The organism is Amycolatopsis orientalis DSM 43388, from assembly GCF_000411975.1.
GTDB classification, from domain to species: Bacteria; Actinomycetota; Actinomycetes; order Mycobacteriales; family Pseudonocardiaceae; genus Amycolatopsis; species Amycolatopsis orientalis_D.
Genome location: NZ_ASXG01000092.1, coordinates 1 through 57,035, shown reverse-complemented (window position 1 = coordinate 57,035; position 57,035 = coordinate 1). Strand labels below are relative to the sequence as shown.

49 protein-coding genes (1 of these 49 running past the window's edge) are annotated in these 57,035 nt (G+C 70.6%); 24 read left to right on the top strand and 25 right to left on the bottom strand.

The window, feature by feature from the left end:
* On the bottom strand, positions 1-1,395 hold the 5' portion of the coding sequence (locus L942_RS18030) for an APC family permease (RefSeq protein WP_081655116.1). It extends 93 nt beyond the left edge of the window; only the first 1,395 of its 1,488 coding nucleotides appear in the window; its start codon is at positions 1,393-1,395; the stop codon falls past the left edge of the window.
* A 255-nt stretch (positions 1,396-1,650) separates the two neighbouring features.
* On the opposite strand from L942_RS18030, the gene L942_RS18025 reads away from it, so the two are divergent.
* From L942_RS18025 to L942_RS18015, 3 genes are read left to right on the top strand one after another with little or no spacing between them, the layout of a single operon-like run.
* Entirely contained in the window at positions 1,651-3,084 is a 1,434-nt protein-coding gene (locus L942_RS18025; RefSeq protein WP_037361788.1) for an APC family permease, read from the top strand.
* Positions 3,085-3,104: 20 nt separating this feature from the next.
* The gene (locus L942_RS18020) at positions 3,105-5,015 is read left to right on the top strand and encodes a primary-amine oxidase (protein WP_037361787.1); all 1,911 of its coding nucleotides are present in this window, start codon (positions 3,105-3,107) and stop codon (positions 5,013-5,015) included.
* Positions 5,005-5,385 (top strand): hypothetical protein, encoded by a 381-nt coding sequence (locus tag L942_RS18015; RefSeq protein ID WP_158684487.1) that lies wholly within the window; start codon positions 5,005-5,007, stop codon positions 5,383-5,385. Before L942_RS18020 ends, L942_RS18015 begins: the two co-directional genes overlap by 11 nt.
* A gap of 78 nt (positions 5,386-5,463) precedes the next feature.
* Here the strand turns inward: L942_RS18015 and L942_RS18010 are convergent, their stop codons facing one another.
* Together L942_RS18010 and L942_RS18005 are read right to left on the bottom strand one after the other, a co-directional pair.
* Complete coding sequence (locus L942_RS18010) at positions 5,464-6,039, bottom strand: nucleotidyltransferase domain-containing protein (RefSeq protein ID WP_200862854.1); 576 nt, start codon at positions 6,037-6,039, stop codon at positions 5,464-5,466.
* Between the two features lie 421 nt (positions 6,040-6,460).
* Complete coding sequence (locus L942_RS18005; protein WP_037361782.1) at positions 6,461-7,420, bottom strand: GlxA family transcriptional regulator; 960 nt, start codon at positions 7,418-7,420, stop codon at positions 6,461-6,463.
* A gap of 10 nt (positions 7,421-7,430) precedes the next feature.
* Here L942_RS18005 and L942_RS18000 point away from each other — a divergent pair, with 10 nt between their 5' ends.
* Positions 7,431-8,783, top strand: a complete 1,353-nt coding sequence (locus L942_RS18000) for an APC family permease (RefSeq protein WP_200862853.1) — start codon at positions 7,431-7,433, stop codon at positions 8,781-8,783.
* 266 nt (positions 8,784-9,049) lie between these two features.
* On the top strand, positions 9,050-9,286 hold the full coding sequence (locus L942_RS17995) for a hypothetical protein (protein WP_037361781.1): 237 nt from the start codon (positions 9,050-9,052) through the stop codon (positions 9,284-9,286).
* Positions 9,287-9,854: 568 nt separating this feature from the next.
* Here the strand turns inward: L942_RS17995 and L942_RS17990 are convergent.
* Positions 9,855-10,220 carry a VOC family protein gene (locus L942_RS17990; protein WP_037361779.1) on the bottom strand — a complete coding sequence of 122 codons (366 nt, stop codon included), beginning with the start codon at positions 10,218-10,220 and terminating at the stop codon, positions 9,855-9,857.
* Between the two features lie 240 nt (positions 10,221-10,460).
* Here L942_RS17990 and L942_RS17985 point away from each other — a divergent pair, with 240 nt between their 5' ends.
* Entirely contained in the window at positions 10,461-10,823 is a 363-nt protein-coding gene (locus tag L942_RS17985) for a hypothetical protein (RefSeq protein ID WP_235079221.1), read from the top strand.
* 154 nt (positions 10,824-10,977) lie between these two features.
* On the opposite strand, the gene L942_RS17980 is transcribed toward L942_RS17985, so the two are convergent.
* Genes L942_RS17980 through L942_RS17970 form a run of 3 tightly spaced genes read right to left on the bottom strand, consistent with a single transcriptional unit; the run spans position 10,978 to position 13,840 of the window.
* Entirely contained in the window at positions 10,978-11,769 is a 792-nt protein-coding gene (locus L942_RS17980; protein ID WP_037361777.1) for a carbon-nitrogen hydrolase family protein, read from the bottom strand.
* On the bottom strand, positions 11,766-13,088 hold the full coding sequence (locus tag L942_RS17975; protein ID WP_051166068.1) for an MFS transporter: 1,323 nt from the start codon (positions 13,086-13,088) through the stop codon (positions 11,766-11,768). Before L942_RS17975 ends, L942_RS17980 begins: the two co-directional genes overlap by 4 nt.
* Positions 13,085-13,840 (bottom strand): HpcH/HpaI aldolase family protein, encoded by a 756-nt coding sequence (locus L942_RS17970; RefSeq protein ID WP_037361775.1) that lies wholly within the window; start codon positions 13,838-13,840, stop codon positions 13,085-13,087. Before L942_RS17970 ends, L942_RS17975 begins: the two co-directional genes overlap by 4 nt.
* 111 nt (positions 13,841-13,951) lie before the next feature.
* Here L942_RS17970 and L942_RS17965 point away from each other — a divergent pair, with 111 nt between their 5' ends.
* Positions 13,952-14,605: a GntR family transcriptional regulator gene (locus L942_RS17965; protein WP_037361773.1), complete on the top strand. Its 654-nt coding sequence runs from the start codon at positions 13,952-13,954 to the stop codon at positions 14,603-14,605.
* Between the two features lie 172 nt (positions 14,606-14,777).
* A complete protein-coding gene (locus L942_RS17960; protein WP_037361771.1) occupies positions 14,778-15,842 on the top strand; it encodes a hypothetical protein in 1,065 nt (354 codons plus the stop codon).
* A 71-nt stretch (positions 15,843-15,913) separates the two neighbouring features.
* On the opposite strand, the gene L942_RS17955 is transcribed toward L942_RS17960, so the two are convergent.
* Positions 15,914-16,771, bottom strand: coding sequence for a hypothetical protein (locus L942_RS17955; protein WP_037361769.1), 858 nt, complete (start codon positions 16,769-16,771; stop codon positions 15,914-15,916).
* A 238-nt stretch (positions 16,772-17,009) separates the two neighbouring features.
* On the opposite strand from L942_RS17955, the gene L942_RS17950 reads away from it, so the two are divergent.
* Together L942_RS17950 and L942_RS17945 are read left to right on the top strand one after the other, a co-directional pair.
* On the top strand, positions 17,010-18,308 hold the full coding sequence (locus tag L942_RS17950) for a DUF1800 domain-containing protein (RefSeq protein ID WP_037361767.1): 1,299 nt from the start codon (positions 17,010-17,012) through the stop codon (positions 18,306-18,308).
* 6 nt (positions 18,309-18,314) lie between these two features.
* The gene (locus L942_RS17945) at positions 18,315-19,544 is read left to right on the top strand and encodes a DUF1501 domain-containing protein (protein WP_037361765.1); all 1,230 of its coding nucleotides are present in this window, start codon (positions 18,315-18,317) and stop codon (positions 19,542-19,544) included.
* On the opposite strand, the gene L942_RS17940 is transcribed toward L942_RS17945, so the two are convergent.
* The 3 genes from L942_RS17940 to L942_RS17930 form a co-directional block, all read right to left on the bottom strand.
* Complete coding sequence (locus tag L942_RS17940; protein ID WP_037361840.1) at positions 19,533-20,837, bottom strand: sensor histidine kinase; 1,305 nt, start codon at positions 20,835-20,837, stop codon at positions 19,533-19,535. The two genes, L942_RS17945 and L942_RS17940, sit on opposite strands and share 12 nt — an antisense overlap.
* A gap of 5 nt (positions 20,838-20,842) precedes the next feature.
* Positions 20,843-21,523: a response regulator transcription factor gene (locus L942_RS17935; RefSeq protein ID WP_037361764.1), complete on the bottom strand. Its 681-nt coding sequence runs from the start codon at positions 21,521-21,523 to the stop codon at positions 20,843-20,845.
* Between the two features lie 144 nt (positions 21,524-21,667).
* Positions 21,668-22,249: a TetR/AcrR family transcriptional regulator gene (locus tag L942_RS17930; RefSeq protein WP_037361762.1), complete on the bottom strand. Its 582-nt coding sequence runs from the start codon at positions 22,247-22,249 to the stop codon at positions 21,668-21,670.
* 122 nt (positions 22,250-22,371) lie between these two features.
* Between L942_RS17930 and L942_RS17925 the strand changes: the two genes are divergently transcribed.
* Positions 22,372-23,535, top strand: a complete 1,164-nt coding sequence (locus L942_RS17925; RefSeq protein WP_037361760.1) for an epoxide hydrolase family protein — start codon at positions 22,372-22,374, stop codon at positions 23,533-23,535.
* A 251-nt stretch (positions 23,536-23,786) separates the two neighbouring features.
* On the opposite strand, the gene L942_RS17920 is transcribed toward L942_RS17925, so the two are convergent.
* Complete coding sequence (locus L942_RS17920) at positions 23,787-24,308, bottom strand: GNAT family N-acetyltransferase (RefSeq protein WP_037361758.1); 522 nt, start codon at positions 24,306-24,308, stop codon at positions 23,787-23,789.
* A 49-nt stretch (positions 24,309-24,357) separates the two neighbouring features.
* Here L942_RS17920 and L942_RS45455 point away from each other — a divergent pair, with 49 nt between their 5' ends.
* Positions 24,358-24,942: a CGNR zinc finger domain-containing protein gene (locus L942_RS45455; RefSeq protein ID WP_235079220.1), complete on the top strand. Its 585-nt coding sequence runs from the start codon at positions 24,358-24,360 to the stop codon at positions 24,940-24,942.
* A gap of 28 nt (positions 24,943-24,970) precedes the next feature.
* Here L942_RS45455 and L942_RS17910 read toward each other — a convergent pair whose 3' ends face one another.
* The 3 genes from L942_RS17910 to L942_RS17905 form a co-directional block, all read right to left on the bottom strand.
* Positions 24,971-25,498 (bottom strand): hypothetical protein, encoded by a 528-nt coding sequence (locus L942_RS17910; protein ID WP_037361756.1) that lies wholly within the window; start codon positions 25,496-25,498, stop codon positions 24,971-24,973.
* Positions 25,495-25,641: a hypothetical protein gene (locus tag L942_RS44325; RefSeq protein WP_158684486.1), complete on the bottom strand. Its 147-nt coding sequence runs from the start codon at positions 25,639-25,641 to the stop codon at positions 25,495-25,497. The genes L942_RS17910 and L942_RS44325 overlap by 4 nt, the downstream gene beginning before the upstream one ends.
* Before the next feature lie 113 nt (positions 25,642-25,754).
* Positions 25,755-26,780 (bottom strand): Lrp/AsnC family transcriptional regulator, encoded by a 1,026-nt coding sequence (locus L942_RS17905; protein WP_037361754.1) that lies wholly within the window; start codon positions 26,778-26,780, stop codon positions 25,755-25,757.
* Between the two features lie 131 nt (positions 26,781-26,911).
* On the opposite strand from L942_RS17905, the gene L942_RS17900 reads away from it, so the two are divergent.
* Both L942_RS17900 and L942_RS17895 read left to right on the top strand, forming a co-directional pair.
* Complete coding sequence (locus L942_RS17900; RefSeq protein WP_037361752.1) at positions 26,912-28,369, top strand: MFS transporter; 1,458 nt, start codon at positions 26,912-26,914, stop codon at positions 28,367-28,369.
* Between the two features lie 11 nt (positions 28,370-28,380).
* Positions 28,381-29,652 (top strand): metal-dependent hydrolase family protein, encoded by a 1,272-nt coding sequence (locus L942_RS17895; RefSeq protein ID WP_037361750.1) that lies wholly within the window; start codon positions 28,381-28,383, stop codon positions 29,650-29,652.
* 514 nt (positions 29,653-30,166) lie between these two features.
* Here the strand turns inward: L942_RS17895 and L942_RS17890 are convergent.
* From L942_RS17890 to L942_RS17870, 5 genes are all read right to left on the bottom strand, one after another.
* Positions 30,167-30,706, bottom strand: coding sequence for a MarR family winged helix-turn-helix transcriptional regulator (locus L942_RS17890; RefSeq protein WP_037361748.1), 540 nt, complete (start codon positions 30,704-30,706; stop codon positions 30,167-30,169).
* A 360-nt stretch (positions 30,707-31,066) separates the two neighbouring features.
* Positions 31,067-32,653 carry a sialidase family protein gene (locus L942_RS17885; RefSeq protein WP_037361747.1) on the bottom strand — a complete coding sequence of 529 codons (1,587 nt, stop codon included), beginning with the start codon at positions 32,651-32,653 and terminating at the stop codon, positions 31,067-31,069.
* 334 nt (positions 32,654-32,987) lie between these two features.
* On the bottom strand, positions 32,988-34,142 hold the full coding sequence (locus tag L942_RS17880) for an acyl-CoA dehydrogenase family protein (RefSeq protein ID WP_037361745.1): 1,155 nt from the start codon (positions 34,140-34,142) through the stop codon (positions 32,988-32,990).
* The gene (locus tag L942_RS17875; protein ID WP_051166067.1) at positions 34,126-36,207 is read right to left on the bottom strand and encodes an acetate--CoA ligase family protein; all 2,082 of its coding nucleotides are present in this window, start codon (positions 36,205-36,207) and stop codon (positions 34,126-34,128) included. The genes L942_RS17880 and L942_RS17875 overlap by 17 nt, the downstream gene beginning before the upstream one ends.
* Positions 36,200-37,570 (bottom strand): aldehyde dehydrogenase family protein, encoded by a 1,371-nt coding sequence (locus L942_RS17870; RefSeq protein ID WP_037361743.1) that lies wholly within the window; start codon positions 37,568-37,570, stop codon positions 36,200-36,202. Before L942_RS17870 ends, L942_RS17875 begins: the two co-directional genes overlap by 8 nt.
* 92 nt (positions 37,571-37,662) lie before the next feature.
* Between L942_RS17870 and L942_RS17865 the strand changes: the two genes are divergently transcribed.
* The gene (locus L942_RS17865; protein WP_200862852.1) at positions 37,663-38,355 is read left to right on the top strand and encodes a TetR/AcrR family transcriptional regulator; all 693 of its coding nucleotides are present in this window, start codon (positions 37,663-37,665) and stop codon (positions 38,353-38,355) included.
* On the opposite strand, the gene L942_RS17860 is transcribed toward L942_RS17865, so the two are convergent.
* A complete protein-coding gene (locus L942_RS17860; RefSeq protein WP_081655113.1) occupies positions 38,356-39,912 on the bottom strand; it encodes an APC family permease in 1,557 nt (518 codons plus the stop codon).
* 158 nt (positions 39,913-40,070) lie between these two features.
* On the opposite strand from L942_RS17860, the gene L942_RS17855 reads away from it, so the two are divergent.
* Together L942_RS17855 and L942_RS17850 are read left to right on the top strand one after the other, a co-directional pair.
* Positions 40,071-41,465, top strand: coding sequence for a flavin monoamine oxidase family protein (locus tag L942_RS17855; protein WP_037361833.1), 1,395 nt, complete (start codon positions 40,071-40,073; stop codon positions 41,463-41,465).
* Positions 41,466-41,495: 30 nt separating this feature from the next.
* On the top strand, positions 41,496-42,353 hold the full coding sequence (locus tag L942_RS17850) for a TetR/AcrR family transcriptional regulator (RefSeq protein WP_037361740.1): 858 nt from the start codon (positions 41,496-41,498) through the stop codon (positions 42,351-42,353).
* Between the two features lie 219 nt (positions 42,354-42,572).
* On the opposite strand, the gene L942_RS17845 is transcribed toward L942_RS17850, so the two are convergent.
* Positions 42,573-43,262 (bottom strand): TetR/AcrR family transcriptional regulator, encoded by a 690-nt coding sequence (locus L942_RS17845; RefSeq protein ID WP_037361739.1) that lies wholly within the window; start codon positions 43,260-43,262, stop codon positions 42,573-42,575.
* 131 nt (positions 43,263-43,393) lie between these two features.
* On the opposite strand from L942_RS17845, the gene L942_RS17840 reads away from it, so the two are divergent.
* The 5 genes from L942_RS17840 to L942_RS17820 are packed head-to-tail and all read left to right on the top strand — an operon-like array spanning position 43,394 to position 49,087.
* The gene (locus L942_RS17840; protein WP_235079219.1) at positions 43,394-44,605 is read left to right on the top strand and encodes a lipid-transfer protein; all 1,212 of its coding nucleotides are present in this window, start codon (positions 43,394-43,396) and stop codon (positions 44,603-44,605) included.
* 43 nt (positions 44,606-44,648) lie between these two features.
* Positions 44,649-45,083: a type II toxin-antitoxin system Rv0910 family toxin gene (locus L942_RS17835; protein WP_037361737.1), complete on the top strand. Its 435-nt coding sequence runs from the start codon at positions 44,649-44,651 to the stop codon at positions 45,081-45,083.
* 14 nt (positions 45,084-45,097) lie between these two features.
* Positions 45,098-45,958, top strand: a complete 861-nt coding sequence (locus L942_RS17830; RefSeq protein WP_037361735.1) for a MaoC/PaaZ C-terminal domain-containing protein — start codon at positions 45,098-45,100, stop codon at positions 45,956-45,958.
* 22 nt (positions 45,959-45,980) lie between these two features.
* The gene (locus L942_RS17825; protein ID WP_037361733.1) at positions 45,981-46,850 is read left to right on the top strand and encodes an SDR family oxidoreductase; all 870 of its coding nucleotides are present in this window, start codon (positions 45,981-45,983) and stop codon (positions 46,848-46,850) included.
* Between the two features lie 11 nt (positions 46,851-46,861).
* Positions 46,862-49,087, top strand: coding sequence for an acyl-CoA dehydrogenase (locus tag L942_RS17820; protein ID WP_037361732.1), 2,226 nt, complete (start codon positions 46,862-46,864; stop codon positions 49,085-49,087).
* Between the two features lie 65 nt (positions 49,088-49,152).
* Here L942_RS17820 and L942_RS17815 read toward each other — a convergent pair whose 3' ends face one another.
* Positions 49,153-50,655, bottom strand: coding sequence for a glycosyltransferase family 39 protein (locus tag L942_RS17815; RefSeq protein WP_235079218.1), 1,503 nt, complete (start codon positions 50,653-50,655; stop codon positions 49,153-49,155).
* A gap of 157 nt (positions 50,656-50,812) precedes the next feature.
* Between L942_RS17815 and L942_RS17810 the strand changes: the two genes are divergently transcribed.
* A complete protein-coding gene (locus tag L942_RS17810; protein ID WP_051166064.1) occupies positions 50,813-52,060 on the top strand; it encodes a L,D-transpeptidase in 1,248 nt (415 codons plus the stop codon).
* A 176-nt stretch (positions 52,061-52,236) separates the two neighbouring features.
* Positions 52,237-52,974: a VIT1/CCC1 transporter family protein gene (locus L942_RS17805; RefSeq protein WP_037361730.1), complete on the top strand. Its 738-nt coding sequence runs from the start codon at positions 52,237-52,239 to the stop codon at positions 52,972-52,974.
* A gap of 99 nt (positions 52,975-53,073) precedes the next feature.
* Here L942_RS17805 and L942_RS17800 read toward each other — a convergent pair whose 3' ends face one another.
* Positions 53,074-55,107 carry a phosphocholine-specific phospholipase C gene (locus L942_RS17800; RefSeq protein ID WP_037361728.1) on the bottom strand — a complete coding sequence of 678 codons (2,034 nt, stop codon included), beginning with the start codon at positions 55,105-55,107 and terminating at the stop codon, positions 53,074-53,076.
* Between the two features lie 47 nt (positions 55,108-55,154).
* Positions 55,155-56,747, bottom strand: a complete 1,593-nt coding sequence (locus tag L942_RS17795) for a phospholipase C (RefSeq protein WP_235079213.1) — start codon at positions 56,745-56,747, stop codon at positions 55,155-55,157.
* Between the last annotated feature and the right edge of the window lie 288 nt (positions 56,748-57,035).

Below are 57,035 nucleotides of genomic sequence, written 5' to 3'. Positions count from 1 at the left end.
CAGCCAGCCCGCCCACGCGGCGGCCAGCACGACCATCCCCGCCCAGGCCAGCAGCATTTCGCCGCTCACCCCGGACGTGACAAAGAAGCCGAGGACCAGCACCAGCACCAGTGCGCTGACCGCCGCCGCGACGACCGGTCCGCGCGTGAGCTCGCCGATCCGGCGCAGGAACAGCGGCGTCGCGATGCACACCAGCAGATAGGCGAGCAGGTAACCGAACACAGTGGTCGCGATCAGCACCTGGAGGATCCGCGCCGGCGATGCCCCGGTCAGCAGGAAGGCCACCGCGACGACGCCGGTCGCCGGCACCGCGAAGGCGATCGCGACCGACGGGGTCCGAAAGCGCGGGTGCGTCGTGCCGAACGCGCGGGGCAGAACGCCTTCGCGGCCCATCGAGAACAGCACGCGCACCAGCGCGTTCCCGGTCGCGAGCACGCTGGCGAAGAACGACATGGCAATGCCGATCTTCAACAACGCCGCGAGCCACGGCATCTGCGCGGCGACCGCCAAGGACGCGACCGGCTCGGTCTGGCCGGCCAGGCCGCCTGGAGTCGCGGCGTAGCCCAGTTCCTGGACATAGCACGCGAACAGGTAAAGCACACCAGAGCCGCCTGCGGTCCAGAGGATCGCTCGCGGAATCGTTTGGAACGGCCGCTTCGCTTCGACGCCGAACGCGGCGGCGGCCTCGAACCCGATGAACGCGCCGAGCGCGGGCAGCACCCCGGACGCCGCGCCGCGCAGCGAGAACGACGGCACTCCCACCCGCGCGAACTGGTCCGCCGCGCTCGCGCTGGTCAGCAACGTCGCGAAAATGACCAGCATCACCACGATCGACACGGCTTCCACCACGAACACCACTCGCGCGGACAGCCGGGCGCCGCGCCGGAGCAGGACGGTGGCCACGCCGGTCAGCACCAGCACGATCGCGACCGGCACCGGCCAGCCGGGCGGCAGCAGCGCGGAGAAATACGCGGCGGCGCCGACGTAGGAGACCGCGGTGAGCGCGCCGTATCCGAGCAGGAGCGCGGCGCCGGACGCGAGCGCGGCCAGCGGGCTGAGCCCCTTCGCGGTGATGCTGTACAGCGAGCCGGCGGCCGCCATCCGCCGGGTGAACTGGCCGATGCAGGTGCCGACGAGCAGCGCCACCACGGTCGCGACGAGGAAGGACCAGAGCGCGGCCGGACCGGCGGTCGCGGCGACGATGGCGGGGGTCGCGGCCATCGCCGCGGTGGGCGCCGTCGCGGACACCGACTGTCCCAGCACCTCGGCGAACCCCAGCTTGCGGCGGTCGAGGCCGTCGACCGGGGACCGGAGGCGGAGCCGGTGCCTCCCGGTCGTGGCCGCGGCGGCCAGCTCGGGATACGTCGTCAGGTCGGGCCGCCGGTGGTTCGCCATCGCCGGCCTCCCGGTGCTGCTGAGCGCGATGCGTGCGGACGAACGATAACCCGCGTCCGGGCCGCCGGCACAGGCTCGCGAGCTCGAATGAGAATTCCCGGCGCGGTCTTCTCGCGGCCCGGGAACGCCCGGGCGGGAGGAGCGCCGGAACGAGAACGCCGGACCCGGTTTTCCCGGCGGCCCGCGCCGGCCGTTGAACCCCGGCGGCGCAAAGGCGACCGTCGTCTCCCATCCCCACCGCCGCAGGAGGCAGAGATGGACCCCTCGCGAACCACCGCCCCCGCTCCGCCGGCCGCCGAGCCGCGAACCCTGTCCGGCAGGCTCGGCGTCGGCTCCATCGTGTTCATGGTCGTGGCCGCCGCCGCGCCGCTCACCGTCATCGCCGGCGCGGTGCCGCTCGGCATCGCACAGGGCGACGGCGCGGGTTTCCCCGCCACCTTCGTGCTGTGCTGCGCGGTTCTGCTGTTGTTCGCCGTCGGATTCTGCGCGATGACCCGGCACGTGCCGAACGCGGGGGCTTTCTACACCTACATCCACAAAGGACTCGGCCGCAGCACGGGCCTCGGCTCGGCGTTCCTGGCGCTGGTCACCTACACCGCCGTGCAACTCTCCGTCTACGGCTACCTCGGCGCGACGCTCTCCGGTCTCGTCGCGCAGTACGGCGGACCGGCGCTGCCGTGGTGGCTGTACGCGGTCGCGGCGCTCGGGCTCGTGTCCGCACTCGGGTACCGGCACATCGAACTGTCCGGGAAGGTCCTCGGCGTCCTGCTGGTCTGCGAGGTCGGCATCGTGCTGGTCTTCGACGCCGTGGTGAACGTCCGCGGCGGCGCGCACGGCCTGTCGACCGCTTTGCTGCAGCCGTCCCAGGTCGGCTCCGGCTCGCTCGGCATCGGGATCATGTTCGCCATCGCGAGTTTCCTCGGCTTCGAGGCCACCGCGGTCTACCGTTCCGAAGCGCGCCGCCCGGAGCGGACGGTGCCGCGCGCGACCTACCTCGCGCTGCTGCTGATCGGCGGTTTCTACACGCTCTCCAGCTGGTCGCTCGTCTCCGCGTGGGGCGACGCCGACGCCGTGACGCAGGCGAACCAGAACCCCGGCGGCATGCTGATCGCCTCGGTCAGCCGCTACCTCGGCGCGGCGGGCGGCGACCTCGTCCAGATCCTGTTGGTCACCAGCTTGTTCGCCGCGCTGTTGTCCTTCCACAACGTCATCGCGCGCTACACGTTCTCTCTCGGCAACGCCGGTGCGCTGCCGAGCAGGTGCGGCCGAAGCCACGCGCGGCACGGTTCCCCGCACGTCGCTTCGGTGGCGCAGTCGGCGAGTGCGCTCGTGCTGATCGCGGTGTTCGCGCTGGCGAAGATGGACCCGGTCACGCAGGTGTTCTCGTGGATGGCCGGGACCGCGACGCTGGGCGTGCTCGCGCTGATGGCGTTGACCTGCCTGGCGGTCCTGGTGTTCTTCCGCCGCACGTCGCTCGACCGCCGGCGCTGGAACACCGTCGTCGCGCCGTCGCTCGGCCTGGTCGGCTTGCTCGCCGCGCTGGCGCTGACCGTCGCGAACTTCCCGACGCTGATTGGGGGTTCCGGCGAACTGGCCGCGGGGATCGGGCTGATCCTGGTCGCCGCTTTCGCCCTCGGCACCGGTCTTTCGCTGGCCCGCCGCCACCTTCTCGTCACTCTGCCCGCCTGACCACGACAGGAGTATCCGTCATGACCGTCACCGAACCCGCCGTCGAACTCTCCGGCCACCCGCTGCACCCGGTCCGCGAAGAGGAGGTGCACGCGGTCCGGCGGATCCTCGCCGGCGCCGGGCTGCTGCCGGAGACCGTGCGCTGCTGCTTCTTCGGGCCGGAAGAACCGGAAAAGTCCGCCGTGCTCGCGGGAGACCCGGCCGACCGCCGCTTCCGGGTGCTGCTGCTCGACCTGCCGACCGGTGCGTCACGCGACGTCGTCGTTTCCGTCACGCGGTCCACTGTGGACGCAGTGGTGGAGCTGGACCAGCGCCGCGACGGCCAGCTGCCGATCATCGACACCGAATTCGAGCTGATCGAGGAAATCCTTGCCGGGCACGAGGAATGGCGCGCCGCGCTGACCGGACGCGGGCTCGATCCGGACCAGGTGCGGGTAGTCCCGCTGTCCGCCGGTGCGTATTTCCCGCGGGAGGCTGGGCGGCGCGTCGTGCGAGCGCTCGGTTTCTGGCAGGAGCACGAAAAGGACCACCCGTGGGCGCATCCGGTCGACGGTCTGGTCGCCTACGTCGACCTGACCACGCACGAGGTCATGGAGGTGCTCGACCACCGCCGTCATCCGGTGCCGCGGGAACCGGGCAACTTCGACGACCCGGCCCAGACCGGGCCGGCTCGCACCACGCTGAAGCCGATCGAGATCACCCAGCCCGACGGGGTGAGCTTCACCGTCGAGGACGGCCTGCTGCGCTGGGAGAACTTCGAGCTGCGGATCGGATTCAACGAACGGGAAGGGCTGACTCTGCACCAGATTTCGTTCGACGGCCGGCCGATCGTGTACCGCGCGTCGATCGCGGAGATGGTCGTGCCCTACGCCGATCCGTCGCCGGTCCGGTTCTGGCAGAACTACTTCGACTGCGGCGAGTACATGTTCGCCCGCTACGCCAACTCGCTCGAACTGGGCTGCGACTGTCTGGGCGAGATCAAATATCTCGACGCCGTCATCGCCGACGACCAGTTGCAGCCGCAGGTCATCCGCAACGCGATCTGCCTGCACGAGGAGGACTACGGCGTGCTGTGGAAGCACAGCGATCTCTTCGCCGGCTCGCAGGAAACCCGCCGGCAGCGGCGGATGGTGGTGTCGTTCTTCACCACGATCGGCAACTACGACTACGGCTTCTACTGGTACCTCTACCTCGACGGCACCATCGAATGCGAGGCCAAGGCGACCGGCGTCGTGTTCACCTCGGCTTACCCGGAGGACGGCCACCCATACGCCAGCGAAGTCGCGCCCGGCTTGGGCGCGCCGTACCACCAGCACCTGTTCTCCGCCCGGCTGGACATGATGGTCGACGGTCCGCGCAACGCGGTCGACGAAGTCGAAGCGGCCGCCGTCCCGGTCGGCCCGGGCAACCCGCACGGCAACGCGTTCACCGAACGCCGCACCCGGCTGCACACCGAATCGGAGGCGCGGCGAAACGCCGACCAGGGCCGGGCGCGAGTGTGGCAGATCGTGAACCCGGAACGGCAGAACCGGTTGGGCCGCAACGTCGCCTACGCCCTGTACCCGCAGGGCCAGCCGACACTGCTGGCGGACGAATCGTCGGTGGTCCACGCGCGTGCGAACTTCGCGACCCGGCACCTGTGGGTGACGCCGTACGCGGCCGCGGAGCGTTACCCCGCGGGCGATTTCGTCAACCAGCACCCCGGCGGCGGGGGACTCCCGGCGTGGACGGCGGCGGACCGTAACGTGGACGGCGAGGACATCGTGCTGTGGCACACCTTCGGGCTCACGCACTTCCCACGTCCGGAGGACTGGCCGGTGATGCCGGTGGACTACGCCGGGTTCACGTTGAAGCCGGTCGGTTTCTTCGACCGGAACCCGACGCTCGACGTCCCGCCGAGCACCTCGTCGCACTGCTGCCATGACGAGTGACTTGGCCTGGTTTCCGGGCTCGGCATGGCGACGGCACGTCCCGCACGCGGTGATGGCCGTCGCCATGCTGGCCCTGCAGCTGGCGCCGATCGCGCCGCTGTCGCCGCCGGTGTGGTTCGTGACGCTCGCCGGAGCCGCGATCTGGGTGGCCCGCACCGAGGAGACCGCAGCGCTGCGCTGGCACGGCGCGTACGACCTGGCCGGCATGGCAGTGCTGGCGCTGGCCATGCCGATGCCCGGAATGCCCGGCGGGTCGCCGCCGCTCGCCGGCTGCTGGCTGGCCGGGAAGCTGGCACTGGAAATCCGCCGCCCGCTGCGGGATCCGGGGAACCTGGCGATGGCGATGGTGATGTGCCTGATGGCCGCGTGAGCCGAGGACGTACCGTCACTACGTCCACTCGGACCGGTGCGAATTCCCGGGTGTTCCGTTGAAACCGCCGGTATCGGCTCACGGGTTCCCGAGGTGAGCTTCGAGTGCGGTGATCAGCTCAAGTTGCCGGCGCAATGCCTCTTTCGGCGCTGCGCGGAGGATGGCACGGATTGGGGAGGGGACGCCGTCGGGAACGGCGAGGTCGTCCAGATGCCGCTGCACGGTGCCCAGGTCGAGGGAGGGGTTGGGCAAGTTGTCGGCGGCCCAGGCAGTGCGGAGCAGATCGTTGGTCATCGCTGCTGCCGCCCAGCCGGTCTCGACCGGGTCGGCACGTCGGCGGGCAACGACGCTTTCCGGATCGTGGAGGACGACGCCGTCCAGAAACGCATAGCCCCAGGACTCGTCGCCGACTCGGCTGGGGGAGAAGTGCTCGCGCCAGTGGTCCGCGGTGTGCACAAGGAAGTCGACGGGCAGCGGGCGAGTGCGGGAGCGCCATGCGGAGGTGCAGTCCTCTTCGGCGGCGACCACCAGCAGGTCGAAGTCGGAGTCGGCTCGCGCGGTGCCGCGGGCCGCCGAACCGCTCAGCAGCACTCCGCGCACGCCCGGATCTGCTCTTAGCTCAGCCAGGATTTCGTCGAGGACCCTGCGATGCACGGGCGAGGGAAACTGGATGTTCGGCAGGGCCCCTCCTGGGCACCAGAAAACCGACCAGACGGGGAGCCTAGCCAACATCAAGTCGTGGAGCTGACCCGTTTTGACGGGCAGGGTCGTCGAGGCGTGGTCGGGCCATCAGCGAAGCCTGCGGGCTATTTCCCTTGCTTCTCAACGAAAAACGCACCGCCAGGTCGTCGGCGAGGGTGCCGTATTGGGCGGCGGTGTATTTGCCGCCTTGGTCGGACGCGCCCCGCGTCCGCGTGACCACCCCGCTTGCCGGACAACAGTTTCCGCCGCCACCGGCATCGGACGCGTCCGCCGAGACGCCCTGACGCCAGCCTTTGGCGCGCGGTACTCGACCGGCGCCGATCCTGGCCGCGCCGAATCGGCGTCCTGCACACCGGATGCGCTCAACGTCAGGTCAGGCCGCCCAGGCGGCGCGGTAGTCGCTGGGCGAGGTGTGGAGGTGTTTCGCGAAGGCCGCGCGGAGGCCCGCCGCGGTGCCGAATCCGCTTTCGCTCGCGACGGTGTCGATGGTGAGCTCGGTGGTTTCGAGCAGTTCCTGCGCTCGCCGGATGCGTTCGCGGGTCAGCCAATCCCCGGGCGTCCGGCCGAATGCGTCGAGGAAACGACGGGTGAGCTGCCGCTCGCTGAGGTGCGCGCGTGCCGCGAGATCGCGGAGCCGGATCGGTTCGGCGAGGTGCCGCACGGCCCACTCGGCGACGTCGCTGAGCGGCGAGCTCGTCGGGGGCTGGACCGGGGCGAGCATGTACTGGGCCTGGTCGGCGGCTCGGTGCGGCGGGGTCACCATGCGGCGGGCGAGGGCGTTCGCGATCGCGGTTCCGTGGTCCTGCCGGACGAGTTCGAGGCACAGGTCGATTCCGGCTGCCGTGCCCGCGGAGGTGTGGATGCGGTCGTCCTCGGCGTAGATCACCGTCGCGTCGAGGTCGACCTTCGGGTACCGGCGGCGGAGTTCTTCGGCGTGCATCCAGTGGGTCGTCGCGTGCCGGCCGTCGAGGAGCCCCGCTTGGGCCAGCACGAACGCGCCGGAGCAGATCGCGGCGAGCCTCGCGCCGCGGCGGCGGGCTTCGCGGACGGCCTCGACGAGGTCGCCGGGTTGCCGGGCGTGGACGTTCGCGCAGGCGGGCACGACGACGGTGTCCGCGGCGACGAGTTCGTCGAGTCCGTGGGGAGTGGTGGCGGCGAATCCGCCGGCGATCACCGCACCGGGTTCGGTGGCGCACAACCGGAACTCGTACCACGGATCGACGAGTTCGGGGCGGGGGATCCCGAACACCTCGCACGGCACCGCGAGCTCGAAGATCGGGGCACCGGGCAGCACCGCGAGAGCGACCCGATGCGCGTCTGTTTTTTTGCGCATGATGGCTATCATGACACTCGCCGGGCGCGCGCGGATCGCCTGGGATGGGGCGGTGACAACCGAGAACGAGACTGTGCCGGAGACCGGCAGGACGACGATCGGGATCGGCCAGGGGGTCGCGTTGTACGTGTGCGCGATCCTCGGCGCCGGAGTGCTGGTGCTGCCCGGGCAGGCCGCGTCGCTGGCCGGGCCCGCGTCGCTGCTTGCCTGGGGGTTCAGCGCGCTGATCGGGCTTCCGCTCGCGTTCACCTTCGCGGCGCTGGCGTCGCGTTTCCCGGACGCGGGCGGGGTCGCGACCTTCGCGTCCCGGGCGTTCGGCGTCTCGGCCGGGGGGATTGCCGGGTGGTGGTACTTCATCGCCGGTTCGGTGGGGCAGACCATCGTGCCGCTGACCGCCGGGTACTACGTCGCGGGTGCGCTCGGCCTGGACCAGCGCTGGGCGCCGCTCATCGCCGCGGGGGTGCTCGCGGTCGCGGTCGCGGCGAATCTGCTCGGCCTCAAGCTCGGCGCGAGGGTGCAGATCGGGCTCGCGGTCGGCGTCGCGCTGATCCTCGTCTCGGTGATCCTCATCGCGCTTCCGCAGATCCGGGCCGAGAACTTCGCCTCGTTCGCCCCGCACGGTGCCGCGGGCGCCGGGCAGGCCGTGGTCGTGCTCTTCTTCGCCTTCGCCGGCTGGGAGGCGATCGCGCACCTTTCGGCCGAGTTCCGCGACGTCAAGCGCACCCTGCCGGCCGCGACGCTGCTGACCATCCTGATCGTCACCGCGCTGTATCTCGGCGTCGCCTTCGCGGTCGTCGGCACCGATTCCTACGGCGACCCCGCGCTGGACCGCATTTCGCTGGGCGCGATCATCGAACGCGGGCTCGGGTTCTCCGCGATCGGCGCGGTCGCGGTGGCCGCGCTCGTCATCTGCCTCGGCACGACCAACGCCTTCGTCGCGTCGGTCTCCCGGCTCGGTTTCGCCTTGGGGCGCGACGGCTGGGCACCCCGGATCCTGACCCGCCGCAACCGCCAGGACGCCCCGGCGGCGGCGGTCCTCGCGGTCGCCGCGATCGGGGGCGGCGGGCTGGCCGGCGCCGCGGTCTTCGCCTGGGGAACCGACGACATCGTGTTCGTTCCCTCGGTCCTCGTGCTCGCGACCTACCTGCTGGGCACCGCCGCCGCGGTACGGCTGTTCACGGGAACGCGACGGGCCGTCGCACTGGTCGCGGTCGCGCTTCTCCTGGTGACCGTGCCGTTCGCCGGCTGGCACCTCCTGCTCCCGCCCGCCGTTGCCGTCACGGTCGCCCTCGTCCGCCGGTTCCGCCGAGGTCCCGGCAACCACCGTGGGGACTTGCCCGCGCATCCCGGGGACGACCGCTGACGACCGGGGGCGGAAACGGCCTGCGTCCACTGTGGATAGTGCGGCTGGCGGATTCAGCGCGGAAGGCTGTCAGCCCGTCCCCGGTACCGCACGGCAGCTGAGAACCTGCCGGAACAAGTCGCTGCTCGGTCTTGGCGGATTGTCGCGGTGTGTGCGGCGAACGGGCGATGACGTCGGTGCCTGGCACCGGTAAGGTGGACGTCGGCGGAGGGCCGTCCCGCTGGGGTGGGGGATTCTGATCCTCAGACGGTCAAGGAGCGGATGTCGTGGCTTCGCTGTCTTCGGGCTGGATCTGGTTGGCTGTCCTCATTGTCGTGGCTGTGCCGACGGTGCTCGCGCTGTCCAGTCGGGCGGCGATGGCTTTGCTGGCGAAGGTTTCGGCCTTCCCGGATCGGGAGGTTTCGATCTCGGTCCGGATTCGAGCGGTTCCGTGGCCCCGGATCGAAATCGACGTCAAGGCGGGCGCGGACTGCGCCATGGGGGTTTCTCCGCGCTCGACCTGACGAACTGGTTGCCGGCCGGACTTGGTACGCGAGAACCGGTCGCGAGGTCCGCCGGACCGGGATTGCCTCGCGTAATGCGTATCTCCCGATGGGCGGCGGATCGCTCGTCGTGTCGGCGCGAGTGGCGGGCAGAATGGCTGACGTGAGGTGGGGAAGGTATGAGGAGCTGAGGCGGCCGAGCACCTGGCGAGTCTGGTCGCTGACGCATTTCTGGCGACGGTCTTTCCCCGCAGCGACTCAGGCAGCTCCGGACCTAGACGGTGCGCGGGCTTGGCCGGTCCAAAAGGTTGGCGTGACGCGGAAAGCTGCGGCGCGACGCCACTGACGGAGGTATCGGGCTCACGTCTCCACGTCGTGCGAAGCGCGCGCCACGAAGTCGTCTACGGTCGGCCTCGTAGTTGCGTGGGCGTGCTGGCCGCGACCCCCGTCCAGGCCATGACGACTGGGCGCACGAGCCGGAATTCGGCTTCTGTGCACGGTTTTGTGCCGTGGTGCGCTGCGAGGTCCTGCTGGTCTCGCCCGCCCATTGCAAGGCTTGGTCGCCAGCGGACTCGCTCGCAACCGAGCTTCAGTGCGCGTTTTCGCTCCGCCGGGTGGCTACCTGGTAGACGTTGCCGAACGGGTCGCGGACCATCGCCCGGCGATCGCCGTACGGGGTGTCGACGGGCTCCTCGATGGTTGTTGCCCCAGCGGTCAACGCCCGTCGGTAGGTCGTATCGGCGTCGTCGACGTAGACGTAGAGGAACGCGGGGAAAGCTTCGCGCTCGCCCGCAGTCGACACCATGACGAGCGAGTCGCCGATCTGGACCTCGGCCGGACGGTCGACGTTCGTCTCGCCGGTGGCGCCGAACGTCGCGCGCAGGAATTCCACTGCTGCGGCCGTGTCGCTGACGACCATGCGCGGTGTCACCGAGTGGAACCCCGGGGGAGGCATGCGCTGAAGTGTGGCGCGCCACGTCTGCGCTGTCCAGCCGGGAGGGTCGCGCTCGGCTCGCACGGCGTCGTGACTGGAAGGTGCGGGGCGGAGGCTCCGTCCGGAGGGTCGCCGAGCATGGCGGGTCCGCGGTTGCGGCCTATGACCACGTCGGCGACCGGCTTTTGGTTGGTGCAGCACGACGTCCGGGCGGCGCTGAGTTCCGGGTATCGGCCGGGGCCGGAAGGTTTGCCTGGGGCGGTGGCTGCTGAGCGTGGGATGCTGGTCGCGGCGGGGGCTCGGTGTCGTGCGGAGGTGGTCGCGGTGTCGGTGCAGCCTGAGCGGGAGCGGGTCTCGGAGGCGGGGTGCTGGTGTTGCGGCGGTGCGTTTCCGGAGGCGGAGCTGGTGCGGTTGGGCAGTCATCCGGAGGTCGGGGTGTGCCTGCGGTGCGCGCGGTGGCTGCGGCGCCGGGCGGTCCAGCGGTTCGACGAGCGGCATCCTTCGCCGGCGGCGCTGGTGCGTGGCGGGATCCAGTCGGTTCGGGCCGCGGTGATCCGCAACGGCTGGCACCGGCGGGCCGCGGTCGGTGCGGTGCTGCGCTGGATCGACCGCCGTCTGCCCTAGCGGGCACTGCCGCGCAGGGATCTCCCCAGTCACAAATCCGCGGTCTGTTGAGGAAGCATCTTTATCGACGAGCTGATGCGCCCTGCGTGGTCGTGGGTAGACAACGACCACGCAGGACGCCAGGCACCGAAATCGGGGCCGATCGAGACGGTGCCTAGCGCGGCACTACCGAGAACCGCCGGAGTTCCAGCGCCGGGTTCTTCGCTCGTACCTCGGCGATCCGTTCCCGCGACACCTCGCCGACCGCGACGCCGGTCTGCTCGCCGAGCGAGGTGACGACGACGCCCATCGGGTCGACGAGCATGCTGGTTCCGGACCCGGTCGGCGTGGGCTGGCCGGTCGCGGCGACGTAGAGCGTGTTCTCGATCGCGCGGGCGCGGACGAGCGTGCTCCAGTGGTATTCCTTCATCGGCCCGGGCACCCATTCCGCCGGCAGCAGCACGACGTCCGCGCCCGCGTCCGCCAGCCGCCGGGTGACCTCGGGGAAGCGCAGGTCGTAACAGGTCTGCAGGCCGAAGCGGAGGCCGTCGACCTCGAACGTCTCCGGGTCGGCGATCTCGCCCGCGCGGACGACGTCGGATTCGCGGAAGCCGAAGGCGTCGTACAGGTGGATCTTGCGGTACACCGCCGTGACGCCGTCCGGTCCGGCCGCGACCAGGGTGTTGGAGATCCGCGAGCCGTCGAGGCGCTCGTTCATGCCGCCGACGATCGTGATCCCGCGGTCCTGGGCGAGCGTGCGCAGGCTCGTGACGAACGGGCCGTCGAGCGCCTCGGCGGAGTCGACGAACCGCTGGTCCATCGCCGGGACGGTGAACATCGCGTATTCCGGCAGCACCACCACGCGGGCGCCGCGGTCGGCCGCGTCGCCGGCCAGTTTCGCGATCAGCGTGCGGTTCGCGGCCTTGTCTTCTCCGGGCGCGTATTGCGCCAAGGCGACGTGGGTCATGCGATTTCCTTCCGGGGAGCGGCGGGCATGCGGTCGAGTTTGCCGAGCACGACGGTGTAGCAGAAGATCCCGGCGAGCAGCACGACGCCGGTGACGAGGAAAGCGCCGGCGAACGAACCGGTCACGTCCACGACCGCGCCGGTCACGATCGGCGCGGCGATGCCGATCAGGTTGGCCACGAAGTTGACCAGCCCGCCGAGCGTTCCCGAGCAGCCTTCCGGCGCGATGACCGCGACGATGCTCGACCCGGCGGGCACCGACACCGCGAGCCCGGCGGCGCCGATCGACAGGAACACCAGCGCCGCGGCGACCGATCCGGCGTAGGCGGCGCCGGCGACCGACAGCGAGACCAGCATGCTGACGACGAGCACGATCCGCCGCGCCTTGGTCTCGTCGCCGGTGCGGGCGATCAGCCGGTCCAGCACCATCCCGCCGACGAGGAACTGCGCGAGCACCGCGACCAGCCACGGGATCATCGTGTAGAAGCCGCCGGCCAGCAGCTTCACGCCGAACTGCTTTTCCAGGTAGCCGGGCAGCCAGGTCAGCAGCACGTAGTAGGCGTAGGTGTAGGACGCGTACCCGAGCGCGAGACCCCACGTCTTGCGGCGGCGCAGCAGGTGCCCCAGCCCGGCGAGAGAGTTCGGCGCCGGCGCGTCTTCGTCGTCCGCGCCGCCTTCGCGGAGATAGTCGAACTCCGCGGCGGACAGCCGCCCGCGCGCCAGTGCTTGTTTCGGTGTCAAGTAGAGCAGCCACCAGACGACGAGGTAGCCGACGCTCAGGAGGCCGGTGAAGACGAACGCGGCGTGCCAGCTGTAGGCCGTGACGAGAAACGCCATCAGGGGAATGCCGAGAACGTTGGACACCTTGGCGCAGCCGTCGAAGATCGCGGTCGCCCGGCCGCGCTCGGACCGGGGGAACCACTGGCCGATCGCCTTCCACCCCGCCGGGATGGTCGGCGCCTCGCCGAAGCCGAGCACCAGCCGCGACGCCATGAGCAGGCCGAGGCCGCCGGCCGACGCGGTCAGGAACGACGCGATCGTCCACAGCAGGGCGGCCGCGCGGTTCACCCAGCGGACGCCGATCCGGTCGATGATCGCGCCGATCGGCAGCTGCAGCACCGCGTACGTCCAGAGGAACGCCGAGGCGACCACGCCGAGCTGGGCCGCGGACAGGTGGAACTCGCGCATCATCTCCGGCCCGGCGATGGAGAGGTTGACGCGGTCGACGTAGTTGACGAACGACCCGACTCCGAGCACGCCGGCGATCGCCCAGCGGGTGCGGCCCGCGGTGCGGGTCCTGGTTCGCTGCGCGGTCGTCATCGCGCCCGCTCGGCGAGCGACACGGTCTCCTCGAAGGCGGCGGCGAGGCCGGCGGCGAGCGCGCCGTGCTGCATGGTGAGGGCGAGCTGGCCGGCGCCGTGGGCGAGCGCGAACTCCTTCTCCTCCTGGCTCCACGCGGGCAGGATCCACGGCTTCCCGGCCGCTCGGGCGGCGTCGGCGACGCGCTTGAGATCGGCGAAATCGCCTTCCTCGCGGGTGTAAGCGCCCCGCTCGCGGCGCAGGGAGAGGTCCGAAGGCCCGACGAAGACGCCGTCCACGGTGTCCAGCGCGAGGATCTCGGCGATGTCCTCGAGCGCACCGGCGTCCTCGATCATCGGCAGGCAGCGGGTGCCGCGGTCCTGCGCGGCGACCCATTCGTCGGTGAAGCCCCGGTAGCCGGTCGTGCGGCCGCCGGCGAAACTGCGGTCGCCCAGCGGCGGGAACTTCGCGAACGCCGTCACCGCCTTCGCGTGCGCCGCGTTCTCGACGTGCGGGATCACCACCGCGTCGGCGCCGAAGTCGAGGGCCTGCTGGATCGGGCCGCGCTCCGGGCCGAGGACCTTGGCGAGCACCTCGAGGCCGAGCCCGCGCAGGAACGGGACGAACCGCTCGAGGTCGGCCAGGTCGAACGCGCCGTGCTCGATGTCGAGGACGGCGGCGCCGTAGCCGATTCCGCGGGCGATCTCGGCGGCCGCGAACGACGGGTCGGAAAGCCAGACGGCGTAGCGCCGGTCGGCGGGGGCTGGGGACATCGGGGGAACCTCCTGCGCGCTCGAATCGGGAGCTCGGTGTGTGCACCGTGTATACACGATGGATATCTGTCGGTCCAGCGGCTAAGCTGGCTCTCGACCGAGGGGAGAGGCATGACCACCAGCGCACCGTCCGGCCCGGCCCGCGAGCGCGTGTACGCCTGGCTGCGCGACGGGATCATCGCGGGCGAGCTCGAAGGCGGGCGGTTCCTGGACGAGCACTGGGTTTCGGGCGTCGTCGGGGTGTCCCGGACCCCGGTCCGCGAGGCGTTCCACCGGCTGGAAGCGGAGCGCTTCATCAGCCTGCTGCCGCGCAAAGGCGCGCAGGTCCGCACCGTCACCGCGCGCGAGCTGGAGGAGGTCTACCAGAGCCGCAGGCTGATCGAGGGGCACGCGATCGCCGAGGTCTGCGCGGCCCGGGCGGGCGCGCCCGCCGAGATGGCCGGCCTGATCGAGGAGATGGAACGCGCCGGGAAAGCACGCGACTGGTTCGCGGTGTCCGGGCTGGACCGCTCGTTCCACCGGGCGATCGTCAACGCGGCGGGCAACACGGTGCTGACCGAGCTGTACGACACCCTGCGGTCCCGCCAGCAGCGGGTCGCGGTCCGGGCGATGGAAGCCCGGCCGGAGCGGCTGCCGGTGATCGACGCCGAGCACCGCGCGCTCGTAGCGGCGCTGGACGCGCACGACGCCGAGGAGGCGCTGAAGATCCTCAACCAGCACTTGCGCCCGGTGTCGGAGGTGGTCTCGGCGCTCGAGCGCGACTGACCGGCACGGAGGATCCGCTGGGCAGACGTTCACCGTCCGATATGGACGATTGTCCCGATCTCGGCTCGTCGTGGCGGTGCCGCAACGATTCCGGTGCCGACGAGCCCGTGCTGTAGCGATCATCGCGCGGTCAATGGAGTGCCGATCGGTTCGGAAAGCTACCGTCGGACGCATGACGGCAAGCATCCTTCTGCATCGCCGCGCACTGGGGAACCAGCTCGGCGTGGCCATGCTGTTCCTGTCGGTCGGCGGAGCGCTGATCGGCGGCGGCGTGCTCCTGCTGGGCGGGCTGTGGGGCACGGTCGGCGGGATTCTGCTGATCCTGGCGGGTGTGCCCTTCGTGCTGACTGTGCTGGTGCGGTTCCACGGCTGGCGCAGCCTCTTCTGGAAGGAAACGCTGGAGATCAGCGCGGACCGGGTCGCGGTCGCGCGCACGACGCCGGAGATCCCGGACTTCGCCGTCGACTGGAGCGAGGTAAGCGCGCTCGGGCTGTACGCCGGCACCGCCTACAACGCGACCGACGGCGTCCTGCTCTGCGCGCATTACCCGGACCGGCCTCCCCGGGTGGTGCGGCTGCCGCGCCGTCCCGAGGTCCTGGCGGCGATCGGCACCGCCACCCCGCCCGGGTGGAGCAACGAACCGGTCCCGGACTGGCCGGTGCGGATCGCCCGCCCGGGAACGCCGCCGCAGCAGGTGCCGGGACCTGGGCCGTCGGCTTTCGCCGTCATGCGGCTGATGACGAGGTCCAACCGGCTGCAGATCATCGCCGGGCTGGTCCTGGCCCTGGGCATCGGCGCGCTGCCGTGGCTGCTTCTGCTCGGCGGTCGCGACACCACGGCGCTGGTGGTCGTCGGGATCGTGCTTTCCCCGCTGCTGCTGCTCGCGGTCTACGGGATGTTCGCCCTGCCGACGGCCGTCGCGCAGACCTGGCTGACCCTCGATCGCGACGGCGTCGTCCACGAAGGCGTCAACGAGACGACCCGGTGCGAATGGGCTCAGCTCGCCCGGGCCTGGCTCGAGACCAGCCACGTCGACTCCGTCCAGGTCGGCATGCGCAGACGGGACGACGTCACGCTGCGGCTGTCCCTCAAGGGCGGCCGGTCGCTGAGCCTGGATTTAGGCGACCAGCCCGTTCTCGTCCCGTCCGTGAAAGCCGCGTTCGAGCGGTTCGCCGGCCCGGTCTGGCTCGGCGTCCGGGACAACGGCCGAGACCGGCTCACCGGCTTCCGCCGTTAGCCGCTCGCACGCTCGATCCGGTTCACCAAGCCCTTGTGCGCCTTCGCATTTCGCCGAGACGGCCCCACGCGTCACCCTGGGCTCGCGGGCGACGACCTCGGGGCGCCGGGCGTCCGGCGAACCGCGCTGCGCGTCTTGCGGCGCTGGACCAGGAACAGTGCCAGACCGGCGACCTCGATCAGCCCGAGCCCAGCGAGCCCGTAGAGCCCGCCGATGCCGTCGGCGAGCGCCGCGAGGAACGCCTGCCCGACGATCGCCATGAGGATCCCGCCGGCCCGGTCGAAGAGGCGGATCGGCTTCGGCGCCCTGCTGGTTCCGTTGTCGGTATGGCTGACCCAATACGGCCAGATGTCCGGGCGGACCACGTGAATGGCGGCCCGGACCGGCCAGAACAGCAGCAGCCGGAGCAGCCCCAGTGCCGCGGTGACGAACATCGCCAGCGGGATCAGCGGGATCAGCGGGATCAGCGGGATCAGCGTCCAGCCGGCGTAGACGTGGTTCGCGTCCGAGCCGCTGGCCCGCGCCGACAGCACCGCGCCGGCGCCGACCCCGGGGCCTTCCACTACGACGTCGTGGAGGACCACCGGATCGGTTGCCCGGTCCGAATGGAACGTGCCGGTGCAGGTCGTGCTCCGTCCGCTGGGCCGACACTCGTTGACGGTGACCGTGCCGGGAATCCCGCCGCCGCCGAATACGGCGACGAAGCTGCCGGAGACGGCGCCTGTCGCGAGGAACGCCGCGCAGAACCCGGCGAGCCCGGCGATGGCCAGGAACTTGCCGATCGAGGCCCAGAACCGGGGCCGGACCTGATGGGTGGTGAACATGCCGCCCCGCGGGGTCCGGCGCTGGGCGGAGAACTCGGCGAACTGCTGGTCGGTCAGCAGGCGGCGAGCCCGCTTGAGGTACGCCGGTTCCTTGGGGTGGGCCATAGCCCGCGATTGTGCATGATGCTGGTTGCGGAGAGGCCCGTTTCACGGCAGCCGCCGCGTACGAAGGCGCCGCCGGGCCGGAATTGGTCGCCTTTGCCCGGTGTCCGCCCGAATCCGGTACGACGGCTGCGCGAGGAGCCGGCCCGAGCCACGGTACGACCGAGCTGGAAGCTGTGGGTCCGCTGAAGGAACTCCCGCGCTGCTGGCGATCCGCCGCGCGGCTCCCGATGATCGGGGCATGGCGGTCATTTCCGAGCGCGCGGCGGTGCGTCGGCTGCACGACCGGCTGGGGTTCGGGCCCCGGCCGGGCGATCTCGACGCCGGATTCGCCGCGACCGCGGCGCGACTGCTGGCGACCGGGCCGGACGCGGGTGCGCAGGCGACGCCGCTTCCGGACGTCGGCGCTCCGCCGCCGCGGCCGGCGAAAGCGGACAAGACGGCGAAACAGCAAGCCGCGCAACAGCTTCAGACGCAAGCCTCGCATGCCGTGCTGTGGTGGCTGGACCGGATCGCGGCCGCGGACCTCCCCGCGGTCGAACGGCTGACCTGGTTCTGGCACGGGCATTTCGCGACCAGCGAGCAGAAAGTGCGCAGTCCGCGGCTGATGCTCGCGCAGAACCAGACCTTGCGGACGCTGGGCATGGGCAGCTTCACCCAGCTCGCCCACGCGATGATCGTCGACCCGGCGATGCTGCTGTGGCTGGACGGCAACAGCAACAAAGCCGGCAAGCCGAACGAAAACCTCGCACGCGAGTTCATGGAACTGTTCACCCTCGGCGTCGGGAATTACACCGAAACCGACGTCCGCGAAGCCGCGCGTGCGCTCACCGGCTGGACCGCGACCCGCGAGAACCCGGTCGCCCGGCTGGCTGCGCGCCGCCACGACGCGACGCCGAAGACCATCCTCGGCCAGACCGCGAATTTCGACGCCGGTTCGTTCGTGGACCTCGTGCTGTCCCGGCCCTCCTCGGCGCCGTACGTGGTCGGCCGGCTCTGGTTCCGGCTCGTCTCGGCGACGCCGCCGAGCGCGGACGCGCTGGCCCGGCTGGTCGCGGCCTACGGGCCGGGCCGCGACATCCGATCCTTGCTGACCGCGCTGGTCAAGGAGGACGCGTTCCACGACTCGGCGACGTCCCTGGTCAAGCAGCCGGTGGAATGGCTCGGCGGCCTGCTGCGCGCGCTCGGAGTGCGTCCGTCCGCGCTCGACGCGAAGGCGGGCACCCAGTTGCTGACCGGGTTGCGGGGGATGGGCCAGGTCCCGTTCGAGCCACCGAGCGTCGGCGGCTGGGCGGCCGGCGGCGCGTGGCTGACGACGTCGGCCGGGCTCGCCCGGCTGCATCTGGCGCAGCTCGTCGCGCAGCACGCCGACCTCGGCACGGTGGCGAAAGCGCAGGACAAACCGGCGGCGATGGGCGACCTGCTGGGCGTCGACGGGTGGTCCGAGCGGACGCGCGCGTGCCTCAACGGCGTCGCGAACGATCCTCGGCAGCTGGCGGCGATCGCGGCGTGCGCGCCCGAGTACGTGGTGAGTGGGTAGGAGACCATGAACAGATTGACCCGTCGGCGGTTCCTGTTCGCGAGCGGCGTGACGGCCGCCGGTGCGCTCGCGGCCGGTGCCACCCAGGTCGACTGGACACACCTGATGTCGGCGGCCCAGCAGACGCCGCTTGACCCGAAGGACGGTGTCCTGGTCGTCGTGACGTTGTACGGCGGCAACGACGGACTCAACACCGTCGTGCCCGCCGGCGACCGCGCCTACCAGAACGCCCGGCCGGAGCTGGCGTACCAGCCGAACGAAGTCCTCGACCTCGGCGACGGACTGGGCCTGAACCCGGGCCTGAAAGGCCTGAAAGGCTTGTGGGACAACAAGGAGCTGGCGATCGTGCGCGGGGTCGGCTACCCGAAGCCGGATCACAGCCACTTCCGGTCGATGGCGATCTGGCAGACCGCGTCGCCGGACAGTCCGGTGCCGACCGGCTGGCTCGGCCGGTGGCTGGACGCGTCCGGCGACGATCCGCTGCGCGCGCTGTCGGTCGAGCCGGTGCTCCCGCCGATGCTGGCGGGCGCGCAGACCGCCGCGGCGTCCATGCCGGTCGGCGGTCTGACCGTGCCGAAAGGCGCGCTGGGCAAGGCTTTTCAAGCACTGGGCGGCGCACAGCACGGCGAGGGCTACTGGCAGGCGAAGGCGGCGCGTTCGATCGCCGACCTCTACCGCGCCGAGCAGGTGCTGGGCGCGGCCGCGCACCCGGCCAAGGGCGCGCATCAGGCCAAGGGCGCGCACCAGGCCAAAGACGGTGCGCTGGCCGCGCAGCTCGACGTCGTCGCCGGGCTGATCGAAGCCGGGGTGCCGACCCGCGCGTATTCGGTGTCGCTGGGCGGTTTCGACACGCACGCCGACGAACGCGGCACCCAGCAGCGGCTGCTCACCGAGCTGGACGGCGCGCTGACGCCGTTCGTGCAGCGGCTCGGCCGCACCGACCGCGGCAAGCAGGCAGTCGTGCTGGTGTATTCGGAATTCGGCCGCCGGGTAGCGGCGAACGCCAGCGAGGGGACCGACCACGGCACCGCCGGTCCGGTTTTCGTCCTCGGCAACGGCGTGCGCGGCGGATTCCACGGCGATGAGCCGAGCCTGACCGACCTCGCCGACGGGGACCTGAAGGAAACCACCGATTTCCGCGACGTCTACGCGACCCTGCTGGCGCAGGTGCTCGGCACCGACCCGGGCCGGGTGCTGCCCGGCCACTCCGGCCGCCTCGAGGGGCTACTCGCCTAGGACCGGCTCCAGCCCGGACAGGACGAACCGCGCGCCGCCGCCGGGGCCTTCGACGCACCGGAGGTCGCCGCCGTGCGCTCGCGCGAAGCCGCGCGCGATGGGCAGTCCGAGGCCGGACCCGCCGGTGTCGCGGCCGCGGGCGTCGTCGAGCCGGACCAGCCGGTCGAAGATCCGTTCCCGGTCCGGTGCGGGGACGCCGGGTCCGGAGTCGGTCACCGTGCATCCGTCCGCGGTGACGTCCAGGGCGAGGCTGCCCTGTCCGTGCATCGCGCGCACCGCGTTGTCGGCCACGTTGGCCAGGATCTGGGTGAGCCGGTCCGCGTCGCCGCGGACGACAGTGTCCAATCCGGACACTTCGACCCGGATTTCCGGTGCCAGCACGGCGATCCGGTCGGCTTGCGCGCGGGCCAGCGCGAGCAGCGAGACCGGTTCGCGGGCGATCTCGGCACCGGCGTCGAGGCGGGCGAGGTCCAGCAGGTCGCTGACCAGTTTCCCGGCCCGTCGCGCCTCGCGGGCCAGCAGCAGTTGAAGCTGCGCGGTGTGCTCGGGGTCGCCGGAGGCCTGCACCAGTGCCTCCGCCGCCGCCTGAACCCCGGCGATCGGCGTCCGCAACTCGTGCGCGGCGTCGGCGACGAACTGGCGCGTCCGCTCCTCGGACGCCCGCGCGGTCCGCTCGGCGCCCTCCAGCGCGTCGAGCGCCGCGTCGAACGCTTCCGCCGCGCGGCCGAGTTCGGTGCTGGTCCGGGTGGGCGTCAATCGGCCGCCGCGGCCGCCGGACACGATCGAACGGGCGAGCCGGGTCATCGCGTCCAGCGGTGCCAGCGCCAGCCGGACGCCGACCAGCAGCAAAAGCGCGGTGGCGACGATCGCAGCGAGCCCGGTGATCAGCAGCAGCCTGCCGAGCCGTTCCTCTGCCCCGGCCACGATCGAATCGTCCGCGATCAGGGTCAGCTTCGCGCCGTCGATCCGCGGCGGACCGGTCAGCGTCGCCTTGACCTGCTTCAGCCGCGATCCGGCCGGCGGGACCGGTTCCCCGACGACCGTGCCGTCCGGCAACGCCAGCCGCCCGTGCACGCCGGTCGTCTCGACCCGGCGCAACAGGCTGGCCGGGCTGACGTTCTGCCGGGCGAGCTGCTGCGCGAGCTGGACCCGCCCGGCCAGCACCCGGTTCACGTCCTGTTCGGCCTGCGTGCGGAACACCGCGAACACGACGAACCCGACGAGCGCGAGGACCGCGATCAGCACGAGCAGCGAGGTGACGGTGACCCGGCGGTACAGCGAGCCCGTCTTCATCCGGCTCACGGACTGTCCCCGCGCAGGACGTAGCCTTGGCCGCGCACGGTGTGCAGCAGTCGCGGGCCGTGCGCTTCGAGTTTCCGCCGCAGCGTGCTGACATTGACCTCGACGAGATTCGCGCTGTACTCGTCGTAGCCCCACACCGCGCTCAGGATCTGGGCCTTCCCGATCACCCGGTCGCGGTGCGCGGCGAGATACGCCAGCAGCTTCCACTCGGTGACCGTCAGCTCGACCTGTTCGCCGCGGTAAAGCGCGAGCCCGGCGTCCAGGTCCACCACCAGATCGCCGATCTCGACCGCCGGCTGCGCACGACCGGTCCGGCGCAGCACCGCGGTGACCCGCGCGACCAGTTCGGCCAGCACAAACGGCTTCACGAGGTAGTCGTCCGCGCCTTCGCCGAGCCCGCGAAGCCGGTCCTCGACGCCGTCCCGCGCGGTGAGCATGACGACTCCTGCCGCGCAATTCCGTCGGACGACCCGCAGCAGCGCGAACCCGTCGCGCCCGGGCAGCAGCACGTCGAGGACGACCAGATCGGGCCGGAAACGGGCTAGTTCCGCCTCGAGCTGTTCGCCGTCGGGCAGCGCCCGCACCGCGAACCCCGCCGCTCGCAACGCGACTTCCACCGAAAGCCGGATCGCTTCGGCGTCCTCGACGACGAGGATACGCGGTTCGCCCTGGACCATGGCCGAAGTCTAGGCGCCCGCGCCGGGCCAGCGGTGGCGAACGGGGTCGCCTGCGCCGGAATCCGTTGTCGTGGGATCGACGGGAAGCGCGGGATCGGGCGAAGTTGCCCGGCAGTGCCCGGTCGAACGCGGCCGCGGGGGTGTTCAGCCGCTCCGCGTGTGCGGGCTGTCCGCGAGGAATTTCGCCCGCGCTTCGGGAACGCCCAACATGAGCAGGCTCGTCACGGTCGCCGCGCCGACGCCGAGCGTTCCCCGCGACAGGTCGTTGTCCGCGATGGCGAACACGGCGGCGTAGGCGACCTCGCTGAGCACGTCCGCGGGAAGGTGCTTGCCGAACAGTTCGCTGTCCTGGCCTCGTTCCACGAGTTCGGCGAGCATCTTCTCGACCGGTCCGAGGATGGAGTGGATCTCCTCTCCGTACTCGCCGCGGCGAAGCGCCACCAGCACCCGGTAACGGTGCGCCAACGGCCAGAGGCGGGCGATGAACCCGGCCCACGCCTGGTCGGCCGCTTCGTGGGCGGCGGTGATCTCGGCCAGTACGGCGGCGATCTCGCTCACGGCCCGCTGCGTGAGTGCCGCCACGAGGTCGGCCCGGGAAGGGAAGTAGCCGTAGACGGTGCGGCGGACCACGCCGGCCGCGGAGGCGACGTCGCCCATGCTCGCGTCCGGGTTCTTCCCGAGGATCTCGAGCGCGACGTCGAGGATCCGTTCCCGCGTGTCCTTCATGCCGCACGTCCCGAGGTCTCCATTCGGGTCATTCTACGATTGCACACCGGTGTGCAATCGCGTAGCTTTGCACATGGGTGTGCAAACAGGTTGCAGCACCACGACCCGAGGAGAACCGGACGATGACCGCACCGGCCGCCGCGCCATCGGACCTGGTCCGCCCGTTCCGCGTCGCGCTCCCGGACGCCGCGATCGCGGACCTCAAGCAGCGGCTGGCCCGGACTCGCTGGCCGGATCCGGAAACGGTCCCCGACTGGTCGCAAGGCGTCCGCGTGGAGAACGCCCGATCGCTCGTCGCCTATTGGGAACGACACTACGACTGGCGCCGGTTCGAGTCGGAGCTCAATCGCTTCCCCCAATTCCTCACTGCGATCGACGGGCTGGACATCCACTTCGTCCACGTCCGGTCCAAGAATCCGGACGCGCTGCCGCTGATCCTCACCCACGGATGGCCGGGCTCGATCGCCGAATTCCTGAACCTGATCGGCCCGCTCACCGACCCGGTCGCGTTCGGCGGCGCCGTCGAAGATTCCTTTGACGTCGTCATTCCGTCCCTGCCCGGATTCGGGTTCTCCGGCAAGCCGGCCGCAACGGGCTGGACGGTGTCGCGCATCGCCGCCGCATGGGCGGAACTGATGCGGCGTCTCGGCTACGACAAGTGGGCGGCGCAAGGCGGTGACTGGGGTTCGGTCGTGACCACCGCTCTCGGCGCCATGCGACCCGAGGGGCTGCTCGGAATTCACTTGAACACCCCCTACGCTTTTCCCGCGCAAATCCCGGAAACGCTGTCTCCCGACGAGCGCGAGGCCGTAGACGGACTCGCCCGCTACACCGGCGAACTCGGCGGATCGAACCACCTTCAAGGCACGAAACCGGAGACCGTCGGATTCGCCCTGGCGGATTCCCCGGCCGGCCAGGCAGCCTGGATCTACGAAAAGTTCCAGTCCAAGACGGACAACCGCGGCCTCGCCGAGGACGCGCTCCGCATCGACGACATGCTGGACGCGATATCGCTCTACTGGTTCACCAACAGCGCCGCGTCGTCCGCCCGCATCTACTGGGAGAACCGATCGGCCAGCATGGCCGGCCCGAAACTGACCCTGCCGGTCGCGGTGACCGTGTTCCCGCGAGACATTCCGCGCCTGCCGCGAAGCTGGATCGAAGACACCTATTGCAATTTGATCCACTACGGCGAGGCCAGCAAGGGCGGACATTTTCCGGCTCTCGAACAGCCCGAGATCCTGATCAGCGAAATCTGCACCGGGCTGAGGAGTCTCCGCGGATAGCAAGAGCTTGCTGAGACATCGGCGGGCGGGGACGGCGCGACGCCTGCCGGGCAAACCCGTTGCAGGAGAGTGAAGGCCGGGTTCCGAGGGGCGACCGATCGGCGTCGGTGCCGCTAGGGCAGGGCAGTCCGCCCCCAGCGAGGGGAACGGCTCGGCGATACCGCTTCAGCGCACCCGCCTTCCAGGTTGTCCAAGGCCGCTTGGATCGATGCGGACTTCCCGCTGATGGCCGGCACGGCTGCTGTCGCGGCTTACGGGTTGTCCGCTGCGCCGGGGCGAACGGTTTTGACGTAGCGGTGCACCGGAACGGGCACGGTGCCCTGCCGGGTCGGGGCTCGGTGCAGGACCGGTCCGGCGTCGTGCCAGCCGGCTCGTTCGTAGAGGCGTCGGGCGGTCGTGTTGGCGGGGACCACAGCCAGCCACGCTTCCTGGTTTGTTTTCGCGATCATCCGTTCGGCGGCGTGGAGCAGGGCGGACCCGACACCGGCGCCTCGCGCGGCCCGGTCCACGGCGAGTTGGATCACCTCTCCGTCGCCGGTTCCGACGATGACCAGTCCGAGCAGGTTCGTCCCGCCGTCGGTGGCGACCACGGTGGTGCTCAGGTGGTCGGCCGCGAAGGTGGTGAAGTGCCGGGAATCGCGTGCTGCCATGAGTTCGTCCGGCACGCGGCCGCGGTGCCCGTCGAGCCAGGCGGCTTCCCACGCGGCGGCGATGCGGGGCAGGTCGGCCGGCTCCGCCGGACGCAGGACCGGCGCGGGCGAGGTGCGTGGCATGAGCTGCCCTTCCGTCGATCTGCGTCACTGCCGTACGGTGAATACGCCAGTGACAGTACTGAACGGGGAGGCGGGCGATCAAGTGCGTTTGGACGTCTGGGCCGACACCGGGCTGCTGGTCGCGCTGGATCTCGTCAACCGCCTGCACCCGGACGCCAGCGGCGGCGTCGCGGCGCTGGCCGACGTCCTTGCGGTCGACCCGCCGTCGGCGGCTCACCTGACGGCCCGGGACCTGCCCGGATTCGCCGAGCTCGCTGGTGAATTGAGGGCAGTATTGGACAATTTGCGTGCCGGGGACGAGGACAGTGCCGCGGTCCGGCTCAACACGTTGCTCTCGGCGTATCCGGCCCATCCGCATCTGGCGCGGGAGGAAGGGCGCTGGCGTCTGCACCACCACCCGGCCGAAACATCGCTCGTGCCCATGTGGTCGGCGATCTGCGCCGAAGCCCTTGCCCGGTTCCTCGCCGGCGGCCACGCGAGCCGGGTCGGCGCGTGCGAGGCGCGGGGTTGCGGCCGGCTGTTCGTCGACACCAGTCGCAACCGCATCCGCCGTTTCTGTTCGACCGCCTGCCAGGACCGGGTCAAGACCGCGGCAGCGCGTCGCCGCGGAGCCGCCCGGAACGCTCAGCGCTGAATCGCATCGCTGGGGACGGCCGACGAACTCAGGCCGAGACCAGGCTCGTGACGGCCCAGGTGACGCACGCGACTCCGGCTATCTCGAGAAGGATCGCGACGAGCAAGGTCCGTGCGGTTTGGATATTGAGCGCACGCGAGTTCTGAAGAACGGTCAGCCTGGTTTTGGCCACTTCCCTTTCCGCGTAGAAGGAAGGCGCGTTCCAGTACCGGTCCTCGGCGATCAACGGGGTGAGGTTTTTCAGCGCGATCGCGTCGCTTCGGCGCGGAGCGTTCGTGAAGATCCCCGCGGCCGCGGCAAGCGCCAGAAATGCGGCCGCCAGGTACAACGGGAGCTTCACCGCACTGGGAAGGATGAAGTTCTGCGCTTTCGTCGACAGTGCGGAGAGCCCGAAAAGCAGCGTGACGAGAGTTCCCGAGGAACTGATCACCGCGAGTCCTCGGACCTGCAGGGCACTCGCGTTCGCGCGCACATTGTCGATCTCTTTGTCGATCAGGTTCGCGATAACGGATCCGGAGGTTTTTTCGCTGCTCGCCGGCTCGGACCCGGTGGTCATTCGTCGCGGTCTTCCGCGGGGTCAGGGTTGATGCCCCGGTCGAGGACTTTCTCGGTCCCGATGGTCGGGTAGGCGAACTCCGACGGAGGCGGCGGCACGGCCGGGGTCGGCGGGGTGGTTTCTTTGCGGTCATCGTCGGACACGGCGTCCTCCGGGGTTCGGCAGTGCCGGATCGTGCGGTGATGAGTCGCTGTCCCGCGGCGTTCCGTTACGCCGAGGCAGAGCCAGCACCTCGGCGGCGGTTCGGACGGCAGGGTCAGACCGGCTCTGTCTGGTCTTCGACCGGCAAGGGCAGCCCGCTGGTTCGTCCGCTGTCGTCGAGCACCACCTGCAGCCGTTTGAACGAGCGGAGGCAGAACGCGCGGTCGATGATCTCCGCCTCCGGCGCGGCCTGGGCGACCGCGCGTTCGAACTGGTGCAGTTCGCGCACATCGCGCAGCCAGGCGAACAACATCAGGTTGCTGCGCCCGGTCGTGGTCAGGCAGGCGCGGATCACGGGGAGCACGCTGAGGGTGCGCGCGACGCTGTCGAGCGCGCCGACCGGCGCCCGGGCCCACAGGATCCCGGTCTGCGGCCAGCCCGACACCTGCTGGGAAATCTCGCACCGGAACGTCGCCCGGTTCTCCGCGACAAGCCGGTTCAGCCGGCGACGCGCGGTCGCTTCGCTGATCCCGAGCTGCCGGGCGAGGTCGGTCGCCGACCGGCGGCCGTTCGCGGCGAGCGCGCGGACGATGCGCTGATCCTCCGGGCTGGCCGGGCCGCCGCCCGGGGCCGCGGCCGGGCGCGGGCAGGCGGCCTGCAGCGCGTCCCGTTGCGACGGGGACAGGGCGCGCAGCCGCCATTCGCCGGCGTCGCTGTATTTGCCGGTGACGATCTCGGCTCTGGTCGCGGCGATCCCGTCGAGCGTGGCGAGCGAATCCGACACGTAGTGCGACACCGCGGCGGGATCGGCGCCGACCACGCTCGCCACCAGCGAGCGCGATCCGGTGGTGTGGTGCACGCTGACGACCTCCTGGTGCCGGACCAGCTGCTCGGCGACCTCGGTCAGCTGCGTTCCGGCGACCTCGATCTCGAGGTAGGCCATCACCCGGTCCGGATGCGGCAACGCGAAGTAGCAGCTCACCCAGGCCAGCCCGGCGGCCTCCAGCCGTTCCCAGCGGCGCGCGACGGTCACCGGGTCCACGTCGAGCACCCGGCCGAGCACGCTCCAGGACGCCCGCGGGCGGATTTGCAGGCAGTTGATGATCAACAGGTCGAGCTCGTCGACGGAATTCTGCGCCATCGGTTTCCTCCTGTCCGCAGAATCCGCCACAACCGGCCCGCGATGACGGATATCGGAGATTCTACGGCCGGATCGTGTTCGGCTCCGACACTTGTCGCCACAGATCCCACGTCCCCACGCGAGGAGCGGCGATGAGCTTTTCGACCCCCCGTCTCGGCCGGCCGAAGACGTCCGGTCCGCGGGTTTCCGCAGGCAGCCCCGGCCTGCGGTCCGTGGTCGGTTTCCTGGTCTGCGTCGAACTGGTCAGCGGGATGCTCCAGGGCTATTACGGCCCGCTGCTGGCCGGCTTCGGCGCGGCCCTGCACGTCGGCGCCGGCCCGTTGAACTGGTTCTCCAGCGTGCACCTGCTGGCCGCGGCGGTCTGTGTGCCCGTTTTCGCCGCGCTGGGCGACCACTTCGGCCACCGGCGGCTGCTGAGCGTCGCGGTGTGGGCGGTCGCGGCCGGCTCCCTGCTGATCGTCGTGGCCCCGGCGTATCCGGTGGTGCTGCTCGGCCGGGCGTTGCAGGGGCCGCTGGCCGCGTGGATCGCCCTCGAAATCGCTTTGGTGCGCGACAAGGCGAGCGGGCCGCGGGCGGATCGCGCCATCGGCCTGCTGGCCGGTTCGCTCACCGCCGGGCTCGTCCTCGGCGGGCTCGTCAGCGGCCCGCTGGAAGCGCTCCTCGGCGGGGTGCGGGCGGCGCTCGCCGTGCCGGTCGTGCTGAGCGCGTTGTGCGGTCTGGTCACGAAATTCCTGATCCCGGAGTCGTCGACGCGTTCCGTGCGGAAGATCGACTGGACGGGCGCGGCCGGCCTGTCGGTCGCGCTGGCGCTCGTGCTGCTGGGCCTGTCCCAGGCCAGCCGGACCGGCTGGGGCGCCGGGTCGACGATCGCGGCGCTGGGCAGCGGAATCGTCGTGCTCGCCGGCTGGGTCTGGTGGGAGCGGCGGGTGCCCGGACCGCTCGTGGACATGCGGTTGTTCGCGAGCCGGGCGATGTGGCCGGCGATGCTCGCCACGCTCCTTTTCGGCGTCTGCTTCTTCGGCAACCAAGTCCCGCTCGTCACTTTCCTGGCCACGAAACCCGCGGTGGCGGGCTACGGTTTCGGGCTGTCGGCCAAGGCGACTTCGCTCGTGCTGGCACTGAATTTCCTGGCCGCGGTGGCGGGATCGACGGTATACGGCCGAATCGCGACCCGTGTCGGGACGCGCGGGGTGCTGTCGACCGGAATCGGCCTTTCCGCCGCGGGCTTCCTGAGCATGGCGCTGCTGCACGGCACGCTCGGCGAGGTGCTGGCCGCGCTCGTCGCGACCGGGCTGGGCATGGGCCTGCTGCTCGCCGGACTCCCCGCGTACCTCTCGGGCGCCGCCCCCGCGGACCAGGTCGGCATCGCGTCCGGGACCTACAGCACGGTCAAGGTGCTCGGCGGTTCGGTCGCGACGGCGGTCGTCGGCACGCTCCTTTCGAGTTTCCTCTCCGATGGGGCAGAAGGCCCCGCGGAGACCGGATACACGGTCGTCTGGACCGTGTGCGCCGGGTGCGCGGCGCTGGGCCTGCTGGTCCTGGCGCTGGCCTGGGCCCGGCGCGAACACTCCACCCCCCACGAGAAATGAGGACGCCTTCCATGCGCAACGGCGGGACCATCCGGCTGGTCAACGTGCGGATCATCGACGGCACCGGCGGCGCGCCGGTCGAGCACGGCGAAATCGTCGCGACCGACGGGCGGCTGACCTACGTCGGACCGCGCCGGGAGCACCCGGACGGCGCGACCCCGGTCCGCACCCTCGACGGCGGCGGCCGCACCGTGCTGCCCGGCTTCTTCGACACCCACGTCCACGTCACACTGTCCATTGAGGACGGACCGCGCGCGGTCGTCGCCGATGCCGGCAGCTACGCGGCATACAAGACCGCGCAACGGCTCCGCGCGACGCTCGACGCGGGAATCACCACGATCCGCGACCTCGGCGGCCTCGACCACGGCGCCCAGCGCGCGCTCGACGAGGGCCTGCTCGCCGGCCCGCGCGCCCGCATCGCCGTCGCGGTGCTGTCGCCGACCGGAGGGCACGCGGACCTGACCCTGCCCAACGGCCGCGCGATGCCGCTGGCGGAGCCGTCCGGCCTCGGGGTCGTGGACACCGACGAGGACGTCGTCACGGTGGTGCGCCGGCTGATCCGCTCGGGCGCCGACGTGATCAAGGTGTGCACGACCGGCGGCGTGTCGAGCCCGACCGACCAGCCGGACGACCTCGGGATCCCCGAACGGCAGATCGCGTTGATCCGCGAAGAGCTCGACCGGCACTCCCGGCCGCGGCAGATCGCCGCGCACGCACAGGGCTCCGCCGGGATCCTGGCCGCCATCCGCGGCGGCGTCGACAGCGTCGAACACGGCTACGAGATCAACGACGAAGGCATCGATCTCATGCTGGAAAAGGGAACCTGGCTCGTCCCGACCCTCAGCGCGGCCCTGCGCGTGCCGGACCCGGCGCTCGTTCCGCCGTACCTGTACGAAAAGAAGGTCCGATGGTCGGCCAAGGCCCGCGAGAACGTGGCGAAAGCCTTCGCCGCCGGGGTAAAGGTCGCGCTCGGCACCGACGTCGGCGTGTGCCCGCACGGCCGGAACCTGCTCGAACTGGCGCACATGGTGGAACTGGGCATGTCCCCGTCCGACGCCATCGTCGCGGGCACCGCCAACGCCGCCCGGCTGCTCGGCCTTGCCGACGACCTCGGCACCCTGGAAGCGGGCAAACTCGCCGATCTCGTGGCGGTTTCGGGTGATCCGCTGAAGGACATCTCCCTGCTTGCCGACCCGGATTCGGTGGAACTGGTGATCAAGGAAGGCGTGATCGAGAAGGACCTGATCACTGCGGGACCGGCGGGGCTGGCGCGCAGCGCATGACCGTCCAGTGTCGTTCGGGGACGTCGTAGCCCTCGCGAGTTCGTCCGGCGTTTCGTCGGCGTGCTTGTCTCACTGTCGACGCCGTGGCCCCGCGGAGACGATCTCCGCGGGGCGACGGCTCTGCGCGGTCTTGCAGGCGGTAGGACTGGAGTTCGAGGGTGAGCGGTAACGGATAGCTGGTCTGTGTGTCTCACCCGAGAGCAGGCCGAGGCCGATCGAGCCGTCGCAGGCCAGGCCGTTGGAGCCTCCGTCGTCGGTGCGGGCGGTGGTGCCGAATTCGTGGTCGGTGCCGTCGAGGGCGGCGCGCCGGGTGTACTCGGGGAATGGCCAGTTCCGCGACCCCGCCCGGCCGAGTCCTGCCTTTGAGCGAAAGGCCTTCCGCGGCGGGCTTCATCAGTGTTCTCGATACCGATGACGGGCTGTGAAGCACGGACTGGGTCTCGGAACGAAGGCGTTGCGAGGAGTGGCGCCGTCCGGGTTCAGCGGGATGCCGCGTTCTGCAGCGGGCGCGACCCTACGCCCGCCGCTGGACGTCCTTGGTCTGCATCAGTTTGGTGAGCAACCCGATCAGCTGGCTCCGCTCGTCCGCGGTGAGCGTTGCCGCCCAATGCTGTTCTCCCGCGTTGTAGGACGCGAAGCAGCGGGCGAACGTCTTCTGTCCTTCCGGGGTCAGGCGCAGCAGCACAGTCCGCCGGTCTTCCCGCGACGGTTCCTTGCCGACGAGGCCGTTCGAGGCCAGGTTCTCGATCGCGGCCGAGACCGCCGCGCGGCTCATGCCCGACAGTGCCGCGACCCGGCGCAGTTCCAGCGGGCCGGACGCCGACAGCACCAGCAGCAGCCGCAGGCCGGTGCTGCTCAGCTGCGCGGATTCGTTCAGCTTGATTTCGCCCAGGCGTGCGTGCAGGTCGTAGGACAGCAGGTCGGTCGCCCGGTGCAGGGTCATCACCAGCCGCATCGCGTCCGGGTCGACCTCGGGCAGGGTTTCGCTCACTGAACGGACCGCGTGGTCGACGAAGGTCCAGTAATCCGGTTCGGCGCTTTCGGGCTCCCTCACGCCTCTCGATCATGCCAGATTCCCCAGGATTGTCAAAGCTTGAACGTCAAAGCATTGACAATCTTCGGGAGACATTTACGTTCAAGTCCCAGAACGGAAGCTGGACCTCGGACACGTTGACCGCGACTAGCGGAGGTTACGCGAATGCGACCGCTACGGTCACGAAGAACTGACCTCGGCAGCAGCGCATGCCGTTGCCCGGACTGCCATGTCGCGGAGAACGGACACCGTCCCGGTTGGGCAGAATTCGCGCCGCAGTGCGAGCAGGCCGCCTTCTTGGTAGGACGGCGAGCCTGCTCGCACTGCGTGGACGGACCTACGTGCCGGGCACCGGGACAACGGCTGCCGCGGCGGGTGTGGTCAGTGCACCGTGTTGCTGAAGATGTCCGTGCGGCCGGATGTCGCGATCGGCTGGGACATCCCGTAGAACGGCGTGAACCCCGTGCCTTGCCGGGCGAGGCCGGTGTAGTCGCCCAGGAAGTAGCCGCCGGCGTCCGGGGCGGTCGTGTAGTCGAACGAGCCGGTGGTGCTCAGCCTGGTCTGGCCGCCGGCGGTCCACGACGCGGGGTTGGCGCAGTCGGTCGTGGTGGCGTGGCAGTGCACGACGTAGGCGTCGGTCAGGCCGGGCTGGGCGGTGGTCGCGTTCTGCAGGTCGTAGTAGGTCAGGCCGACCGTGCCGTCGGACGAGACCTGGATCTGCGGCACGAAGGCCGGGGTGCCGCCGGGCGACTGGTCGGCGCGGATGGTGGTGCTCCAGGTCAGGCCGCCGTCGGTGGACTGCGCGAAGGCGATCTTCGAGGTGCCGTTGGCGAACCGGCCGTCCTGCCAGACCGCGTAGAGCGCGCCGGTGACCGGGTTCGCGGCGAACTCGGGCAGGTCGTCGCTGGAGCGGACCGGGTGTCCGGCGATCGACACGGGAGCGACCTGCTGGACGTCGATTCCGACGGCTGCGGACCAGGTCGCGCCGCCGTCAGTGGAGCGGACCAGCGCGGCGGTGGAGGTGGAGTTGCCCGCACAGTGCTGTCCGCCGTGCGTGTACAGGCACTTGCCGCCCTTGTTGGTGATCAGGTCGAAGCCGTCGATCAGCACGCCTTTCGCCGGGCCGGTGGTGGGCACGACGATCTGGTTGCCGATGGTCTGGTCGTTCTGCCCGGGGTCGAAAATGATCCGCCCGGTGCTCCAGGTCGCGCCCCGGTCGGCGGTCGAAGAGAAGTACGACGGGCCGCGGTAGGCGATGCTGTGCAGGTACGCGTCGGGATTGGCGTGCGACTGCGGGGAGACGAGCTGGTCCCAGACCGCGTACGCGCTGGCGGCCTTGAACGGGTCGGCGGTCACCGATTCCTTGTCGTTGAGCACGGTGTCCGACCGGTCGACGCGGGCGGTGACGGGTTGCTGCCAGGTGGTTCCGCCGTCGAGGGAGCGGCTGATCATGATCGAGCTGGCGCCGCCGAACGCGGGACCGCCGGTGTCGAAGGAGTCGGCGATCGAGTAGACGACCTTGCCGTCGGCGGAGAAGCTGACCCACGGGTCGGTGGAGCGCATGAAGTAGCCGGGCGAGCCCGGCGCGGCACCGGCGCAGCGCGAGAACGCCGGTTGCGCCGCGGCGAGCGACCAGGACGCGCCGCCGTCGTGCGAGACGACGTTCGTCAGGCCGTTCGAGCCGCCGTCGTTCCAGCGGTCCTGCTGGAACGAGCCGACCAGGTGGTCGGAATCCGTCGGGTCCGCCGCGACGTGCGGTTCCACTTCGGCGCCGGGGTAGTTGACGCTGCCGGCCGCGGTCTGCTGGGCGACGAGCGCCGAACACGCGCCGGCGAGCGGATGGTCGGGCGACTGGACCGGCGCCGAGGCGGCGAGCGGGCCGGCCGAAGCCAGTCCGGCCCCGGCGATAACGGCGAGCACGCTGGAGCCCAGCACGAGCGCGCGACGGGAGGAACGAGACGCAGTCATCGTGACACCTCTCCGTGGGACGGGGGAGACGGTCCGCGCGGTCCCACGTCGGAGGCGGACCATGGGGGAGTCGTTCGCCGGAGCCGACGTTGTTACATGATCGCGTCGCCTGAGGGATGCGTTGTGCCGCAACGATCTTCGGAGCCAAGATCGTCTGGTGTGGACAGCGCGGGGTCCAGCGTGGATTTCCGGGCAAGCCCGTTCGCCGCGGGTCCCGCGGCGAACAGGTCGCAGCGCGCGCCCCGAGCATCCCGCCGCGGACGCTCGGTGCTCGACGCCGGACAGATCGGTGAGCTCGCCGGGGAAGCCGCAGTTCCCTCCGGGCCCGGCGCGGTCAGAGGCGGCGCGAGATGACGAGCCGCATGATGTCGGAAGTGCCCTCCTCGATTTCCTCCAGCTTCGCGTCCCGCATCCACTGCTCGACGGGATATTCGCGCGAGTAGCCCCAGCCGCCGAGGGTCTGCACCGCGCCCCAGGTCACCGCCATCGCGGTTTCGGAGGCCTGGAGTTTCGCCATCGCGGCGAGCTTGCCCGCGTCGGCGCCCGCGTCGAGCTGACGTGCCGCGTGCAGGGTGAGCAGCCATGCCGACTCGATCCGGGTGGCCATGTCGGCCAGCCGGAACGCGACCGCCTGGTGCTCGATGACCGGTTTGCCGAACTGGCTGCGTTCGCGGGCGTACCGCAGCGCGTACTCGTAGGCCGCCCGGGCGGCGCCGGTCGCCGCGGCGGCCAGGACGATCCGGGACACGTCGAAGGTCTTCATCAAGCCGTGGAAGCCCTGGCCTTCGGGTCCGAGACGGCCGGACTCGGGAACGAAGACGTCGTCGAAGAAGATCTCCCGGCAGACGATGGCGCGCTGGCCCATCTTGCGCATCGGCTCGCCGAAGGTCATCCCGGCCGTGTCTTTGTGCAGCAGGAACGCGGACACGCCGGACGAACGTCGCGCGGGATCGGTTTTGGCGAAGACCACGTACTGGTCGGCCAGCCCGGCGTTGGAGATCCAGGCTTTCTGCCCCCGGATCAGGTAGCCGCCTCCGGTCCGGGTCGCGCTCGTGCTGATCGACGCCGCGTCCGATCCGGAACCCGGTTCGGTCGTGGCGAGCGCCGTGTAGCGGGGGTGCGGCCCGCACAGCGGGCGAAGCCAGTGCTCCTTCTGCTCGGCGGTGCCGAGCGCCAGCACCGGATCGGCGAAGAACCCGTTGGAGCACAAGAAGTTCCCGATTCCCGGATCGCCCCAGCACAGTTGCTCCTGGACCAGGCACTGGGTGAAGACGTCGGTGAACCCGCCGCCGCCGTACTCCACGGGCAGCATGAAATCGGTGATGCCGACCTTCGCGGCCGCCTGGAACAGGTCGACGGGCGATTCGACGTCGCGTTCGTCGAATTCCCGGCCGCGCGGCCGGATCTCTTTCTCGGCGAATTCCCGGCACAGCTCGACGATCGCCCGCTGCTCGTCGGTGAGCGGCCAGGCTTCAGTGGACGTGTGCATCTGTCTCCTCCTGTTTTTCCGTAGCAGTCGCCGAGGCGACGACGAGGGCATCGACCGCCATCGCGCCGGTTGTCCCGACCCGGATCGGGTTGACTTCGATTTCGCCGATGCCGGGATGACTCGCGATCGCGCGCGAGACCCGGACGATCGCGTCGGCCAGCGCTTCGACCCGGACCGCCGGCCGGCCTCGCCAGCCGTCCAGGAGCGGGCGCGCTCGCAGCCGGTCGATCATCGCCAGCGCCCGGCTGTGGTCGACGGGCGCCAGCTCGGTGGCCACGTCTCGCCAGAGCTCGGCTTCGACCCCGCCGTAGGCGACGGCGACCGTGGGGCCGAAATCCGGGTCGGTACGGGCACCGACCAGCATCTCCACGACCTCGGGCCGCGTGTCCTGTTCTTCGAGCACGTACTCGCCAGGTCCCAGCCGCGCACGCATCTCGTCGAACGCGGCGGCGGCGCTCTGCCGGTCCAGCCCGGTCTCGATGGCGCCGTGTTCGCTTTTGTGCGCCAGCCAACCGGCTTTGAGCACCAGCGGCGGGCGCAGCTCGGCGCATGCGGCGGCGAGTTCGTCCGAGGCGAGCACTCGCCTTGCCGTGGGTACCGCGATCCCCTGGCTGCTCAGGAATTCCCGTGCCGCCCAGTAGCCAGGGGCAGGAACGCCCGCGTCCGCCGGAAGGCCGGTGCCGTCCGGGCGCGGCTGGCTGTTCAGCCGCACTGCCCGGCTCAAGGCGCCGACCGCCGCGTCGATCGTGTCGAAGACCGGGATGCGGTGTTTCCGGAGCCGCGTGACCGCCGCCGAAGCCTCGCTCATGCTGTGGACGACGATCGGCTTGTCCGCGCACCGTCCCAGCCGGTCAATCACGGCAAGCTCGGCATCGCCCAGTCCCGGTGTGTCTTCTCCGTAGCAGCCGAGGTAACCGGACAGGACCACTGCGTCGACCTCGCCTGAAGCGGCGAGCACCTCCGCGATGCGCGCGTAGACGGCGAGGTCGGCTTCGCCCGCTCCGGCCAGGTCGATCGGGTTGGCGGTCGCCGCTGCCGCGGGCAGGACGGCGCGGAGCCGCCGCCGCAAGCCGGGCGTGAACGTGGGTGCTTGAAGGCCGTGCGCCGCCGCGATGTCCGCGGCGATCCCGCCTTGGCCGCCGCTGTCACTGACGATCGCGACACGCGGCCCTGCCGGTCGCGCCGCCGCATCGAGCACCTGAACGGTGTCCACGAGTTCGCGAGGGGTCGCGACCCGCAGTGCGCCAGACGCGCGACAGGCCGCGTCTACGACGTCCAGCGACGAGGTCATCGAGCCGGTGTGCGAACGCGCCAGCCGTCGGCTGCCTTCGCTGGCCCCGGCGGCGAGCACGAGCGTCGGTTTCCCGGCGCTCCGCAGCTTTCGCACGGCAGCGACGAGGTCTGGCCCGTCGGCGAAACTCTCGAGATACAACGCGACTGCGTGCGTGTGCGGATCGTCGGACAGCGAGGCGAGGACTTCGGCCGCGCGCACTCCGAGCTGATTGCCGACCGAGTAGAACCGCGACACGCCCAGCCCGGCGCGCGCGCCCAGCCTCGCGATTTCGGAGCCGAGCTGCCCGCTCTGCGAAACGACGGCGAGGTGCCCGGGGCGGAAGGCGCCCCAAGCGAGCCGGAGCTCCGCGGCGGTATTCACCAGGCCGAGACTGTTCGGCCCGAGCATCCGGGCCCCTGCCCGCGCCAGCATCTCGGTCACCTCGGGCCCGATCTCCGCGCTGATCCCGAGAAACGCCCGGCTTCCCTTCGCGAGCGCGTCGCGCACCACCGGGCCGGCCTGCGCCGCGGGGACGCACAACACGACGAGTTCGGGCACCCCCGGCACGTCGGCGACTGTCGCGTGGCTCGGGTGCCCCAGCACGTCGGTCGCCCGGCGGTTGACCAGCCACACTTCCCGGCGCCGGGCGCCCAGCAGAGCGCCGGAGGCCAGCCAGTACCCCCACTTGGCCGGGTCGGCGGTCGCCCCGACCACGGCAACCGACGCGGGATCGACGAAGGCCCGGGGAAGCGGGCCGGCGTGGCTTTCCGGAGCGATGTCCCGGTCAGGCATCGGCTGCCGCCTCGTAGACCAACCGCTTGTTCGCGAATTCGCCGAGCCCGGCGGCCCCGAGCTCCCGGCCGAACCCGGACCGCTTGATCCCGCCGAACGGCAGGCCGGGGCCGTCTCCGGAGGCGGCGTTGATGCTCACCATGCCGACGTCCAAGCGTTGAGCGACCCGGGCGGCCCGCTCGGGATCGGCGCTGAAGACCGCGCCGCCCAGGCCGTATTCGGAGGAGTTCGCCAGTTCCACGGCGTGGTCCTCGTCGCGCACGCGATAGACGACAGCTACCGGTCCGAAGAGCTCTTCGTGCCAAGCACGCATGTCTTCGGCGACGTCGACCAGCACCGCGGGCGAGAACCGCGCTGAGCCGTCCGACGCGAGGCGGCCCCCGGCAAGCAGGCGAGCGCCGCGGGAGACGGCGTCGGACACCTGGCCGGCGACGCGTTCGGCGACGGCTCGAGACGCCAGCGGCGGATGGGTCTCCGGGTCGACCGCTTCGGCCAGTTTCACCAGCGCAGCAACGAATTCGTCGTAGATCCCGGCGGCCACGAGCAGCCTTTTGTTCGAGGTGCACGCTTGCCCGTTGTTGTACATCCGGGTGCGCCACGCCAATTCCGCCAGGCCCGGCACGTCTTCGGCGTCGAGCACGACGAACGGGTCGGAGCCGCCCAGTTCCAGTACGCACTTCTTCACGTGGCGTCCCGCCGCCGCGGCCACCGCCGAACCGGCCCGCTCCGAGCCGGTCAGCGAAACCCCCTGCACCCGCGGGTCGGCGATGATGTCCTCGATCTGTCCGTGCGTCGCGAACACCGTGCGGCAGCACCCGTCCGGCAACCCGGCTTCGCGCAGGATCCGGGCGAAAGCCAGCGAGGTGCCCGGCACGGACTCCGCTGGCTTGACGAGGACAGTGTTGCCCAGAAGGAGATTCGGCGCGGCGAAGCGAGCCACCTGGTAGCAGGGGAAGTTCCACGGCATCACGCCGAGCAGCGGACCGATCGGACGGGACTGGACCTTCGCCCGTCCGCCGGAAGCCGGCAGATGCTCGTCGCTGAGCAGCGCCGGGCCTTCCTCGGTGTAGTAGCGGAAAATCGAGGCGCAGTACTCGACTTCTTCGATGCCTTCGGGCACCGGTTTGCCCATCTCCGCGCGCATCGTCCCGGCGAGCTCGGAAGCGTGCGCCAGCAGTGCGGAGCTGATCTGCCGAAGGATCTCCGCACGGTCCTCGACGGCGCGTTCCCGCCAGCCGAGGAAAGCGGCATGCGCGTTGCGAAGAGCGGCTTCGATCTCCGCGGCCGACGCGTGCGGGAACCGCTCGGCCGCCGCGCCGGTGGCTGGATCCACCGCTTGGTAAACGGGTTCAGGCAAGGACATCAGGCAATCCTCGAGAAGGAGAGTGGTGAGGGAAGCGGGGCGCGAGGGCTGCGCCGCATTAAATAACTGACGAGTCAGTCAACTACGTTCGCGTGCTCAGTGTGGGCTTGCGCCGACCGCCTGTCAAGGCGTTCGCGGGCGATCGCCCGTTCGCGCGGCATAGGATGCGGGCGCCGGAGGAAGGGGAGTGTCCTGTGCCGCGTCCTAACGTCGAAGCCGAGCGCCGAGCGCAGATTCTGCTCGCGACCTGCGAGGTCGTCGCCGACAAGGGCAGGCAGGCGCTGCGCGTGGCGGACGTCGCCCGGGTCGCGGGGGTCAGCACCGGCACCGTCCACTATTACTTCGCCGGCAAGAAAGAGCTGTTGAGCGCGGCCTTCGACTTCAATTTCCGGCGTTCGCTCGAGCAGCGCCGGGAACTGCTTTCCGGTGCCGCGACGGCCTGGGAGACCTTGGGCCGCTTGGTGGAGTCCTATCTTCCCGGTCCGGTTACCTGGACCGCTTGGCGCGTCTGGGCGGAGCTGTGGGCAGAGTCGGCGCGCGACGAAAACCTTTCCGCGATCAACGAAGCGCTGTATGCGCAGTGGCGTGCTTTGATCGCCGATCTGATCGCCGAGGCGCAGGCTGCCGGGGACGCCCGAGAAGGCGATCCGGTGCGGTTCGCGAACATGCTCATCGGCATGATCGACGGGCTGGCCACCCAGGCGCTCGCGGGATCGACCGCGATGAACGCGGAGGGAGCGCGCGAGACGATCGGCGGATTCCTGGCCGTTCTCGCCCGGGGTTGATCACCGGACTGTCCTGCGCCGGAAGAATGCCGGGTAGCGTCGCCGGCAGACCGCCAGCGCGACGAGGCCGAGCACGATCGAGCCCGCGCTGACCGCGAAGGCGCCGCCGACCTCGGCCCCCGGCGCGAACGGCAGCGGGATTTTCGTCGAGCTGTTGGCCGGGTCCCAGGCGTGCACCATGCTCCAGCCTCCGGCAGCGAGCAGAATTGTGCCGCCGATCGCGGGAAACACGATGCGCAGCCACAAATCCGCCGCGCTGTCGCGCCAAGTCGCGCGGTAGGCCCAGGCCGAGGTGAGGCCGGTCAGCCCGTAGTAGAACGCGATCATCACGCCGCAGGCGGACACGGCGTCGCCGATCGCCAGGCCGTGCCCGAGGAAATTCATGCCGACGTAGACCGCCCCGCCGACGACCCCTACGGCGACGGTGCCTACGTGCGGGATGCGGAACCGGGAGTGCACCCGGGCCAGCGCACCGGGAAGTGCTCCCTGCCCGCCCATGGAGAGCATGGTGCGGCTCAACGTCAGGACCGTCGTCTCGGTGGACGCCGCGGCTGAGGTCAGCACCATCAGGATCAGGAGGTGCCACAGCACTGAGCCGAACCCGCTCTCGCCGAACACCGCGGTGCCGAAAGCGTAGAAGACGTCACCGGAGTTGTCCGGGTTGGTCAGGCCGATTCCGGTGTCGCCGATCCCGGCGAAGGACAGCGCGGCAACCGTCGCGACGAGGTACAGCACGACGAGCGCCACGGTGGAATAGGTCGCGGCGCGGCCAGGGGTGCGGTGCCGGTCCGCGGTTTCCTCGTTCACCGTCAGTGCGGTCTCCCAGCCCCAGTAGATGAAGAGCATCAGCACCAGCGCGCTGACGAACGCGCTGGCCGAGCCGGCCTCGAACGGGTTGAACCACGAAAGCCGCGGCCGTGCCGACCCGGTCGGCGCGGTGCCCGAATACACGCGCACCAGCGCGACTGCCGAGAGCACCGCGAGCATGCCGAACTCGAGGAAGAGCAGCGCGCGCTGGACCGCGGCGGCGACTTCGATCCCGCGGTAGCAGACCAAAGTCATCAGCGCGAGCCAGCCGAGCCCGGCCAGCAGCACGAGCGGATGCCCGGGGGTCGAGCCGATTCCCTCGGCGCCGAACAGCAGGAACACGTACTGCCCGGCGACCTGGGCGAGGCTGCCGACGACGAGCACGAACGACGCGATGATCGCCCAGCCGCCGAGGAAGCCGAGACTGGGATTGAGGACCTTCGCGGCCCAGGTGAAGATCGTGCCGCAATCCGGATCGCGCCGGTTGAGCGCGGCGTAGCCGAACGAGACGAAAAGGATCGGCAGGAACGCCAGGACGACCACTGCCGGTGCTTGAAAGCCCACGTATCCGACGACGAATGCGAGGGTGGCAGCGAGGCTGTACGCGGGCGCGGCGGACGCAACCGCCAGGATGAGGCTGGTCGCCATGCCCAAGGCACCGGAGCGCAAGCCCTTTCCGGGCGGTTCCTCGAGCCCGGGTGCCTGCTCGGCCGCCGCGGCTGGTTGCGAATGTTGCGACTCTGAGGTCATCGACACTCCCGATTGTGGTTGTGCACACGATGTGAAGTCGAACGCAATGACTGATTGAGCAGTCAGCCTGAAGGTGGCGGGAGTCACTGTCAAGGACGTGCGCGCAACTTTTTCCTGGAGATTGACTAGCGAGTCAGTGTTGCGCCAGAGTGGCTGGCGTGACTGAACCGGAATCCTTCTCCCTCGAAACCGAGGTCCTCGTCGTCGGCGCCGGATACGCGGGGCTGACCGCTGCCGCGTGCCTCGCCGAGCGCGGGACCAGCGTCGTCGTGCTGGAAGCCGCAGACCGGGTGGGCGGCCGCGTCCTGAGCGAGGTGCGGCCGTCCGGCGTGCGGATCGACCACGGCGGCCAATGGATCGGCCCGACCCAGCGCCGGTTCCGCGCGCTCGCCGAGCGATTCGGCTGCCGGACCTTTCCTACCTGGGAGACCGGACGGAACGCCGAGATCTGGCACGACGGCACCCGGCTCGACTACACCGGCGCGCTTCCGCCGTCCGGACCCGGCGCCGGGGAGTACGAGCGGATCACCGCGTTGCTGGACGACCTGGCGCGCACTGTCGACCTGGAGCGGCCCTGGGCGACCCCGCGGTTCGCCGAGCTCGACCGATGGTCGGCGGAGGAGTTCTTCCGCGCCGAGACGTCCGACGAGGCCGTTCTCCGCCGGCTTTCCCTTGCCGTGCAGGGCGTGTGGTGCGCCGAACCGAGGGAGATCTCGTTTTTCCACGTGCTGTTCTACGTCGCGTCCGCCGGCGGCTACGAGCAGCTGATGGAAACTCGCGGCTGCGCACAGGACGCGCGGTTTTCGTCCGGGGCGGACGCCGTGGCGCGAGCGCTTGCTCGGCAGCTGGGCGAGCGGGTCCGGCTCGGCGCGCCCGTGCTCTCGATGCGCCAGGACGCGCGCGGCGTGGAAGCCCGCACGGAGCGCGGAGTCGTGCGGGCCCGGCGCGCGATCGTGGCGGTCCCGCCGGCCGTGGTCGAGCGGATCGCTTTCGACCCGCCGCTGCCGGCGGACCGGCTCGGCTGGCTCCGGCACAACCCGATGGGCCGGGTCGCCAAGGTCCACGCGGTGTACGAGGAGCCGTTCTGGCGCGCGGCGGGACAGTCCGGGATCGCCACGCTCTACGGCGAAAACCCGGTCGGCGTCGTGTTCGACAACTCCCCGCAGGACGCCTCGCGCGGAGTTCTGGTCGCCTTCGTTTACGCCGACCGGCTCGACCGCTGGGCCGCGCTGGGCGCCGGGGACCGGCGGCGCGCCGTGCTTGCCGCACTGTCCGAAGTGGTCGGCGAGCGCGCGCTCCGGCCGCTCGATTACGCCGAGATGATCTGGCCCCGCACGGGCTGGACGGCGGGCGGCTACGAATGCTTCGCGACCCCGGGCGGCTGGGCCGGCCACGGGCGGGCCGGATGGCGTGCCCCGACCGGCCGGATCCATTGGGCCGGAACCGAAACGGCGTCGGTGTGGAACGGCTACATCGACGGTGCGATCTCCTCCGGCGAACGCGCCGCGGCCGAGGTTGCCGCGCGGCGGGAAGCGGCCGGTCAGCTCAGGTGAGCCGATGGCGGCTGGGCTAGGCTGGAAGCCATGACCAGCACCGACGAGCAGCCCGTGGCAGGGCTGCGGGCCCGGGTGCGCACGGCGATCCAGGCGTCGGCTCTGTCGCAGCGGGAGCTGGCCCGCCGGATCGGGATGGATCCCACGGCCCTGTCGAAGGTGCTCAGCGGAACCCGGCGGCTGCGGGAAGACGAACTCGCCGCTCTGGCCAAGGCCTGCGGAGTCCCGGTCGCCTACCTGGAGCGGGGAGCCGGTCCGGAGCCGGTGCTGCCGCCGGAGAACGGGCACCACCGGGCCCGGCAGGTGACCGCCGAGGAGCGCCGGAGCCAGATCCTCGAAGCCGCGACCATCCTGATCGCGCGCCGGGGCTATCACAACGTGCGCGTCGCGGACATCGCTCGCTACTGCGGGACGAGCACCGCGACCGTGCACTATCACTTCCCCAGCAAGGAAGCCACGCTGCACGCCGCGCTCGAGCTGTACTCCAGCCGGTTGACCGAGCGGCTCGAAGCGGAGTTCGACGAGGCGAGTTCCGCGCGGGACAAGCTCCGCCGGCTCATCGACGTCCAGCTGCCGCAGTCCGACGACGACGTGGACGAGTGGTCGGTGTGGATCCAGTTCTGGAACCAGGCGATGCTCGAACCCGCACTGCGACCGGTGCAGCGGCGCATCTACACGGATTGGCGCGGCATGGTGGTCGACGTCCTGCACGAGTGCCGCGCGGAAGGTCTCGTCCCGGAAGCGGAAGTCGACGACCTCGCCGACCGGTTCACCGCCATGGTGGACGGCTTGGCGATGCAGATCATGGCCGGGTCGACCGGCATGCGCACCGACCGGATGCGCGCCTTGCTGGGCAAGGCGTTCGAACCGCATTTCACGCTGGGCTGATCGGTCCGCTCGGACCGGGTCCCGAACGCGTCCGGAAAAAGTGCGTTGAGGCCGCTTCTCCCGGCTGTCCAGGGGATCGGTCTCGGAAGCCGATGCCGGCAGCCGCGCGGACGGTGGCGGAATCCTGGCCGTTCGAGACAGAAGGCTCAGGCCGCGGCGGAGTGCGGCCGTCTCCGTTCGACGCGGCCGAATCCCCGCAAGCCGCTCTGTCCGCACCCGTCACCGGAGCGCGTCGTCCAGGCTGATCCCCGTCCCGGTCGTCCGGGCGGTGGTTTCGATCAGGGCGCACGCCGCGTTGGTGAGGAATTCGCCGAGCGCCTCGCTCGTGCTCCGGGACTCCGGGTGGGCGACCCAGCGGTTGACGACGCTGTCGACCAGGCCGACGAGCCCGAACGCCAGGTTGTCCGCCGTCCCCGGGGCCGGCCCGGTTTCCTCGCCGCGGGAGAGCAGGGTTTCCGAGACGAGCGCGCTGATGTCGAGTGCGATGGCGGTCTTCGTCCCGGTCACCGCCCGCGAGCCGACCGACCGGCGGGTCGCCGAGCCCAGGCTGAGGAACAGGTGCAGGTGCGGATGCCGGGTCACCCAGTCCACATAGGTCTCGATCGCCGCGCGCACCGCTTCCCGGATCGTGCCGCTCGGCGCGAGCGCCGGGGAGATCGACTTCATCAGGTCGTCGATGATCCGGCCGCGGATCTGCTCGTCGAGGTCGTCGCGGTCGCGGAACAGCCGGTAAACCACTGAGCGCGGGATTTCCGCCTCGGCGGCGATGGCCGCTACGCCGACGTCGCCGCCCTCGCGGTCGATGAGGTCGAGCGCGGCGGCGAGGAGCCGTTCATGGCGTGCGCTGCGGTGCTCGTCCCACCGGGTGTCCCGGCCGTCGCCGCTGCTCGCCAGTTTCGGGGCCTTCATCGACCGGATCCTAACGCCGTGCGCCCGCGCGCCCGGTGCGCGCCCGGCTCTTGACTGGACACGGTGTCCAACATAGATTGCCCTAGACAGCGTGTCCAAGGCAGATCGCGAAGCGAGATCGGAGGTGCTGCGTGGGCACCCAGGCCAGCAAGGTCTTCGTCGTCGGCGTCGGCATGACGAAATTCGAGAAGCCCGGCGCCCGCGAGTGGGACTACCCGGACATGGCCCGGGAGGCCGGGACGAAGGCGCTCGAGGACGCCGGGATCGAGTACGGGGAGGTCGAGCAGGCCTTCGCCGGCTACGTCTACGGCGAGTCGACGTCCGGCCAGCGGGCGGTCTACGAACTCGGCCTGACCGGCATCCCGATCGTCAACGTCAACAACAACTGCTCGACCGGGTCGACCGCGCTGTACCTGGCCGCGCAGGCGATCCGGGGCGGCCTCGCCGACTGCACGCTGGCGCTCGGGTTCGAGAAGATGCAGCCGGGTTCGCTCGGCTCGACCTTCGACGACCGCGAGCAGCCGATGATGCGCCACCTTCTCGCGCTGGCCGAGCTGCAGGAGTTCGCGATGCCGCCGGCGCCCTACATGTTCGGCGCGGCGGGCAAGGAGCACCAGGAGCGGTACGGCACGACGGACGAGCAGTTCGCGAAGGTCGGGGTGAAGAACCACCGGCATTCGGCGAACAATCCGTACGCGCAATTCCAAGACGTCTACTCGCTCGACGAAGTGCTGGCGTCGAAGCCGGTGTACGGCCCGCTGACCAAGCTGCAGTGTTCGCCGACGTCGGACGGATCCGGCGCGGTCGTTCTCGCCAGCGAGGACTTCGTGGACCGGCACGGTCTCGGCGGGCAGGCGGTGGAAATCGTCGGCCAGTCGATGGTCACGGACATGAACAGCACGTTCGCCGACAAGTCGGCGATCTCGCTGGTGGGCGCGGACATGACGCGCAAGGCGGCGGCGAAGGTCTACGAGCAGGCCGGCCTCGGCCCGGAGGACCTCGACGTCATCGAACTGCACGATTGCTTCTCCGCCAACGAATTGCTCACCTACGAAGCGCTCGGCCTGTGCGCCGAGGGCGACGCGGGCAAGCTCATCGACAACGACGACACGACCTACGGCGGCCGCTGGGTCGTCAATCCCTCCGGCGGCCTCATCTCGAAGGGCCACCCGCTCGGCGCCACCGGCCTCGCCCAGTGCAGCGAACTCACCTGGCAGCTGCGCGGGACCGCCGGCGCCCGGCAGGTCGAAGCGGCGGCGGGCAAGGACGGCGTCGCGTTGCAGCACAACATCGGTCTCGGCGGCGCGGTCGTGGTGACCGCCTACCGCAAGGCCGAGCACTGATCCGCAGCTCTCCCCGGTACCGAATTCAGCAAGGAGCACCGTCATGGCAAGCGTTTCCGTCACCCAGGCCCTCCCCGTCGACCCGCAGAAGGCGTGGGACGCGCTGTCCGACCTCGCGGGCTGGGAGAACTGGCTGAGCATCCACCAGAACTGGAAAAGCGAACTCCCGTCCGAGGTCGTCGAGGGCACCCAGGTCACCGAGGTCGTCTCGGTGATGGGCATGGCGAACAAGATCGAGTGGACCATCACGCACGTCGACGCCCCGCACACGGTCACCATCGCGGGCACCGGGATGGCCGGCGTCAAGGTCGAGTTCACCCTGTCGGTGGCTCCCGCCGAAGGCGGCTCGACCGCGCAGATCGACGCCTCGTTCACCGGCACGATGATCGTCGGCCCGATCGGCAAGGCGGTCGCCAAGAACACCCAGGCCGACCTGGACGGTTCGCTGGCGAAGTTCGCGCAGCTCGTCGCGGCCTGAGCGGAGGCCGGGACATGACGGAACCGGTGGCCTTCACCGACTCCGGCCTCGGCGAGTGGACCGAGGAGCACGTCTTCGAGGTCACCGCCGAACGCATCGCGGAGTACGCCGCGGCGACCAACGATCCGATCCCCGAGCATCGCGCCGGGAAGGTCGCGCCGCCGGTTTTCGCGGTGGTGCCGACGTTCTTCTCGCTCGCACCGGCCGCGCTGGAGGTCGCTCCGGTGTCGTTGCTGGGAAAACTCGTGCACGGCGAGCAGGATTTCCACTTCCGCCGGCCGATCCGCCCCGGCGACGTGCTGACCACGCGGGCACGCGCCACCGGTTATGCCGCGCTGAGCACCGGTTCGACGGTGACGGTGTACGCGGAAACCGTTGACGCGGCGGGAGAACTCGTCAACGAGCAGTGGCTCGCGGCGTTCTTCCGCGGCGTCGACGCGGGTGCCACCGCGGGGGAACAGGCCCCGCCGCACCCGCTCGACGACGCTGTCGCCGAGGGGCGGCCGCTCGCCGAGGTGACGCAGCACATCGACGAGGACCAGACCTTCCGGTATTCGCCCGCGTCCGGCGACCCGATGCCGATTCACCTCGACGAGGAAATCGCGCGGCTGTCCGGGCTGCCCGGGATCATCAACCACGGCCTGTGCACCATGGCGTTCACCTCCTGGGCCGCGCTCCGCGAGTTCGCCGGCGGGGACGTCGGCCGCCTCAAGCGCCTTGCCGTGCGGTTCGCGAAGCCGGTGCTTCCCGGCCAGGACATCACCACCCGGTTCTGGCGGCTGTCCGCGGACAGCGAGGAGACCAGCTACGGCTTCGCCACCTCGGCCGGTTCCGACCTGGTGATCCGCGACGGGCTCGCCGTCGTCACCCGCTAATCCCTACGCGGAAGGAAATGTGATGGGCAGCTTGGCAGGCCGCGTCGCGATCGTCACCGGCGCGGGACGGGGCATCGGCCGGGAGCACGCGTTGCTGCTGGCCCGGGAGGGCGCCAGCGTCGTGGTCAACGACCTGGGCGGCGCGAACGACGGCAGCGGCTCGGACGCCGGGCCAGCGCAGCAAGTCGTCGAGGAAATCACCGCGGACGGCGGAAAAGCCGTTGCCGACACCGGCGATGTCGCGAGCTGGGCCGGTGCGCGAGCGCTGGTCGACCGGGCGGTGCAGACGTTCGGCGGGCTGGACATCCTCGTCAACAACGCGGGCATCCTGCGCGACGCGTTCGTCGCGAGCATGACCGAGGAGCAGTGGGACGCCGTCATCACCGTGCATCTCAAGGGCCATGCGGCGCCGCTGCACCACGCCGCGGCGTACTGGAAGGCGCAAAGCAAAGCAGGTGCCGACGTCCAAGCGTCGGTGATCAACACCGCGTCCGCGTCCGGCACCTTCATGCCGAATGCCGGTCAGGCCAACTACGGTGCGGCCAAAGCGGGCATCGCCGCGCTGACGCTCGTCGCCGCGGACGAACTCGAACGGTACGGCGTGCGGGTCAACGCGATCGCGCCGGTCGCGCGGACCCGGTTGACCCTCGCGACTCCGGGCATGGGAGCGCTGTTCGCGGCGGAAGTGCCCGAGGGCGAGTTCGACGCCTTCCACCCGGCCAACATCTCGCCGCTGGTCGCCCGGCTCGCCGCGGCCGACTGCGCGGTGACCGGCAAGGTGTTCGCCGTGCAGGGCGGCGGGATCTCGGAACTCGCCGGCTGGCACGACGTCGCGACCGTCGAGTCCGAAGGCCCGTGGACCATCGCCGACATCGCCGACCGGATCGGCTGAGAGGACTTCCCGTGGCACGACCGCATTACGCACTCGGTCTCGGCCTGAGCGACGAGCACGTCGCTCTCGCGGACGCCGTCGCCGGATTCGCCGAGCACGCCGTCCCCTCCGAGCTGATCCGCCGCGACCTCGACCGCGGCGGCGAGGAAAAGTTCCCGCCGTTCTGGCCGGCGCTGACCGAACTGGACCTGCTCGGCCTGGACGTGCCCGAGGACTGGGGCGGCGCGGGCGGCGGGTTGCTGACGCTCGCGGTGGCACTCGAGGCTCTTGGCAGGTCTGCGGCTCCCGGCCCGTTCGTGCCGACCGTGCTGGCGTCCGCGCTGCTGGTCGCGGACGCGGGAAAAGCGGCCGAGGAGCTGGTGCCGCGGCTGATCGACGGGACGACGACTGCGGCCGTCGCGCTCGAGAGCTCGGGCCTCGCCGAGGCCGCGTGGTCCGGTGATGCCGCGACGGTGCAGGGCACTTGGCAGGCGGTGCTCGGTGCCGAGCACGCCGACGTGCTGCTGCTTCCGTTGTGGCGCAACGGAGAAGCGGTGTGGGTCGCCGTGGACGCGGACGACGCCACGGTCACCCGCCAGGACTCGATCGACCTCGTGCGCGGCTCGGCGCGAGTCGAGGTCGCCGGTCTCGAGGTCGGCAGCGAGCGGGTTCTCTCCCGGCTCAGCCCGCCGCGGGCGCGGTCGATCGCAGCCGTGGTCCTCGGGGCTGAAGCGGTCGGGGTGGCTTCCTGGTGCGTCGCCACCGCGGCGGAATACGCGAAGATGCGGGTGCAGTTCGGCCGGCCGATCGGGCAGTTCCAAGGGGTCAAACACAAATGCGCGTGGATGGGCATCGCGCTGGAGAAGGCTCGCGCGGTGCTGTGGGACGCCGCTGTCGCGCTCGACCGCGGCGACGAGAACGCCGATTTCGCCGCCGCCGTCGCCGCCGTGGTGGTTCCGGACGCGGCGGTGCAGACCGCGCAGGACTGCATTCAAGTGCACGGCGGCATCGGCTTCACCTGGGAACACGACGCTCACCTCTACTACCGGCGCGCGCTCGCGTTGCGGAGCCTGCTTGGCTCGCGAGAGCAGCGCACCGAGCGCGTCGCGGCGTACGCCCTTGTCGGCGTGAGCCGCGCGCTGGAGATCGAACTTCCCCCGGAGGCGGATGCCGTCCGCAGCGCCGTCGCTGCGGAGCTGGCCGAGCTGGCGGGCCTCGACGAGGACGAACTGCTCGTCCGGCTCGGCGACGACGGCTGGGTGCAGCCGCACCTGCCGCGTCCGTTCGGCCGGGACGCTTCACCGCTGGAGCAGATCGTCATCGGCCAGGAACTGAAGGCGGCGGGCATCGACCTGCCGCAGTTGCTGATGGGTTCGTGGGCGGTCGGCGCGATCGCCGGGCACGGCACCGAGAAGCAGAAGGCCGAGCTGGTGGTGCCGACCCTGCGCGGCGACGTGGTGTGGTGCCAGCTGTTCAGCGAGCCCGGCGCGGGGTCGGACCTGGCGTCGCTGACGACCCGGGCGGTCAAGGTCGAAGGCGGCTGGAAGGTCACCGGGCAGAAGATCTGGACGACCGTGGCGCAGTTCGCCGAATGGGCCATGCTGATCGCCCGCACCGACCCGGCGAAGCCCAAGCACGAAGGCATCACCTATTTCGTGCTCGACATGGCCTCGCCCGGCGTGACGGTCCGCCCGCTGCGGGAGATGACCGGATCGGCGCTGTTCAACGAGGTTTTCCTGGAGGACGTGTTCATCCCGGACGACAACGTCGTCGGCGCGGTCGACGACGGCTGGAGAGTCGCCCGCACCACGCTGGCCGGAGAACGCGTCGCGCTGAGCCAGAAAATGGAGGCCTACGCGACCGACGCCGACCTGCTGAAGTTCGCCCGCGGCCGGCAGCTCGGCGCGGTCGCCCGGCACCGGCTCGGCGAACTCGTCGCGGAAAGCCAGGCCGTCGATCTGATCGGGATCCGGGTGGTGCTCAAACAGCTGTCCGGCGCCGACGTCAGCACCACGTCCAGCGTCGGCAAGCTGCTCGCGATGGGACTCGGGCAGCAGATCGCCGAATTCGTCGTCGAACAGCTGGGCGCGGCCGGCGCGGTCGCGGTGCCCGGCGAGCCCAGCGACAAGGCGATGGAACAACTGCTCGCCGGCCGCGCCACCACCATTTACGGCGGGACCACGGAGGTCCAGCTCAACGTGATCGGCGAGCGGATGCTCGGCCTGCCGCGCGACGCGGAACCTCAGGGGGCCGGTTGAGCGGTCCGGCAGCCAGGGCCTGGGCGTCCACAGCGGACGACTGCCCGCATTTGTCCACAGTGGACTCAATAGAACACCCGCAGCCGTGGCCAGATCCGCGACCACGGCTCGGCACTCGGAGAACACAGCGAAATCGCGGTGCCCTGTTCGTCGTTGGGCAGGCCCGCGCCGTTGTCGTTCACGGCGACTCGCCGGCAGTCGCCGAAGGCGGTGCGGATCGCGGGCCGGAGTTTGCCGACGAACAGGACCGGGCCGGTCATCGTGTCCGGTGGCGGGCCCCAGTCCGCGTAGGACATGTGGTTCGAGTACGGCCGGGGCAGGCCGAGCGCGGGGCCGTAGCGTTCGAGAGCGCCGGCTTGACCGTAGTTTCCGGTGAGGAGCACCGCCGTGGCCCGCTGGTCTCGCGGGATGCGCTGCCAGGCGCGGGCGACGGCCGAGGCGAGCTCCGGCCAGCCGACTTGTTCGCCCTGGTCCTTGTTGAGCGCCAGGACCGGCCCGGCCAGCGCCGAAACCGGCAGCACCGGCAGCCCGACGACGACCGAGATCGCGGCCCCGGCCGCGGCGAGGAGGGCGGCGCTGCCGCGTCGGCGTTTCCTGCCCTGGGACAGCCATCGCAGCGCGGGTTCGGCGCCGGCGGCGAGCAGGATCAGCAGCAGCGGCACCGCGTAGTACGGCTTTCCGCCCACGGCCAGCAGCAGGAGGCAGGCCACCGGATAGCTCAGCGCGTAGGCGCGCGCCCATCGCAGCTCCGGAGCGCGCCAGAGCCGGACCAGGCCGGCGACCCACACCGGCACGAGCACGGGGGAGAGGTAGACCAGTTGCATCGGCACGAAGAGCAGGCGGTTCTTCGTGCCGTCGTCGGCGCTGATGCCGCCGGCGACCGTCAGCATCGGGAATCCGTGGCTGATCTGCCAGAACAGCTGCGGCAGCAGGAGCAGCACCGCGACGGCGACTCCGGCGACCGTCCAGCGGCTGGCGAACACCGCGCGCGGCCCGGTGATGAGCAGGGCGATTCCGAGCGCGGCGAGCAGCACGAGCACGAGCCATTTGTTCGCCATCCCGACGCCGACGGCCGCGCCGATCGCGAGCCACCACCGCCCGTCGCCGGTGCGCAGCAGCCGAAGGCCGAGAAGCCCGATGAGCGTCCAGACCACCATGTCCACGCTGTTGGTGGAGAGCATGTGCGACACCACGAGCACATATCCAGACAGCGCGGTCGCCGCGGCAGCGGCCAGCTGCGCCCGGCGTCCGCCGCCTAATTCCCGCGCGACCAGGGCGACCAGGACCGTGGTCGCGGCGCCGCACAGAGTCGCGGCGACCCGGAGCCCGCTCGGGGTGTCGCCGAACAGCGCGGTGGCGGCCCTGGCCAGCAGCGGGGTGATCGGCGGCTGGTCGACGTAACCCCAGGCCGGACGCTTGCCCGCGGCGATGAAGTACAGCTCGTCGCGGTGGAATCCGTAGCGGCCGGACAGCGCGGTGAGCACGGCGATCTGCACGAGGGCGACCGCCGCGACCGGCGGGGCGGCGAAGCGGGGCAGGGTCGGTCTCGGCACAGCGATCGCGGTCACGAGCGCACCCCCTCTGCGCGAAGCAGGGCAAGAATACCGGCGAAGTTCCGGCGGCGTGCGTGCTTTCCTCCGATCGGCCGGTGCGCGGAAATCGCGCAACTGACCGGTTACCGGACATCAAGACACAGAGCACCGGCGAAGAGGCGAGAGAAATCTCATGGTGACGCAACGAGCGGCGCGGTGGGACGTCTCAGGGGACGTGAGAGCTATCCGCATTGCCGGCCTTGGTGTGGCGGCCTTCCTGCTGGCTTCCTGTAGTGGACAGAACGACGTCGAAGGGGCTGCGCGCGCGGCCGGATCACCCGCGACGGCGACCGCGCCCGCGGTGCCGGCCGCGACCGTGGCGTTCGCGCCCGCGGACCAGTTGAGCCCGAAGGACCCGATCGTCGTCAAGGCCTCAGGCGGCACGCTGCGGGCGGTCAAGGTCGTGAACCCGCAGACCGGCAACAGCGTCGCGGGCGATTTCTCGGCGGACAAGACGACGTGGACCAGCTCGGACCGGCTCCGGTACGGGGCCACCTATCAGGTGGTCGCCACCGCGGTGAACCAGGCGGGCACTCCGACCGAGCAGCGCGGGGAGGTGCACACGCTCAAGCCGGCCGGGGTCGCCACCCCCTCGCTGTTCCAGCCCGCGTCCGGCGATTTCGGCGTCGGGCTGGTCCTCGGCCTGAAGTTCGATCACGACATCGCCGACAAGGCCACGGCGGAGAAGTCCTTCAAGGTGACGTCCTCGCCGGAACAGGACGGCAGCTGGTACTGGGTCAACCGGCACGAGGTGCATTTCCGGCCCAAGGACTACTGGAAGCCCGGCTCGACCGTGAAGCTCGAGACCACGACCTTCGGCCTGCCGATCGGGGGCGGCCTGTACGGCGGCCCGGACGTCTCGGCCACCTACCAGGTGCACGACTCCTGGATCGCCAAGGCCGACGGCAACACCCACCAGATCAGCGCGTACCACAACGGGCAGCTGGTGAAAACCGCGCCGATCAGCATGGGCAAGACCGCCGACACCCCGCCGCGGGGCCCGACGCCGACCTTCAACGGCACCCACACCGTGCTGGCCAAGGTCGCCCACACGATCATGGACTCCTGCACCTACGGCGTGTGCGAGGGCGACCCCGGCTACTACAAGGCGCCGGAGAACTGGGACGTCCGGATCTCCAACGACGGCGAATTCCTGCACGAAAACCTGAAGACCGTCGGCGTGCAGGGCAGCGACAACGTCTCCAACGGCTGTCTCAACATGAACACCGAGAACGCCAAGTGGTTCTTCGACAACTTCAACGTCGGCGACGTCGTCGAGGTCACCAACTCGGGCGGTCCCCAGCTGTCCATCGACAACGGCCACGGCGACTGGACCATCAGCTGGAGCGCCTGGCAGGCGGGCAGCGCCCTCCACGGCTAGCGCTGGGCGAATCCGCACGGTCGGGCCAGAAACGCCCGTCCGTGCGGATCTCTCGATTACCGGCGCGGTGCCGCGTGCCCGGGGCACCCCGGCGGTCGGCGCGAAGCGATCCCCGTGCCGGAACCCCGTGCCGGCTCCGACAGGCGAGCCGCGGGCGCCCCGGCGAGAATCGGGGCATGACCTCGCATCCCGATCCGGAGAACCGGGCCGGTCTCGCCGCTGGCTGGGCCGCCCATCGGCATCGCGACGTCTCGGGCGGGTGGCTCCGCCCGACGGTGTTCGGCGCGGTCGACGGACTGGTCACCAACGCCGCCTTGATCGCGGGCGTCGGCGGCGGGGGCGTGGCTCCGCACACGATCGTGCTCACCGGGCTGGCCGGGCTCGTCGCCGGCGCCTTTTCCATGGGCGCCGGCGAGTACGTGTCGGTCACCAACCAGAACGAGCTGGTGCACGCGGAGGTCGCGCTCGAGGCGGAAATGCACGCGCGTTATCCGCAGCAGGAGCACGAGGAACTCGTCGACCGGTTCGTCTCCTACGGCGCCGACACCGACACGGCGCAGCGGATGGCCGAGGCCATCGCCCGCGACCCGGACCAGGCGCTGCGGCTGCACACCCGCGACGAACTCGGCGTGGACCCGCAGGACCTGCCGTCCGCGCTGCTCGCCGGCGGCGCGTCGTTCGTCGCGTTCTCCCTCGGCGCCCTGCTTCCGCTGCTGCCGTACCTGGCCGGCGCCAGCACTCTGGTCGCCTCGCTCGTGCTCACCGCGGTCGCGCTGCTCGCCGGAGGAATGACGGTCGGCAAGCTCACCGGACGTCCGCTGCTCCGTTCCGGACTGCGCCAGCTCGTCCTCGGCGCGCTCGCCGTCGCGGTCACCTACGGCATCGGCCAGCTCATCGGAGCGCCGATCACCTGACCTGCGGCCCCGGGTACCGGCGCAGCGAAGCGAGCCCCTTCGTCCACAGTGGACCCGGAGCCGACGCCCGCGCGAGGCCGGCTCGCGCGGGCGGGCGGATCAGCGCGGGCTGAGCGCCGGGTCGCTGGCGCTCGGCTTGCCGGTTTCCACGTGGCCGGCCAGGGTCCGGCGGTACGCCGGATCGCGGTCGGAGGTGATCGCCACGTCGTACCAGCCGTAGTTCGCCGACGGGTCCGCGACGTGTTCGGCACGCCCGCCGGGCGCGAGCCGGTAGGTGGCCGTCCGCTGGTGTCCGTACTGGTCGGCGACGGTGAGCGTGACGGCGGCGGTCCCGTTGTTCACCAGGGCGAGGACGAGACGGCCGTCGCTTTCGCGAGTGCTGGCCTCCGGACCCGGTGCGGCGGCGCCGGCGAACTGCCGGACGAATCCGTTGGGCCCGTGCACGGTGAAGTCGTAGGCGCCGACCACCGGCCAGGTCCCGGTGAGCGTCTTGCCCGCCTCCACGGTGTAGGACCACGGGCCGCCTGGCGTGCGCGGCGAAGTGGTCAGGAACCCGGCGCCGGCCTGGCCCCGGCTGGCGAAGTCGATCTTGAGCATGCCGTCGCGCACGACGCCGTCGGCGGCGAGGCGGTAGGGCAGCGCGCGGGCCGGGCGGAGGCCCGGTTCCTGTTCGGGCAGCGACGGATGCGCCGGCGGAGTGGGCACGTAGTCGGGGTGCCGGTTGTGGTCGGGCGGGACGTAGCCGCTGGTGCTGGGCAGCGCGGGCACGCCCGAGTCGGCGCGGCCGAAGTCGAAGGCCGAGGTGAGGTCCCCGCACACGGCGCGGCGCCACGGCGAGATGTTCGGCTCGCGGACGCCGAAGCGGGCTTCGAGGAACTGCAGGATCGACGTGTGGTCGAAGGTCTGCGAGCACACGTAGCCGCCGGTGCTCCACGGCGACACGACGAGCATCGGGACGCGCTGCCCGAGGCCGTACGGGCCGGGCACGCCGTCCTTGCCGCGGTACAGGTCGGCGCTGACGTCCACAGTGGACGCGCCCTGGGCCGGGGTCGAGGCCGGGAACGGCGGCACCACGTGGTCGAAGAAGCCGTCGTTCTCGTCGTAGGTGATCAGCAGCGCGGTCTTGCTCCAGACCGACGGGTTCGCGGTCAGCGCGTCCAGCACCTGCGAGAGGTACCAGGCCCCGTAGTTGACCGGCCAGTTCGGGTGCTCGGTGAACGCCTCCGGCGCGACGATCCAGGACACCTGGGGCAGCCGGTTCGCGGCGACGTCGGCCTTGAGCACGTCGAAGTAGCCGCCGGACTTGGCGACATTCGTCCCGGTGCGCGCCTTGTCGTACAGCGGGCTGCCGGGCGTCGCGGTGCGGTAGTTGTCGAAGTACAGCAGGGAGTTGTCGCCGTAGTTGCCGATGTAGGCGTCCTGGCCCCATCCCCACGAACCGGCGGCGTCCAGCCCGGTTCCGATGTCCTGGTAGATCTTCCACGAGACGCCGGCCGCCTCCAGCCGCTCGGGGTAGGTGCGCCACGAATACCCGGCTTCGGCGTTGGTGATCACCGGGCCGCCGCCGGCGCCGTCGTTGCCGGTGTACCCGGTCCACATGTAGTAGCGGTTCGGGTCGGTCGGGCCGATCAGCGAGCAGTGGTAGGCGTCGCAGAGGGTGAACGCGTCGGCCAGCGCGTAGTGGAACGGGATGTCGCCGCGCTCGAGGTAGGCCATCGTGGTCGCCGACTTCGCCGGGACCCACTTGTCGTAATTGCCGTTGTCCCAGGCCAGATGGCCGCTGTTCCAGTCGTGCGGCAGGTCCTGCAGGAACTGCAGCCCGAGGTTCTCGGCGTCCGGGTGGAACGGCAGCACGTCCTTGGTCCCGTCGGACTGGTACCAGACCGGTTTGCCGCTGGGCTGGGTCACCGGACGCGGGTCGCCGAATCCGCGCACGCCGCGCAGCGTGCCGAAGTAGTGGTCGAACGACCGGTTCTCCTGCATCAGCACGACGACGTGCTCGATGTCCCGAAGGGTGCCAGTGCGGCGCGCGGCCGGGATCGCGGCCGCCCTGGCGATGCTGGACGACATCGCGGTGAAGGCGGCGGTGCCGCCGGCCAGCTGGAGAAAACGTCGGCGGTCCATGCCTGTCATCGGGTGCCTCCTGGTTGTCGTTCCCGGCTTCGGACGCGGTGGCCGGGTCAGTCGCCGACGCGCTGGCCGGTCTTCGGGTCGAGGAACAGCCGGCCCGCCGACGGGGCCCGGAAATCGAACAGCCCGGCGAGGCTGCCCGCTCGCGCGTCGAAGGACGAGTCGCCGATCCGGCCGAGGTTCCAGTTGTCCTCGACGAACTTCAGCACCGACGTCTGGTCGGTCACCGCGTGGTCGACGTGGTCGCGGTGGGCCCACGGCGAGACGACCAGCAGCGGCAGCCGCGGCCCGTAGCCGCAGCGGCCCTGGTAGCCGCCCATGACCTTGGCCGGGTCGGGGCCGCACTGGCCGGGGCCGGTGAGGGTGTCCTCCGCGCTCTGCGACTGGTTGACCAGCGGGCCGGCCTGGTGGTCGTACCAGCCGTCGGAGTCGTCGTAGGCGAGGACGACGGCGGTGTCGCGCCATTCGGGCAGCTTCTGCAGCCGGTTGATCGTGTCGGCGACGAACTGCTGCTCGTCGATCGGGTCGGAGTAGCCGGCGTGGCCGTCCTGGTAGCCGGCGGCCTTGAGGAAGCTCACCGCGGGCAGGTGCCCGCTGTTCGCGCCGGCCCAGAAATCGGTCAGGTCGTACTGGTGGTTGGCCTGGTCGGTCCGGCCGATCATCGCCGGCGAGGTCGGCGGCAGGTGGTGCGGGTTCGCGGTGGACGCGTAGTACTGGAACGGCTCGTGGTGCGGGATGTAGTCGCCCTTCCAGCCCTTCTGGCCGGTGTAGCCCAGCGCCGCGCCGACCGGGTGGCCGCCCCGCATCGAGCCGTCCGGCTGCGTGACCGTGCACACCGCGGTGCCGTCGGCCTTGCGCTGCGCCGGCTTGAACCCGCCTTCGAACCAGCCCCAGGTGACGTTCTTCGCGTTGAGCAGGTCGCCGACGTTGCGGCCGGAGAGGCGGACCTGGTCGCGGGAGCTGCAGTCGTCGCCGAGCGGCTGCGGGTCGCCGACGATCGTGCCGGCGACGGTTTCGCCCTCGGGGAAGGGCTTGCCGCCCGGCATCAGCTGTGCGGTCACGCCGTGCGTCTGGCCCGAGACCAGGTTGACCGCGCCCGGCGTGGACGGGCCGAACGTGGTGCCGTAGGAGTTGTCGCTCATCGCGAAGTGCTGCGCGTAGTTCCACATCGCGGTGACGGTGTTGCCGTCGTAGTAGTCCATCACCTGGCGCTTCTCGCAGCCCGGGTCGCCGTTGCCGACGGTCTCGATGAACTTGTCCATCTTGTAGTTGTCGTAGGCGGCCTGCTCGTCCTTGTACTCGTGGTCCTGGTCGCAGGTCAGCGCCTGCGCCGGGCCGAGCCGGCGCGGGTTGGACGAGTTCGGGTTGCGGGTCAGCAACCGCGGCGTCAATCCGTTGACCCGGGGCGTTTTCGGATTCGCCTGGAATCGCTGCCCGTCGGTGTTCGCCGCGTTCGGATAGGTGCCGAAGTAATGGTCGAAAGAAACATTTTCCTGATAGATCACGACCACGTGCTTGATCGGCGTCGCGGTGCCTTGCGGCGTCGCGGACCCGGCCGTTCCGGGCGCCATCGCCGCGGCGACAGTCAGCGCCGCGGTCGCCGCGACACCGCCCGCCACGCGGGTGATCTTGGACTTTTCCACGGTGCTTACTCCTCGCATCCGGGCGGGCACTACCAGCCGTTTTGCCGTGTCTGTCAACCGATGTCCACGGCGCGAAACCCTCACTGCCGCAGATGAACGGCAGATGTCCGGAGGACAACCGACAAGGCGCACGCCGCGCCAATTCTGGGTGTCGCACGTTCGCGCCGAAATGGCTTCGATGCGGATGAATGAGACATTTCCCCGGGTGCGTTCGCCGCGATTCGCGGCGGAGCGGGATCAGCGGGCGCGGGCATGCCTCGCCTCCTCGCGTCGGGCGGACGCGACCCG

Bases quoted from the DNA above. Each gene is read 5' to 3' on its own strand.
- L942_RS17845 (WP_037361739.1), bottom strand. From the start codon at position 43,262: ATGAAGGCCCCGAAACTGGCGAGCAGCGGCGACGGCCGGGACACCCGG.
- L942_RS17960 (WP_037361771.1), top strand. From the start codon at position 14,778: ATGACGGCAAGCATCCTTCTGCATCGCCGCGCACTGGGGAACCAGCTC.
- L942_RS17830 (WP_037361735.1), top strand. From the start codon at position 45,098: ATGACGGAACCGGTGGCCTTCACCGACTCCGGCCTCGGCGAGTGGACC.
- L942_RS17930 (WP_037361762.1), bottom strand. From the start codon at position 22,249: ATGAAGGACACGCGGGAACGGATCCTCGACGTCGCGCTCGAGATCCTC.
- L942_RS17935 (WP_037361764.1), bottom strand. From the start codon at position 21,523: ATGGTCCAGGGCGAACCGCGTATCCTCGTCGTCGAGGACGCCGAAGCG.
- L942_RS17800 (WP_037361728.1), bottom strand. From the start codon at position 55,107: ATGACAGGCATGGACCGCCGACGTTTTCTCCAGCTGGCCGGCGGCACC.
- L942_RS17950 (WP_037361767.1), top strand. From the start codon at position 17,010: ATGGCGGTCATTTCCGAGCGCGCGGCGGTGCGTCGGCTGCACGACCGG.
- L942_RS17910 (WP_037361756.1), bottom strand. From the start codon at position 25,498: ATGACCACCGGGTCCGAGCCGGCGAGCAGCGAAAAAACCTCCGGATCC.
- L942_RS17900 (WP_037361752.1), top strand. From the start codon at position 26,912: ATGAGCTTTTCGACCCCCCGTCTCGGCCGGCCGAAGACGTCCGGTCCG.
- L942_RS17990 (WP_037361779.1), bottom strand. From the start codon at position 10,220: ATGCCTCCCCCGGGGTTCCACTCGGTGACACCGCGCATGGTCGTCAGC.
- L942_RS17980 (WP_037361777.1), bottom strand. From the start codon at position 11,769: ATGACCCACGTCGCCTTGGCGCAATACGCGCCCGGAGAAGACAAGGCC.
- L942_RS17850 (WP_037361740.1), top strand. From the start codon at position 41,496: ATGACCAGCACCGACGAGCAGCCCGTGGCAGGGCTGCGGGCCCGGGTG.
- L942_RS17835 (WP_037361737.1), top strand. From the start codon at position 44,649: ATGGCAAGCGTTTCCGTCACCCAGGCCCTCCCCGTCGACCCGCAGAAG.
- L942_RS18025 (WP_037361788.1), top strand. From the start codon at position 1,651: ATGGACCCCTCGCGAACCACCGCCCCCGCTCCGCCGGCCGCCGAGCCG.
- L942_RS17825 (WP_037361733.1), top strand. From the start codon at position 45,981: ATGGGCAGCTTGGCAGGCCGCGTCGCGATCGTCACCGGCGCGGGACGG.
- L942_RS17870 (WP_037361743.1), bottom strand. From the start codon at position 37,570: ATGTCCTTGCCTGAACCCGTTTACCAAGCGGTGGATCCAGCCACCGGC.
- L942_RS18005 (WP_037361782.1), bottom strand. From the start codon at position 7,420: ATGCGCAAAAAAACAGACGCGCATCGGGTCGCTCTCGCGGTGCTGCCC.
- L942_RS17940 (WP_037361840.1), bottom strand. From the start codon at position 20,837: ATGAAGACGGGCTCGCTGTACCGCCGGGTCACCGTCACCTCGCTGCTC.
- L942_RS18015 (WP_158684487.1), top strand. From the start codon at position 5,005: ATGACGAGTGACTTGGCCTGGTTTCCGGGCTCGGCATGGCGACGGCAC.
- L942_RS18000 (WP_200862853.1), top strand. From the start codon at position 7,431: ATGACACTCGCCGGGCGCGCGCGGATCGCCTGGGATGGGGCGGTGACA.
- L942_RS17920 (WP_037361758.1), bottom strand. From the start codon at position 24,308: ATGCCACGCACCTCGCCCGCGCCGGTCCTGCGTCCGGCGGAGCCGGCC.
- L942_RS17975 (WP_051166068.1), bottom strand. From the start codon at position 13,088: ATGACGACCGCGCAGCGAACCAGGACCCGCACCGCGGGCCGCACCCGC.
- L942_RS17970 (WP_037361775.1), bottom strand. From the start codon at position 13,840: ATGTCCCCAGCCCCCGCCGACCGGCGCTACGCCGTCTGGCTTTCCGAC.
- L942_RS17805 (WP_037361730.1), top strand. From the start codon at position 52,237: ATGACCTCGCATCCCGATCCGGAGAACCGGGCCGGTCTCGCCGCTGGC.
- L942_RS17905 (WP_037361754.1), bottom strand. From the start codon at position 26,780: ATGGCGCAGAATTCCGTCGACGAGCTCGACCTGTTGATCATCAACTGC.
- L942_RS17860 (WP_081655113.1), bottom strand. From the start codon at position 39,912: ATGACCTCAGAGTCGCAACATTCGCAACCAGCCGCGGCGGCCGAGCAG.
- L942_RS17945 (WP_037361765.1), top strand. From the start codon at position 18,315: ATGAACAGATTGACCCGTCGGCGGTTCCTGTTCGCGAGCGGCGTGACG.
- L942_RS17885 (WP_037361747.1), bottom strand. From the start codon at position 32,653: ATGACTGCGTCTCGTTCCTCCCGTCGCGCGCTCGTGCTGGGCTCCAGC.
- L942_RS17875 (WP_051166067.1), bottom strand. From the start codon at position 36,207: ATGCCTGACCGGGACATCGCTCCGGAAAGCCACGCCGGCCCGCTTCCC.
- L942_RS17965 (WP_037361773.1), top strand. From the start codon at position 13,952: ATGACCACCAGCGCACCGTCCGGCCCGGCCCGCGAGCGCGTGTACGCC.
- L942_RS17880 (WP_037361745.1), bottom strand. From the start codon at position 34,142: ATGCACACGTCCACTGAAGCCTGGCCGCTCACCGACGAGCAGCGGGCG.
- L942_RS18020 (WP_037361787.1), top strand. From the start codon at position 3,105: ATGACCGTCACCGAACCCGCCGTCGAACTCTCCGGCCACCCGCTGCAC.
- L942_RS17810 (WP_051166064.1), top strand. From the start codon at position 50,813: ATGGTGACGCAACGAGCGGCGCGGTGGGACGTCTCAGGGGACGTGAGA.
- L942_RS17925 (WP_037361760.1), top strand. From the start codon at position 22,372: ATGACCGCACCGGCCGCCGCGCCATCGGACCTGGTCCGCCCGTTCCGC.
- L942_RS17955 (WP_037361769.1), bottom strand. From the start codon at position 16,771: ATGGCCCACCCCAAGGAACCGGCGTACCTCAAGCGGGCTCGCCGCCTG.
- L942_RS17895 (WP_037361750.1), top strand. From the start codon at position 28,381: ATGCGCAACGGCGGGACCATCCGGCTGGTCAACGTGCGGATCATCGAC.